Below are 56,525 nucleotides of genomic sequence, written 5' to 3' on the forward strand. Positions count from 1 at the left end.
TGTGCGCCATCCCCAGCATGTGGTTGAGGCTGCGCTGGTTGGTGGGCATATCTGCACGATGCCCTTTTCGATCTTTCAGCAGATGGTGAAACATCCCTTGACCGATATCGGGCTCAAGAAGTTCTTGGCAGATTGGGAAGCCCAAGCGAAGAAGTAACATCATTCAGGATGCTGAAAAAGTCCGCCAGCATCGTTCTCGCCTCGAATGCATCCTCAACGTAGCCTGGGGCTACGCCTCCGGTGCGTTCGTCGGCTGCGGCCTTGCTGGACGGCCATTTTGAGCATCCTGCTGCGCGCAAGCGGAGAACGCAGCCTACGACTTGCCGGTTCGTGCGCCTGTTGATTCCGTGAGTCTCTGGCGGGCCGTTGAGAAGATGTGGTGAAACATCGGTCTGGTCAAGAGCCCGGTGAAGGTGTTCTGCTGGCTTGGATGGTACGAGCCGATCAGCGTCACGCCCCATGGAAGGACCTGGACGATTCCATGGGAAAATTTCGGGAGTGGCGAGGGCAGCGTCATCCCTTCATCACGGCAGGCCCTCAAGTAGTGATCGAACGCAATCTTGCCCAGCGCCACCACCACTCGAACTTTTCCTAACAATCGGAGTTCTTCCCGCAGATATGAGCGGCAAGCCGTGAATTCTTGTGGCGTCGGCTTGTTGTCGGGCGGCGCGCAACGGACGGTGGCGCCAATATAACAATCCGAGAGTGTGAGCCCGTCGTCCCGGTGATGAGAGCCAGGCTGGTTCGCAAACCCGAATCGATGCAAGGCGTCGTAGAGCCAGTCTCCGCTGCGATCGCCGGTGAAGACTCGTCCGGTTCGGTTACCGCCATGCGCCGCCGGGGCAAGCCCAAGTACATAGAGGCGGGCCTGGGCATCTCCGAATCCAGGGACCGGACGGCCCCAATAGGTCCAGTCCTCAAACTGTTTTCGTTTTTCTGATGCGACGGCTTCCCGATAGGTGACGAGCCGCGGGCAGGCGGTACAGTGGGTGATACGATCGTTGAGGAGAGTCAGTGCACGCATAGGTCGCGAGAGTCTAACACGAATCCGAAAGTCGATCATGCTTGCCGGTCCCAAGCCGTGCTGTTAGCATACGCACTCGACTCAGGATCGTTCACCGTATCGAGGAGGCAGGATTGGCATGAGGACGTGGCTTCAACGGGCATTGGTGTTCAGCGGGTTGTGGATCGCCGTCACGCTTCCGATTCCAACAGGAGCGCAACCGCAACCGGAACATCCTGAAGTCAAAGACAGTGCCGCTCGAGCTGGAGCGAAGGGGGAGCCAGAGCGTGACTCCATGCCGCTCGATCTCCTCGAAAATTCGGATGAACCGGAGGGTCGCCTGGTCATCCTGCCGGAGATCAAGCGAGAAGGGGCGGAGCGCTATTTTCTGAGCTCATTCAAGTTGCCCGACAAGCTGACGTTCGCCGGGCAGCCGGTTCCGCTCGATAACTGGCAGGTGCGTGAACGCATCGAATATGAGTTCTATCAGTTCTTAGAAGACCAGGGCGAAAGTATCATCCTGGCGAAGCGTACGGGACGCTGTTTTCCTCCAGCCGAAAAGCAGTTGGCGGATGCCGGCCTGCCGGATGATCTTAAGTATATGTTGCTCGTCGAGAGCAAGTGTGTGGCCGCTGCCTACTCGAAGGCGAAAGCGTCAGGGCCCTGGCAGTTCATCCCCTCCACCGGGCGGCGGTACGCGCTCAAGAGCGATGCCGTTCGCGACGATCGCCGCAATTTAGAAATGTCGACGGAAGCGGCGGTGAAGTATTTGCGCTACCTGAAGGATTTCAAGCAGAACGATTGGTTCATGGCCATGGCCTCCTACAATGCCGGTGAAGAACGGGTTCGCCGGCTCTTGAAGGAACAGAATATTACCGACTATTGGAAGATGCATGGGCCGCGGGAAACGATGCGGTACGTTCCCAGAATCATCGCCGCCAAAGAAATCTACTCGCAGCCGGAGAAGTATCTGGGCTTGAGCAAAAAAGATCTCTACATGCCGATGGAAACCGAAACGGTGACCGTCAACGTGAAGGATACTCAGCGAGCCCTCACCTCGATTGCCGAGGAGTACGGAACCTACTTCTTGGAACTCAAGATGCTGAACCCCGAATTCAAGAAGGATGTGCTGCCAAAGGGCACGTATCAGATGAGAGTCCCGCGGCAGACTTGTCCGACCCGTTGTTTTAAGCAGGACAAAACTCCCTAACGCGCAGGATGCTGAAAAGTCCGCTCGTCTGGAAACGCTGAACGGTGAGCGCTGAGCGATGAAAAAGAAACAATTGCTGTGTCCTTGTTCCGCGGTCATCGTTCGCTCGCTAAGACCTGCGATCCCATCAGTAGCGTGATGCAGATTCCTTCCTCCCCTATCCGGCCACTACTCAAGAAACTCATCACTCGTGGACTGACGGCAGTCGATGCCCGTACGGCGGTTGACCGTGCGATCACCATGAATGGCGATCAGCTGATCGTGGGTCGGCACCGGTACGACCTGAGCCGATATGAGCGGGTCGTCGTGGTCGGAGCCGGGAAAGCCGCGGCCCCCATGGCTCGTGCGGTGGAACAGCGACTGGGCCGTTGGTTGGACAATGGGTTTGTCGTGGTGAAGCATGGACATGCTATCCCAACGAAACGGATCGAAATCGCCGAAGCTAGCCACCCGGTACCAGATCGATCTGGTCAGCGGGGGACCGCCAAGCTCTGTGCCATGGTGGGAGAACTGAGCAGGCGCGATCTCTTGATCGTACTCTTGTCAGGTGGTGCCTCCAGTTTATTGCCGGCGCCGGTTGCAGGGATTACGTTGGCCGACAAGCAACGGACCACTACGAAGCTTCTGCGATGCGGGGCGACCATCCAAGAGATGAACACTGTTCGAAAACATCTCTCGCGTATCAAGGGAGGACGACTTGCCGAGTTGACGCAGGCTACCGTGGCGACGCTGATCCTGTCCGATGTGTTGGGAGATGATCTCAGCTCCATTGCGTCGGGGCCGACAGTTCCAGACCAGACGACCTATCAAGATGCTGTCGCAATTTTGAAGCGCTATCGCATCTGGACGGCGACTCCTCAACGAGTGCGTCAGTATCTTACGCGGGGATGTCAGGGACTCGAGATCGAAACTCCAAAGCCTGGGTCCTCTCTCTTTCGTCGAGTCCAGCATCACATCGTCGGGAATAACGCAGCGGCCGTTGCAGCGGTCACCCGCGCAGCCAGGGAGGCAGGTCTACGAACTTTCGTGCCGACAGTAGCCGTTACTGGCGAGGCCAGTGAGGCGGGGAGACAGTTTGGCGCGATGGCGAGAGAAATGATCTGTGAGGGGAAACCGCTTCAACGGCCTTGCTGTGTCGTGGCCGGCGGCGAAACGACTGTGACCGTGACGGGAAATGGGACAGGTGGCCGAGCGCAGGAATTCGCCGCTGCCGCGGCGCTAGAGATTGCCGGTCTGGCCAAGGTATGGGTGGTCGCGATTGGCACCGATGGCACCGACGGTCCGACCGATGCGGCTGGAGCAGTTGTCGACGGCGATACCCTGGCGCTGGCACAACGTCTCTCGGTGGATCTCAACCGTGCCTTGAACCGCCACAACACCTACCCCGCGTTGAAGAAGCTCAAGCAGCTCATCATCACCGGTCCCACCGGCACGAATGTGAATGACCTTTACCTCCTCCTCCTGCTGTAGGTAGTATCCGTTCCAATGGATCGCCCGCTTCTCCTTCCCTTGGCCGCCTGCACTGATTCCTCTCTTGTCGGGGGGAAAGCTGCAGGCCTGGCTCGACTCATCGCCGGAGGATTCGCGGTTCCCTCGGGATTCTGCGTGACGACGGAGGCCTATGCGCACGCGCTTCGCGTGCCTGGTTTTTCTCCAGCGAGACAGTGGCAGGCAGCCCTGCTTGCCTCCGGGGCCGAACGCCAACGAATCCTGTCCCATTGTCACACCATCATTCAGGACTTCGACATCGCTGAATTGACGGCCCAGATCGCCGACCAGGTGCGAGGTCTTCATCTCACGTCGCAGAGGCTGTGGGCCGTCAGGTCGTCGGCAACGAACGAGGACGGCGCTCATGCCAGTTTTGCCGGAGTCTACCGCACGCGCCTTGGCATCCCACCGGGGGAGATCGGTTCTGCGGTGAAGGATCTGTGGCTCTCGATCTGGGATGACCGGGTGTTGAATTATCATGCGAGGTCAGGACTGAGCGGCGCACCTCCTGCGATGGCCGTCGTGATTCAACCGATGCTCGATGCCTGTGCCGCCGGCGTCGCCTATTCGATCCATCCCCTCACAGGACGAGCGACTCAGGTGGTGATCAATGCGGTCGCGGGGCTTGCGGCAGCGCTCGTCGACGGCCGTGCCACACCGGACCACTATGTGGTCGAGATGGCAGGGACAGGGCAACTCCCACAGATTCGTGAAAGGACGATCACTCGACAGAGTCGGGCCTTGCAGGTGACCGAGCAAGGACTTTGCGACCTGCCGCTGTCGGATGCTGGTGCAGATAGCGGCACATTGTCGGACGACCAAATATTCGAATTGGCCAACAGGGCTAAACAAATCGAGCAGTTATTCGGTCATCCGGTGGACCTCGAATGGCTCTACGATGATCAGGGGCTCTGGCTACTCCAAGCACGTCCCATCTCGGGGCCGATCCGCCCTCTGCAGCTGACCAACGATGACTGCGAATGGTCCCGTGCTAATTTTAAGGAAACCCTGCCGGAGCTGCCGAGCCCGCTCGGCTTGTCGTTTCTCGAACTCTTCATGGAACGTTACATCATTGCGCCCTACCGGCGCCTGGGCTGCCAGATTCCTGAAGGGATCTCATCGGTCCGCACGTTCCAGGGACGGCCCTATATCAATATGACGCTGCTTCATTCCCTCATCACACAACTGCGGGGCGATCCCTCCTCGATGGTGGAGCAGATGGGGGGGGAACGTATTACGAGGGTGCCGGAGGTCTGCCCGCTCGGGTGGCCGAAGGTCATTCGTGCGGGCCTGGTGATGTTGATGGAGATGAGAAGGGCTGTGCGTTATGGGCCGGTGTGGTTCGCCGACATGAAGGCCATGGCAGCCGAGCATCGCGCCGAACGGCTGAGCCAAGTCCCAGGCGAAGAGATCGCCCTGCGGCTCGATGCCATCGGGCGATGGCTGGATGAGCATGAGCTGACCTTTGGCATTGCCGGAGGGGTGTCGCAGTGCTTGTATGTATTGGGGGGCCTGTTGCCTCGCTGGCTGGGCGAAGACTGGAGAGCTTTGCTGAACGGGGCATTGCAGGGTCAGTCGGCGGTGATCAGCGCGCAGCAGATTGTCCGCATGGCGGAAATGGCGGAGACCATTCGGCGCGATCCCTCCGTGACATCCTTGTTCACCACAGAGGAGTGGAACCCGGTTGAAGTCCATCGTCTGCTTCAGGGGACCGACGTGCTTCGTGCTTTTGACCGGTACCTCGAAGACTATGGTCATCGAGGGGTCGGCGAGTCGGACGTCATGTCGCCGCGGTTTGCAGATCGACCGGAATTGTTGCTGGCGATTTTGCGCACACAATTGCTGGCTCCAATCGCGGTGACCCCGGCTGACATTCTCGATCGGCAAGCACAGGTGCGAGCACGAGCCCTGGCTGAGATTCGTGCCAGGTGCGGATGGCGTCTCCATCGGTGGGCGATCTTTTCCTGGTGGTATCGCAGACTCTGCCGGTTCTTTGCCCTGCGCGAGGCGAACCGGCACCATTTGATGTACTACTCGGCCGCGGCACGGAGTTTACTATTGTGTCTTGGCGACTGTTTGGTTGAGCAGGGGTTGCTCTCGTCACGGGAAGACCTGTTCTATATTACCGTCGATGAACGAGCGGATCTGTTAGTCGGCGGCTCGCGCGATTGGCAAGGGCTGATTGAGACTCGACGGGCGGAGCGCGACCGATTCGCGAAAACGATCGTGCCGGACACGATCAGGGATTGGCGCGCAGCGCTCAGCGGCTCGGATACTGTTTCGACCGTGGCATCCAAGGGGGCCCTTCGTGGCACTCCTATCAGTGGAGGGAGGGTTGTGGGACCGGTTCGCCTTGTCCGATCGATGGAGGACTGGAGTCGAGTCGGGCGAGGCGATATTCTTGTGGTGTCGGTGATCGATCCAGGCATGGCGCCCTTGTTCGGCGTGGCAGCGGGGCTGATCGCCGAAATGGGCGGGACCCTGTCGCATGGGGCCATTATTGCCCGGGAATATGGATTGCCGGCGGTTGCAAATGTACCGGGCATTCTCGCCAGACTGATAGAAGGCGATCGCGTCAGCCTGGATGCAGAGCGGGGTGAAATTGTCATTCAGGATCGAGGGGCATGAGGCGACGCCGTAGGGCCGAACATCCCTGGCGGTGCGACCTTGACCTTTGAGCAGTGTTTACGTACCCTTCAGAAAATTCTTCCTCTCAGCAACACTCAACAGCTTGGTTCAATATGGGTCGGCAGCAATGATGTGGATGGTCACCCATGATTGATGGCACAGCATTTGGCCTGGGGATTCTCATTGGCGGGATCCTCGGTGCGTTGATCGTCGGGTTCTGGATTGCGTCCCGTGTCCGTGCAAGCCTGCAGGCACAGCTGCTGGCCACCGGTGAACGGGCACAGCGGGCCGAAGCCTTGGCGGGCGAATTGCGCAGGCAGGCAGAACAGGATCGTCTTGATCTTGATCGTGTCAGACAGGACCTTTCCGAGGCCTCTCGCGCCCGTGCGGTGGCGGAGACCAGGGCGGCTGAGGCGGCGCTCCATCTCAACGAACAAAAGACTCTGCTGGGCCAGGCCCGACAGGAGTTGGCCGAGACGTTTCAAGCCCTCTCCGGCGAAGCCCTCAAACAGAACAACGAAGCCTTTCTCAATCTTGCGCGCAGCTCGTTCGAAACATTGCAGGCCGAGGCCAAGGGCGATCTCGCTCAACGGCAACAGGCGATCGATAGTCTGGTCCAGCCTCTGCAAGATTCGTTGCACCGCTACGACGACCAGCTCCGGCAGCTGGAGCAATCCAGGCAAGCGGCCTACGGAGGGCTCGATCAACACCTCAAGCTGTTAGCCGAGTCGCAGCAGAAGCTGCAATCGGAAACCGGCAACCTGGTGAAAGCGCTTCGCGCCCCGGCCGTCCGCGGCCAATGGGGCGAGATCACGCTCAAGCGTGTGGCCGAGTTGTCCGGCATGGTGGCGCATTGCGATTTCTTCGAGCAGGAATCGATCACGGTCGACGGCAGCCGGCTCCGTCCCGACATGGTGGTGCAATTGCCGGGTGGCCGGCAGATCATCGTGGATGCCAAGACGGTGTTGGCAGGCTACCTGGACGCGCATGAAGCCCCGACCGAGGAGCAGCGCCTGGAGGGCATGCGCCGCCATGCCGCCCAAGTGCGGTCGCGCATGGACGAGTTGAGCGTGAAAGCCTACTGGAACCAATTCGCGCAGGCGCCGGAATTTGTCGTGTTATTTCTGCCAGGCGAACAATTTCTCGGCGCTGCGCTCGAACATGACCCACGGTTGATTGAAGACGGGTTTCTCCGAAGCGTCGTGCTGGCCACTCCCACGACGCTCATGGCGCTGTTGCGGGCGGTCGCCTACGGCTGGCGGCAGGAACGCATGACCGAACATGCCGAGGAGGCCGGGCGGTTGGGGAAGGATCTCTACGAGCGGATGGCCGTGCTAACCGAGCATTTGAACGACGTCGGGCAGGCCCTCGGGAAGAGCGTCCTGGCCTACAATAAGGCAGTCGGATCGCTGGAAACGAGGATCTTGCCGGCCGCTCGCCGGTTCAAGGAGCTTGGCGTGTCGTCGGAGAAAGAGATCCCTTTGTTGGACCCTGTGGAACTGGTTTCACGCAAGGCGTTACCCTTTGAGCATGAATGAGGAGTGCCTGATGGCAGACGAACAGGGGATGGTCGAAGCCTTTCACCGGAATTTCGAGATCGTCGTCAATCCAGTTCCGACGGTCGCCGACGGGCGGACGCGCGAATTACGTGTCAGGCTCATTCAAGAAGAATTCGATGAGTTGAAAGAGGCGCTCGCCTCTGACGATCTGTCGTCCATTGCGAAGGAGATGGCGGATCTTCTCTACGTCGTCTACGGCACGGCGGTGTCCTATGGCATCGACATGCCTCCGGTCTTTCGAGAAGTCCATCGATCCAATATGAGCAAGGTCGGCGGCTATAAGCGCGAAGATGGGAAATGGGTCAAGCCCGCGACGTACTCGCCCGCCTGCATCGAACCCATTCTCGCCGAGCAAATGACGGCGCGGCAGGAGGCTCGTTCCGGCTCATGAGAGAGCTACATTGCCCTATTTGCGGGGCCTCATTCGTCCGCGTGAGCTACCAGGAGGGTATGCTCGAGCGTCTCTTGGGCCGCGTGAATGTGTTCCCGTTTCGATGTCAACTCTGCACCAATCGGTTTCGTGCATATTATGCCGGTGCACGGTACAACACCCAGGCGTTCGATCGTCGGCAGTATACGCGCCTTCCGGCCTCCATCGAAGTGCAAGTGCTCGACAGCCATCAGTCGATGACCAACCGCATTACCGACATTTCGATGGATGGTTGCACCCTACAGACGACGGGATTCTCGAAGGGGGCCTTTGTCGAATTGCTCTTGAAGCCCACGGTGGAGGACGACGCGATTTATATCGAGACGGCGATGGTCTGTTCCGTTCACCCCTCCTCGACGGGCATCCGTTTCCTGGAGGTCCCGCCGGATCATTACCGCCGTCTGGGCCAGGTGGTGCTCGGGCTCTTAGTCGGTCAGGGTCTCGACCCCATGCTCAACATCTAGCAGGCTGTTGATAAAGGCGGCCAGCAGCGTTCTCGCGGCGCGCAGAGGCTCAACGTACTGTCGAGAGTGCGCTTCGCCTCTCCGCTTGCTGCGGCCTTGCTGGACGGCCTTTCTGAACAGCCTGCGACGACGTCTGACAGCATCTGCAACTGTTCTGGTATGCGCATTTCTGCAGTGGCTCGGTAGTTTGTCAACAAACTACTAGCGAGCGCGATTCTTTCCACCCGGCACGTTCACTGGCAGATTGTCGATCAAGCGGATCGATCCGATCCGAATGGCGCCCAACATCACCGCACGATGAGTGACCCTGGTTAGAGGCTCCAGGCTGTCGGGGTCGCAGACGGCCAGGTACTCGACGTGAATGGCCGGTGCCTGTTCGACAGTCTTCCGCATGCTCCGTTCAATCGCCTCCCCATTCTTCATTCCTCCTTCGATGGCCTGTTTGCCTGCTCGAAGTGCCCGAGAGAGCCAGGGCGCGATCATCCGTTCTTCGGCGTTGAGATAAACGTTGCGTGAACTCATGGCCAGCCCATCCGCTTCTCTGACCGTCGGGCGTACCTCGATCGCCACACCGAGATTGAGGTCTTTCACCAGTTGTCGAACCAGTGTAGCCTGCTGATAGTCTTTCTGGCCGAACAGGGCGAGATGGGGACGGACCATTCCGAAGAGTTTCGTCACTACCGTGGCGACACCGGGAAAGTGATGGGGTCTGGCCTCGCCTTCCCATCGACGCGCAATCTCCGGCAGCGTCACGACCGTTTGAAAGCCTTCGGGATACATCACCTCGGCTGTCGGTTCGAAGCAGACGTCCACCCCTTCTTCGCGGCACAGCGCCCGATCCTTGGCAATCGGGCGAGGATAGCGCGTGAGGTCTTCGCGCGGGCCGAACTGCGTCGGGTTCACAAAAATACTCACAACGAGCGCATCGCAACGGAGCCGTGCCGCTCGGATGAGCGCACGGTGGCCGTCATGCAACGCGCCCATCGTGGGAACGAATCCGATGATGACGCCGTCGCGGCGCAATCGTTCGCTCCAGGATGTCATGGAGCGGATGGTACGAATAATCTTCATGGACCTGGGGGCTGGCTGCATGCAGGGCGTGAACCATAACGGGTCGAGGGCTGGGGAAACAGGAGGCGGACTTCAGGCTGCTTCTCCGCCTCGGCAAGCAATTGGCTGATGGTACGTTGGCGCACCGGATGGATGAACAGAGGATCGAGTTCGCTCAAGGGCATGAGGACGAACCGGCGATGGTGCATGCGAGGATGCGGCACCACGAGATCCGGCTCATCGATCGTCTGCTGTCCGTAGAACAGGATGTCCAGATCGATCGTTCTGGGGCCGGATCGATGATCCTCGTCCCGTCCCAGCGCACGTTCGATCTCCCGGAGGATGTCGAGCAGGCTTTTCGGCGTGATATCCGTTTCAATCTGGACCACGCCGTTTAAGAACCACCCGTCCCCCGGCTGGGCATGATCATTCACGGGCTCCGTCTCGTAGAGCATCGACACGCCGAGGAGCTGTGAGTGCGGCAAGAGGCCCAGCAGGGTGACTGCCCGATCGCAGAAATCGAGCCGATCGCCGACATTCGAGCCGAACCCGATGAACACCGTCTCGCGTCCCATCTTTTCTTACTCTCTCCTGAAGGATGATCGTGGCGCACCGTGAGACGAGGTGCCGGGGCGAGAGGCGACTGCGCGCGTCGAACGAGCATATTCTGATCGTGCGCGTTCCGCGAGCAAGCCCTCGCCTCGGCTTCACGTCCCCAGCCTAGAATCCTACTTTTCTAATCCGCTCCACCGCTTCTGCCAGCCGTTCTTTCGTCGTGCAAACGGTCATCCTGATATAACCTTCGCCCGGCGCTCCGAAGCCGTTGCCCGGTGTCGTCACGATCCCGGCCTTCTCCAGTAAATGAGCCGTAAAGGAGGCGGAGGTGTATCCCTTCGGCACCGTGACCCAGATATAAAATGCGGCCGGTGGTGGATCGACTTCGAGGCCCAGGCTCTTCAGCCCAGGCACCAAGGTATCGCGCCGCTCCTGATAGATCTTCCGTAGGCCGTCCGTGACGGAATCATCCAATCCCAGCGCCGTGATTCCTGCGGCCTGCACCGCTTCGAACACGCCGGAGTCCAGCTGGCTCTTGACCTTGCCGAGGCCTGCCAAGACGTCTTTGTTGCCGACGACGAAGCCGATGCGCCAGCCCGTCATATTGTAGGTCTTCGAGAGCGAGTGGAACTCCACGCCGACGTCCTTGGCTCCGTCGATTTCCATGAAGCTGACAGGAGGTTTGCCGTCGTAATAAATTTCCGAGTAGGCCGCATCGTGGCAGACGATGACCTGGTTCTCCTGCGCAAACTCCACCACGCGCTTGAAGTAGTCCTTGGTCATGATGACCGACGTGGGATTATTCGGCGAATTCAGCCACATCAGCTTGGCCCTTTTCGCCACATCCTTGGGGATCGCGTTCAAGTCAGGTAAAAAACCGTTGGCCTTCGTCAGCGGCATGAGGTGCGAGATGCCGCCGCAGAAGCCGGTACCGACCGGATAGACCGGATAGCCGGGGCTCGGGACCAGGACGATATCGCCCGGATCGACAAACGCCAAGTGAATGTGCCCGATTCCTTCCTTCGAGCCGATCAGGGTCAGCACTTCGTCGGCAGGGTTCAGCGTCACGTTGAACCGGCGCTTATACCAGTCGGCCACGGCTGTCCGGAACGACAGCATTCCTTCGTAGGAGGGATATTGATGGTGCTTGGGGTTTTTGGCAGCCAGGGCGAGGCTTTCGATAATCGGAGTCGGTGTCGGCAAGTCCGGATCGCCGATGCCGAGGTTGATGATATCGACACCCTTAGCAATCGCCGCCTGCTTCATCTTGTCGATGGCGGCAAACAGATAGGGAGGCAGTGTTTTAATTCTGGTTGCGACTTCAATTGGAAAACCGGCCATGGTGCAGAATGCTCCTTTTCTAGAATGAAGCCCATTGAGGGCGCGACGGAGCCCTTAGGCTACTTCAGGAACGAGGCGGTAATCAACGTGCGGAATTGATGAGATGATCGATCAAGCGATCAGCGATTTGGTGTGACAGCCACATGTGGGGGAAAAGCCCCATCAAGGCCTTTGTCGCGGTTAACTGTGCCCGAGCGAGATCGGTGGCACAGTGCTGACAGAGCGCGTCGATCCCCTCCGCCTCTATCTCTAAATGAAACAGCAGTCCGTAGGCATGGGGACCATAGCGGAAGGCTTGCAACGGGGCCATCTCCGAGCCTGCCAGGGCCACACAATCCGGCGGCAAGTCGAAGATCTCTCCGTGCCACTCGAAGACCGAGAGCGATTCGGGAAACATACCGAATACCGGGTCCTGTTTTCCCTCTTCGGTGAGCCTGATCCTCGTTTTGCCGATTTCCAGACCGGCACCAGGCTGTACGGTTGCGCCGAGCGCTTTCGCCATGAACTGACTGCCGAGGCATACGCCGATGGCAGGTGTGCCGGCGAGCAGGACGGAGCGAATAAATGCGGTCTCCTCGGCGATCCATGGATCGGGATCGTTCACCGACATTGGCCCGCCCATAATGATCAAGAGGTCGCCAGGGTCCGGGGGGAGGCCATCCTTTGGTACAAGGCAACAGTCGAGCGAATAGCCGTGGTTGGCCAACGAGGTTGCGAAGGCTCCTGGACCTTCAAACGGAACATGTTTCAGGCAGACCGCACGCATTGGTACCTCTCAGGCATCGGCTAGCGTCCAACGTCCTGAGCATTATCCTGATTTGAGAGTTGGTTCAAGTGAAATGATTCGTGGAGGCGATAGGTATTTGTCGCCACTTGTTTTTTCCTCTTCAGCCCTCAGGCTATGTGACCGACAAGGAGATATGGAGAATGTCATCGATCCGGCTGTTCCTGAGTCTGCCGGCATATTTTCGACTTTCAGTACAGGTGTCCCCCCTTGCTATACATTTCGCCAACGACTTCGTTCGGGGTACCACGCATTCTGGTATCGGCTCGGGGAGGGACTTCGCTGGTCACGCGGGATCTATCGAGAACGGCCGGCCGTCCAATTGTCAGCGCTTGCCGATGGTCAACAAGCGAGAATTGCCTTTCTGAGACGCAAGTTTACCGCGCGATTCGAACGATACTGTGAGGAGCGCACCGCCCTGAAGAGTTACGAGTACCTCGACATCTTGAATCAAGCTTGGACGGCATGGGGACAGCCCCGTCCAGCTGGCGTTGTCGTGCATGATGTGGGCTCAAGCAATTTCTGGTACGCGCGCGTCCTCCAGTCGTTCTTCCGCCCTTCCGCGTTGACGGGTGTGGAAGTGGAAGGTTATCGCATCTATGCCAACGGTTATAGCCGTTGGGACTATGCACAGGGCTATGTCCAAGGGCTCCCGCAGACCAGCTTTGTCGTCTCAAGTTATGCGCAGTACGACCAGAAGGCCGATGTGGTGACGGCCTGGTATCCGTTCGTCACACCGGCGCCGGTCTTGGCCTGGCGGCTTCCGCTTGCCCTGTTGACGCCTCATGCCATTTTTTCTCGAATCGCGTCGAATCTGACGGCGACCGGGTTGTTTGTCATGGTGAATCAAGGGGCTGAAGAGGCCGCCATTGCGGCGAATCTCTGTCGAGCTGCAGGCCTGGATCAGCGCTGGTCCTACGAAGTACCAGCCACGATTAGGTCTCGGCATCAGCGCCCCGTCGTGTCCTGGTGGAGTCCAATCAGCGAGCGCTAGCCGTTTCTCCTTCCCTTTTGCTACAACTATCCCCGACGTCATCGAATCTCAATGTGATGTGTTGAGTCTCTGTCCCATGTCTGGCATAAGTGGACCTCCCTGAGGCGCGCTGCCCCTCTCTGCGCTCCATCATGGCTCAAACATTGGCGAAGGTCGCGATAGACGCCCGCGCTCCCAAGAATTATACTAGGCAAACGATGTTCTCTTTGCAGGACAGGTAAGGAATATGGCAATTCAGACAGACGAACAGCAACAGACGCAGCTGGAGCTGGAGGGCTTGCGGCGAACGTTGCAATGGACAGAGATTCAGCAAGAACAGCTGTTGAATCGGCTAGACCTGCTTCGGCTGGAGAATGCCCGCTTGCAGGATCGTGTGGAAGAGTTGGTGCGTCAGGTTGAAGGGCTTAAACAGCAACAGCCCCTCTTCTAGCCTAGCAGGCTGCTGAAAATGCCCGCTAGCTTCGTTCTCGGTTCGCAACCATCCTCAACGTACCCCAAGGGTACGCCTCCGGTGTTTGCTCTCCTTGCGGCCTCGCTATCGGAGCATTTTGAGCAGCCTGTAGAAGCGTCCGCTCTCATTTAGGGTAGAAGTCCAGCTGAGTTGAAAAAGTTATTTTGGCAGCGTCCTCAAATCGTTCAACGCTCGCGAGCCATAATTCTATGAAATATCAGGTGGTGAATATCGAGGATGTGCGGTGGCTCATTGGCCACACCGGCGGGTTTCGCGGCGGCTATGTGACGGATGTGCAGGTATCGAAGCGGCGGCTGTTGGATGAAGCCTCGGGCCGCGAGGTGTTGGCGGGGACCACCGTCACTGTCGTGATTCGTTATCGTATTCGTCAGATGGCCCGTGTGGCGAAAATGACGATGACCGGCGTGACGGACTTCTCCATGTTTGAGCAGGAAGGGGCCGATTGCTCAACGCTTGGGATTATCCAGGCGGAGTTGACCGACGGGAAATTGCGTTTCTGGTTCGATCCGCAGGGCGAACTCTATGTGGTGTGCGACGAAGCGCAGTTGGAAGAAGTGGCGGCGCCGAGCCTTGAGCCCTTGTCGTTGGAGCAGGTGGCGCAATGGACCTTTCAAAGCGAGATGCCGGACTGGCCGACGGTGACGTGGCTCTTGGCGGAGCTGGCGGTGGCCGGTACGCCCTGTACCTGGCAGGCCACCGCGCCGTCAGCAGGACGTCATGCGTCCGTTCAGTGGGAAGGGGATCTGCTGCCGGTCTCGATACAGGACGCAAGGGATACCACAGGCGTCCATTGCATGTTGTATGGACCGCTCGATGGACCAGGATTCGGCCTGGTGTTGCGGGTCCGTGGGGTACAGGGCCGCGATGCAGGTCAGGTGCTTTCGCTCCTGGCCGATGTGATCGTGCAGCGATTTTCAGGCCAGTGCCTGGTGGGCAATACGATTATTCCAGGCGGGGAATGGCAGAACTGGAAATCGTTCGAGCAGCAGCGCGTGGACAGCTCAGCGATGAATGCTGAATGATGAACGCAGAACGATGAAGGTCAGTAGTCCCTTGCTCATCGGTTCAACGTGGTGTGCTTCCTGGTAGCTAGGCCAGCGCTTCTCCGCTGGTACGATGACTGCCGTTGAGAGGGGCATAGGCCGGGGCGCTGTTTCCGTTTTTTGCGCCGTTGAGGTGCGTCTTCCCGTTCACGTTCTTCCCGTTCACACATTCCACTAAAACCCAGAACCGCAAGGGATTCACATTCTGCTTCCGGGCCACGTGCAGCGACGTACCATCCAGCACCGTCTGAAGCGACAGGTCTGTCCGCCACCCTAAGTGCTTCGTGAGAGGGGAGATCACTTTCTCCATGGCGGCGATGATCTTATTGTCGTTGCTGAAGTGATTCAGCATGATGATGCGTCCGCCGGGCCGGCAGACGCGGATCATTTCGTTGACCACCTTGCGGTAGTCGGGGACCGCGGTGACGACATAGGCCGCGACGACCGTGTCGAAACTGTCGTCTTTGAAGTCCATGGCACCGGCATCCATCCGATGGAGCAGCACATGGTCCATCCGGTGTTCTACCGCGCGCTGCTTCGCTCGCTCCAGCATGCCTTCGGAGAAATCGATTCCGACGATCTGACAATGGCGAGGGTACATCGGCAGGGCCAACCCGGTGCCGACTCCGACTTCAAGAATTTTCTCATCAGGCTGCACGTCTAAGTTTCGAATCGCGGACTCACGCCCTTCGTGGAACACTTTGCCGAAAATCCGATCGTAGATTCCGGCGTAGGACGTATAGACGCGCTCAACTTTCGCTAAATCCATGTCACCTCCGACTCCACAACTTGTGCGATTAGCGTTCCCCGACGAAACAGGGATTACCCGGATGGTCGCAGCTCCAGTGGGGGAAAATGTATGCGGCAGAGCATCTGAATAGGAGCGAGGAGCCCCGCCCGAACAACAAACGTGGCTACTCTAGCCAACTCGCTGCGGTGAGTCAACAGTGTTGCTCGGTTCCGTCACTTGATTCGATCGCCGCCCCTATGGGATAGGTACGAGCATGATCCTCGCAGGTTTCTTTGCCGCGGCGCTGTGTCTCGGCCTGATTCTCGGAGACTGGCTCTACTTCGTGCGTCTCACGCCGGATGCCAGTCGTTATGGCTGCGGGGTGGCCCGTACGCAGGATCGATTCACGCACATCACGATGGCGCAATTGTCCGACCGGTTCGATGCCGAAGGGCTGTTGATCTTGCCGCATGGCACTGCGCGGTGGTTCCCGCATCTGAACCAGATTGTGATTCGTCAGAAGTATCGGCTCTTTGCTATCGGCTTTCGCACCTTGTGGCCGTTAAAGGGCTTGATCTCGCTCTCCCCTGACGGTGATGCCCTGTCGGTGGTATGCCGCAAACTCACGCCCTGGTCGTCGGCCCTCCTCACCGGTACGTGGTTTGTGCTGGTGTTGGTGGGAATGGTGGGGGCTCTGATTGGCCTGTTTATAGAAGGGGAACTGGCGGCATTTCGCGGGGTGGTGCTGGCACTTGGGATTGTCGGGCTTGGACTGGTGTTTCTCATATCAGGAGCATTGACCACTATTTTCGCCTATCGGCTGGAGAACGCCAGGCTGACGACGGTGTATCAAGAGCTCCGGGAGATCCTCGAAGGAGCCAGGTTGCCGTCTTAACTCAAGCGTTATACAGACTCAGGAATACGTCGTATTCCGCAGGGAGATTCAGGCTGGAGCGGTTGCGGGCGAGGCCTGCGATGATGCCTCGGTGCTTTTTGCTGAGCCCGGACGCTTCGAACGCCTGGCGAAAGTGTTGCCAGCGAGCGGCAGCATCGGTGGCGAGGCGTTCTCGTTCATTCGGGGGCAACGCATGGACCGAAGTCGTGAGGGAGCGAATGGCTTTCTCGACGCTCTCATAGGGCGGTGCTAGTTTGAGCTGGGCATAGAATGTTTCGAGGTGATGACGAAACTCCTCACGAAGCGTCAGGGTATAATCGGCTGGGGTTGTGATAGGGTCAGTCATAGTGGTGAAGGGGATGATACGGGAAGGACCGCAGCCGTGACAACATCTCATCCATCTTTATTTACCAGGAGGATCCCATGAAGCGTATTCAGCAGTATGTTCTCGGGCTCGTGGCCGTGTTTGCGTTGGCCGGTTGTTCGGGCCACCATCATCATGGAATGGCCAGTGAAGGTAAAGGGGATGGCTATTGGCAGAAGGGCCAGCAGGACATGGCTTCGTTGATCGATCGTACGGTCAAGGATCAGGGGAAGGCCGCGCAAGTCAAAGCGGTGGTGAACGACATTGTCGCGGAATTGAAGGCGAGCCGTGAGGTCGCTCGTGCGGGGCATCGTAAGCTGTATGAGTTGAACGCGAACTACGCGGCGACCCCGGAGGAGTTCACCAAGGTCCTGGATGATTCGAATAATCAGCGGATGCAGTCGGCCGCGAAGATTCTCTTGCTCCGGTTCAAGATGAAGGATCTCATGACGGCGGAAGAGTGGAAGGCCCTGTCGGACCAGATGTTGTCCTACAGCAGCCGCTACCGGCACAGCGACTCATCTCCCAAGACCGGCTATTAACGGGCTCTAGTGAGCCGTGAAAGGTAAAACGTAAAAGCTGAAAGGTTGGACTGCCGAATGCTTGCCCTCCGACACCTTTCACGTGTATCGATTCACGTTTCACGGGGCAGTTTTTTTGAGCAGCCCTTGGAACGTTGAGGCTAACTTCGAGCCGGCGTGGCAGTAAGAGGCAGGGGTGTCCAGATCGCGCCGGCATCGGTCGAGCGGTAGAGCCCGCTGCCGTTCGTGCCGACAAACAGCATGTGTGAATCGCGCGGGCTCATGGCGAGCGTGCGAATGTTCAGCGAGGTCAGTCCGCTATTGATTGCGCTCCAAGTCTGTCCGCTGTCGGGGCTCTTCCAGACGCCGCTCGGCCCTCCGATATAGAGGGTCTTCGGCTCGGCCGGATCGATCAAGATACTGCTCACGAAGAGGTCGGGGAGCGTTTGCCCGATCCGTTCCCATTGATCTCCGCGCGTGGCGGAGCGAAAGAGGCCCTTCGTCGTTCCGGCATAGATGACGTCCGGGTTGACGACGTCGAAGACCAGGGCATTAACCCCCAGCGCCATTCCCCCCATCAGTTCCTGCTCGGGAATCAGCCCGTTGTTGATCTTCTTCCATCCCATCGCCGCATTGTCGGACCGGTAAACCCCTCCCGTCGTTCCGGCAAAGAGAATTCGTGGATCGCGGGGATGAATGGCGATGGAGACCACGATGTGGACCTCCTTCATCCCGGCCATGCGCTCTTCCCATTCTCGTCCGCCGTCTTTTGTGTAAAAGGCGCCGACGGTCGTGGCAGCGTAGATCTGATCGTGGTCGGTCGGGTGAAAGACGAATTCATTGATGAAGGAGACGTGCTCTTTGAGCCCGACGTTGTGGGGGAGCCAATGTTGCCCGCCATCGGGACTCTTGTAGACCGCGTCGGCCATCGTGCCGGCGTAGATCGTGGCCGGGAACTGAGGATCGATCGCGAGCGTCGTCACCCGCCTGGCGCTAAAGCTTGGGAACCGTTCCCACAACTGGCCTCCATCCCGCGACTTGTAGACCGCATCGTTCGTCGCGACGTAGAGGATGTTCGCGTTGGTCGGATGGAGCGCGATGGAGACGATCGCTTCGCTGTCCTTTTGGCAGCCGAGAGACGACAAGACAAGTAACAGAGAGGCGAATTGTGCAAGACGCAAGGCGGTTCGAATCAGCATGGTGTTGTGGTGTGAAACCTAAGAGGTTGCAAGGCATCTATTTTGGCACACAGGAAACCCAATAGCATACAGGGCGACGATAGACGAATATTCCGCAGGATGCTCAAAAATTTCGTCCAGCAAGGCCGCAGTGAGTGAAGAGCCGAGGCGTACCTCCTGAGGTACGTTGAGGGTCTGAACGATGCGAGAACGCCGCTGGCGGACTTTTTCAGCATCCTGCTATAGCTTCTTCGAGAATCGTTCTGCGTACCCCGTCAACTCCATATAGCCTTTCCCCTGAATGGGCCGCCCCTGCGTCGTGCCGCGGGCTTCGATGGCGCCTTCCCAATAGGTCACTTGGGTGCTGCGCGTGGTGGATAGTTCCTGTTCTGCCATGAGGGGAGCGAGTTCCAACGAAAGTTGTTGGGAGGGGATGGTCAAGCGCCAACGTTGCGGATAGAGGGCCTTGCTCGCAGGACTGGTCCAATGACTCGTGGGCTCGAGCGTGAAGTCTCCGATCGAAAGGTGGTGCCCGTGACCGTCGCGGTCGACGAGGGTCCCGCTGGAGACCGGATCGGCCGATCCGTCGGCGCGGCGGAGCCGATAGAGCATCAGTTCCCTCTGGTCGTCGAGCTGTAGGCTGAACCAGTCCCATCCAACCAGATCCTTGCCAAGCTCCGCCGAGCCGAACTCATGGTCCATCCAACTCGTACCGGTCACATCGAATGATTCGTTCCCGATTGTGAGCTTGCCGGTCGTGGCCAGTCTCGTGAGGGAATAGTAGTGGGACGCCTGTTCAGGGGCCGAACCTTTATGGCTGATGCCGTCTGTGCCATGTACGACGAGTGGTTTGTCCGGCGAGACCGTGAGCTGGATGGCCAGGTCGCCGTCTGCTGCTTGGAGGGTCTGTATCGCAGGGGTTGCCACTGGCGACTCGGCACTCCACCGATCGATCCAGACGTGAAGGCGATCGTCTGTAGCACCGGCTTTGCCCAAGCCGGCCCGGCTGATCTTTTCAGCATAACGAAATCGTCCCTTGCTGAGGTCCGTCACGGCGAAATGGGCGAGGTACAGTTGCGTCACGTCCCATTGTGACGGCAGGGTGTTCGTGTGCTCGCGCGGCATGCCGCGGCGGAAGAAGGTCAGTTGATAGCCAAAGGCACGGCCATCTTTCGCCGTCAGCTGGCCGGTGTAGTACCACCATTCGGTGCGAAACGCCTCATGCGCTCCATGATCTCGTGGAAAGGTATAGCGATAGCCCTCCCGGGCGATTCGAAACTCCTCCGCCGTATCGGCCGCGAGTCCCGGTACGACGACGAGGAGACTGCTCGACAGAAGGAGGAGGTGCCGAAGATGATGCCGTATGTTGGCCATGCGCGAAAGACCGTTCGTGAGGTGGAGGAACTGCGACCAGCGCTTATAGCATGCTTCGGTAGGTGGCACAAATCCCCTGTATTGATGAGGGTTTTACCAACTTAACGGGTGAGCGATGCCCCGCTCTTTCCGTTGACAATTTTGGCGAGCATCAGCTATCGTGAGTTATGCAGACCGATCACGGGCGAGAGCCCCACGAACATGACCGGCGTGACAGCGCGACGCCCTTTCCTATTCCCTCGAGGATCCCGGTGTTCCCGCTTCCGAACGTCGTGTTGTTCCCCAAGACCTATCTGCCTCTGCATATTTTTGAGCCACGCTACCGCACCATGGTCTCGGATGCGGCGATAAGCGGGCAGTGCATCGGCATGGCCCTGCTCAAGGACGGGTGGGAAACAGACTATTACGGTCATCCGCCCGTATTCTCGACGGGCTGTGTCGGTCGGCTGGTGAGTGTGCAGCCGATGGCCGATGGCCGATCCAATATCATGCTGCAAGGCCTGGAACGGTTTGAGATTGAACGCGAGTGGTACGACAAGCCCTATCGTGAGGCCACCATTGCGGTCACGGTTCATGGCGCCGAGGCGTCATTGGACCCCACGGTCCGCCAGCGCCTGTTCACCATCCTGGAATCCTATCTCCGGTCCCGCGATGAGGCGCCCACCTGGCAAGAATTTTTCCGTGAAGAAGTCAGCGATGAGATTTTCGTCAACACCCTATCCACCTACTTGGAGTGTACGCCCTTGGAAAAGCAGTTTCTGTTGGAGGCCGACAGTCTTCACCAACAAGCCCGCCGTCTCAGCGACCTCATCGAGTTCATGATGCACGATCAATCCGGTGCGAAGGGTTGGGGCTAATGGATCGCGCCATCGCTATCCAGGTGTCGCACCTGACGAAAACCTATGATGCGCAGACGGCCGTCTCCGATTTGTCGTTTCAGGTCTATGCCGGCGAGATTTTCGGTTTACTCGGCCCGAACGGGGCGGGGAAAAGCACCACGCTTCGGACGCTCATCACGCTGCTGACGCCGACGTCTGGCACGGCGAGCGTCTTGGGCCACGATACGGTGCGTGAGTCGGACGTTGTCCGGCAACTGATCGGCTACGTGCCCCAGGAGCGGGCCATCGATCGCTTTCTCACCGGCCGGGAGCATCTCGAACTGCTCGGCGCGCTCTATCACCTGTCGAAGGCCGAAGCGACGAAACGGATCGGCGAGTTGCTGAAGCTGGTGGAACTGGAAGAGGCAGCCGATCGTCCGGCGAAGACCTATTCCGGCGGGATGAAACGGAAGCTCGACATTGCCTGCGGTCTGTTGCCGGATCCTAAGATTCTGTTCCTCGATGAGCCGACGTTGGGCTTGGATGTGCAGAGTCGGCTCAGGATTTGGGACTATGTGCGGATGTTGAAAGCGCGCGGCATGACGATCGTGATGACGACGAATTATTTGGATGAGGCAGACCAGCTCTGCGATCGGTTGGCCATCATCGATGTCGGCAAGATCAAGGCACTCGGGTCGCCGGCTGAACTGAAAGTAGGGCTGGGTGGCGATATCGTGTCGTTGACCTTGAAGGATCTGACGAAGATCCCCGCATTGGTGTCTGCCCTGACGGGACAACCGGCCATGCGAGCGGTCAAGGCGACAGCGACCGGCCTGGATATCCGGGTCGATTCGCCAGAGAAGGCTCTGCCGGCAATTCTTGAGTCAGCCAATCGATTGGATTGCCGGCTGGAGTTTATCGAGTACCACCGGCCGCGGCTGGACGATGTGTTCATCGCCCATACGGGACGGTCCATGACCGAATCGGTTCAAGACATTCAGACGGTATAAGGAGAGACAGTGGCGCAGTACTGGCAAGAAATTCATGCATTGACGATGCGGTGGGTCCGGCGGCTCAGCCGCGAAAAATTCAGTATGTTGTTCACGCTCGTGCAGCCGATGCTGTTCTGGCTGATCTTTTTCGGCAACCTGTTCCAGCGGGCGGCTGATGTGCAGGTGACGCAGGCCCCGAACTACATCAGCTTCCTGACCGCCGGTGTGGTCGTTATGACGGTCCTCAATAACGGACTGGCCGGGGGTGTGGATCTGCTGTTCGACAAGGAGAACGGGTTCCTGGAACGGTTAATGACGACGCCGATCCATCGGAGTTCTGTGATCCTGAGCCGCTTCATTTTCGTGATGACGATTACCTCGCTCCAAGTGCTCGTGATCCTCGGCGTCGCCTTTCTGTTCGGCGTTCAACCGGCGACGGGGTTGCTGGGCATCGCCGCAATCTTAATGATCGGGATGCTCTTCGGTGTCGGTCTCACGGCCATTTCCATGGCCATGGCCTTTTCCGTGAAAAGTCACGGCGATTTCTTTTCGGTCCTGGGATTCCTGTCGCTCCCGATGATTTTCTTGAGCTCGGCGTTGGTGCCCTTGGAGGCGATGCCCGGGTGGATGGGATTTCTGGCGCGCTTCAATCCGATGACCTGGGCGATCGACGCGGTGCGGCCGTTGATTCTGTCAGGCTGGACTGAGGCGCTCCCCCACGTCGCAATGGTGGTGGTCGTCATGGTCATATTCGACGCGATCTGTCTCTACGGGAGCGCCAAAGCGTTCCGTCGGGCCATGGGTTAATGGGCGGGCTGTCCGGGAGTCCCACCATGTTGGTTAACGAGAGTCAAATCCGGGCCCTGATCCGGCTGCTGGCCGATGAGGACGAGAAGATCGTCCGGACCATCAGCGGCAAACTCATCGACATCGGCCCCTCAGCCGTTCCCCTCCTGCAGGAAGCGGAAATCGAACAGCCTGAAATGGCCGATCGATTCGTCTCGATCCTTGAGGAAATCCGCGGCGGCGATCTCGAGGATGAACTCACGCAGTTGGCGGCGCGGCCCGATGGCTTAATGGATCTTGAGCAGGGCGCCTTTCTGATCGCTCGTTATGCCTATCCCACCCTCACGGTTTCTTCCTATGCCAGACAGCTCGACGAGATGGCGCAGGAAGTTCAGGAGCGAATCGGCCCCCGCGCATCGGGCGAGGAAACGATCAAGACGTTGAACCGGTACCTCTTTACGGAGCAGGGGTTCAAAGGTAATACCAAGAATTATTACGAGTTAGAGAATAGTTACCTCAACTGCGTGATCGACCGGCGCACGGGTATTCCGATCAGTCTCTCGACGGTCTACCTCCTGGTCGGGAAGCGGCTGGGCCTTCCGGTTCATGGGATCGGGATGCCGGGTCATTTCCTCGTGAAGTATGAATCGGACCGCTACAAAGTTTTCGTCGATTGCTTCAACGGGGGGGCGTTGCTGACCGAGAAGAATTGCCAGCGCTTTCTCACGGAAGCCGGCTATGGAGTCGACGAGAAATATCTCCAGCAGAGTCCGGTGCGCGCGATTCTCTCTCGCATGATTAAAAACCTCCTGGCTATCTACTCCAAGCTCGACGACCCTCTCAAGAAAGCCCGCCTGACGAAGTTCATCGAAATCCTGGGTTGCGATAACCGCGAAGGCGGCTTGTAGTTCGTGAAACGTTCCTCGTGAAGCGGCGTTCGCGAATGAGGAGATACAATGACGAACGGATGGAGTCTTGAAGGCTGCTCAAAAAGGCCGTCCAGCAAGGCTGCAGCCGATGAAAGCACCGGAGGCGTAGCCTCTGGCTACGTTGAGGATGCTTTCGAGGGGAGAACGCCGCTGGCGGACTTTTTCAGCAGCCTTCTACAGTTTGATCGACATTAAGTCCTTCGCCACCACAATCTTTCCCCCGTACGCTTCTCCCGCCTGCTCCTGCACATTGTATCGTTCAGTGATTGGATAGAAGTGCGACAACACGAGTGTGCCGACTCCCGCCTCTTTAGCCACTTGTCCACATTGACCGGCATGGAGATGGACCGGGCTTGGCCGGCTTGCCGGGAATGAACAATCCAGCACCGCCAGGTCGACATCCCCACAGAGGCGCACCAGGCTGTCGCAGTATTGTGAATCGCCTGAGTAGGCCAATGCCTTTCCGCCATATTCAATTCGATAGCCCAGGCAATGGAGATTCTCTGTGTGGGTTACGGTTCGAGGAATCACCGTCGTCTTTCCAATCGTAAAGGCCCGATCGGCCACTTCTTTGAAATGAACCGCGAATGGCGCATGTGAGAAGCCCGGCATGGTGGTGAAGAGGGCTTGGAAAAACTTCTTGGTCCCGCGCGGACCGATCACCGTGAGCGGCGGCCGCGTCCCCCCTTCGTATTTCGTAAAGATCATCGCATCGAAAAAGTAGGTGATGAAGTCTGAAAAGTGATCGGCGTGGTAATGAGAGAAGAGGATGTGGGTGATCCGATGCCGATTGACGCCGGTTTTTAGTAAGTTCACCAACGTACGTGGGCCAAAGTCCAAGAGGATTGTCTGGTCGGTGCGGACGAGATAGCCCGAGGCCGCTCGGGTGGGGTGGAGGTTCGTGCCGGATCCGAGAATCGTCAAGCGCATAGGCAGAAGATGGACGGCGTTAGCTGGATTCCTGTTGAAAACTGTCGCGGAGACGAAGGAGGAGCGTGCGCACCGTCTCTGCATCTTTCTGATTCAGCGCCCGTTCGAAAAACGGTCGAATAAAGGCGATATGCGCGGCGAAGGCTTTCTGAAACAGGGCGTCGCCCTTATCGGTCAGCCGTATATGGGTGCAACGGCGGTCTCCCTTGACCTCGTCCCGTCTGATGAGCCCCTTCGCGACGAGGCGGTCGAGCACACCGGTGAGCGTGCCTTTTGTGACGAGCGTTTTCGACGACAGCTCGGAACAGGTCATGCCGTCGGTGTCTCCGAGCGTAGCGATGACGTCGAATTGCGACGGCGTCAGCCGCATCGAACGAATATGCCGACCATCGACGCGCCAAAAGGCCAGGTAGGCCTCGACGAGCGGCCGCAGCACTTTCAGATAGGGATCGTCCTTGAGGTCCGGTAAGTCCATGTTCTGAGGATAGTCCGCACTAGAACGGAGATTCAAGGGGGGAGGCGGGCAGCCTGGTCGTCCTCCTGCTCGCGGAACGCGCACGATCAGAATGTGCTCGTTCGACGCGCGCAATCGAGGATCGACCAGGCCGCCCTTTGGAGGAAGTAAGGATAGAGCAGGCGCGCACAGTCGGACCACTACGGGTGCCGTTCCCATCTGGAGGAAGTATTCAAGTTTGGAGGGATGGGTTAGAGCAGAGGAGGGGATGGAGGCTGATGATCTTCTGTGCTCGCGCAACGCGCGGCCTGAGAAGGCCCTCGTTGAACGCGCGCAGTGGAAGATCGATCAGCCTCCATCCCTGAAGAAATGATGAGCGAGTATTTGGGAGCGTTGGTATGTAGACTTTTGTTTGGCTCCACGTATGATGGTAGTTAGCTATCTTGGCGAGTTAACGCCCACCGACAGTAAGTTGTAGCCCATGACTAAACTCTGAGTGCCAACTAGTATTCGTGCTCATGCTCTTTGACTAGGGAGGGTAGACAGCTGAAGCCCGTAACTCTTGATACCAACGTGCTACCAGCAGACGATTTAATTGAACTTGCAAGATCTATGGGTTGGGACGTTGTCGTTGTTTCGGTGACAGAACGAGAACTCGGCCATGGTGATAGAAGATTGCAGGTGGCAGGGTTGGGGAAAGTCCTAGAGCTTGGCATCGCAGATGAGAGTGAAGTGGACAACTGTGTTGTCGGTGGTGGCGACGATTACATGGAATCCATAATTCAAATCATCTCAAATGGTTTATTTCCAAAGTCTGGTAGGCGAGGGCAACTCTCTAATGGTCAGCGTCGGCAACTTCGAGATGCAATGATTCTTGACGCGCATGCTCGAGAGGGAAGAAGTGTTTTTGTTACAAATGACATGAGAGGCTTTATTGATGGCGGTCGAAGAGAGATGTTGCAGGCTTTGTTAAAGACGAAAATCCTGAGCGGCAAAGAGTTTTTTCAGGAGCTTCGGAGCTGAAGACTCACGGAGCCTCGTCAGCTTACGGAAAGCCGTGTCCGAGCTATTGCTAGCTCATGCGGTGCAGCTACTTACTACGGCTGCCCAAGAACGTGACGACGTGGCCTCGTAGAGCGGCCACGAAGCGCTGAAAATTTAGGTCTTCAGCTGGTTGCGTGATTGTGGTTTTTCGTGAGTTCGTAGCCATCATGAAGCAGGCTGAGGTATAGAGCCGCTCTAGGACCAAGCGGCGACAGAGCAGCTCGTAACGTTTGCCATAAGAGACCCCTTTATACCTCCGGAGGGCCGCTGTGTCTTTGAGATGAATTTCCCCGCGAAATTCAGGGTCTACCTGGAAGTACGGTTCCTTATTGACGACAGGAGTTTTGACGTTGTCGCGGTCTTCCAATAAGAACAGGTAGCCAAGAAATGGGGGAGGGGCCTGACCGAAGCGGCCTTCTCGGAAGGCCGTCCAAATATCCTTGGCACTGCCCACCGCTTCTTCTGAACGGTTGTTCACATTATTGCCGATAGACTTGCCTGCTTGGGATTTAAACTCCATGGCTAAGACCAACGCGCCGTCTGAGATGACAATGAGGTCCCATTTTTTCGTGGCTCTGAAATAACCAGGTAGCTCAAGCGCGGTCCTTGTGCGGACATCAACCTTCTTTAATCCGGCTTCGCACAGGATGTCAGAAACTAAGACCTCCAGGGCACCCATCTGAGTGCCTCCAGTGACCTCGCCTCGTGTCCCAGCATCGATTTTCCCTGACTTGACCTGCTTCTCTTTATTTTGCCTTCGGGCGTTCCAGTAGCTTTGGACGGCGGCTTGCAGTCTCTTCTCAATGTTCAAGCGCTGCCTCCATCGTGCGAGCGTTAATTCCATATAGAGCCAACGCCACTTGGGTTGCACGGGGCTTGTCACGATGGCGAAAGGCGTCCTTCAGTTCATGGGACTGTATCTTGGACAAGGTCTTCGGGGCGGGGACACGAATCCGGCGCAGATACTGTGCCTGGAAACGTAAATAGCCGCCTCGCATGCGGACTCCATAGGATTCGATGAAGAACTGTCCGACCGTCGACATCAGGAGGCCTCCGAGTACTTCGAGATCCCACTCGTCCGACTGAATGAAATACAGATTGTGGTGCGGATAGGTTTCGCCCCGATCCAAGACCGGCTCCAGCCGGTTCTTAATATCCGGGATATAGAGTTTGTGTGTATCGGTGAGGAGATGGTTGACGCGGTCGATCGTCTTATACCATTTGCCGATACTCTTCTCCGCTGTGTGGCGCTTCTTCAGGGCTGCCGCATGGTGCTCGTAGTAGGCTTGCAACTTCGGATAGGTTTTCAGATTGACCAGCCCCTCGTGGCTCCAAGGATTCACTAGATAGTGCCCGGACCATCGCACCGTTCCGTCCGCGAGGTCTTTCGCAAGGGCGAGCTTGAGGAGACGGGAAGGTTCCACAAGATCTGCATCGGTCGTGATGTAGACACGATCGTTTCCAGTGGCGACGCCAATTCCCACCTTGGCATTCATTTCGAGAGGAGGAAACTGATCTTCCAGTCGTCTGAGGAGTGCCAGCTGTTCTGGCGAATGGCAGGGCCAGGGGTCAGCTCCCTTGAACCATGTTTTCACCACTGCCCGATGGATACCTTGAGGCAGTATGTCCCGGCCGTTCGTCTGAAGCGTCTTTGCCAATTGTCTTGGCTGAATATTCTCAGCGTCCTGATCGGCACGTGCCACAACGGTCGACTGCTGTTTTTTGTGCCGAATCACCGTAATCGCCGGATAGGCGTCTACTTCATCGTCGAAGGCGTTGGCGTGGTGCATGCTCAGGAGCAATTCAACGCTATAAGTCGAACTGATAAGCTGCCGCAGTTCTGCCCCATATTGGTTACGCATCCATCGATCAGCGCAGATAAAGGCGCATACACCGCCGGGCTTTAGCTGTCGAAGCGCGGCTTCGAAAAAGGCCACGTAGAGATCGGCTCGACCGCGCATCGTTGGATACGCGTTGCGGTAAACCGAGGCCGTTTCCTCTGGAATATCCTCAAGGCGGATATAGGGAGGGTTTCCGATAATGAAATCTGCCTGTCTCGTGTCGGCATCCAGAAGGTAGTCTCGGTTTAACACCCACGCGTCGGCTAGTCGTTTGGCTAGCAGGGGCTTTACGCCACGAGTCATTAGGATATTTTGGGCGACTGCGCGTGCACGAGCAGCGCTCTCTTCATCCAGCTCGTATGCAATTAAGGAATGTTGGCATTCAGACAATGGTCGGCCTAGATTTTTGCACGATTCCACCAGGCGTTCGATCATGGGACCGAGAAATGCGCCATCACCAGCCGCTGGTTCAATGGCCAGAGCATCCACCAGGTTGTTATCCGAGCAGTAGCCGCTCAGATCCAGGAGTAGTTCAACGACCCAACGCTTTGTGTACACGACGCCTTTTGGCTCGAATACATTGGAAGGCAAGGGACGACGGAGAGGTGCAATCAGCTGGAGCTGAATGCCTCGCGTTGCGGTTGATGGGTTTATCTGGTTGTCTGCCACTAGGGCCTCGAACTCTCCGGTGAGGTCGGGGAAACGAGCGGTTGATACTAACTTGTCTGCGCTCTTCGATCAAGATTCAATCACCAGCAGCGGTATACCTGCTTGTCTGCGACGCTCAATCGTGAAATTGAAACCATTATCCTCGTGCAGGATTGCGTGGTTGCTTCCTACCTCGTGAGAATCCTTTCAAGTTGATCATCTGTCCGAGACTGGTTGATCCTGAGTGGCATTTTGCATACGCATTAAATATGAATCGTCGCCGAATTGAAGCGCGAAATGTGCGAGACATGCTGGATGAGCGAGACGGGCCACAAGGGAAAGCCCGGGGTCTCCATTGCGCGCGGCCTTCGAGGGCCTTCTGAGGCCGCGCGTTGCGCGAGCACAGAAGATCATCAGGCTCTATCCCCGTCTTCCGTTGACGGCGCAACGCCTGCCTCCCTATGATGCGGGTTCTATGCAACGAAACGAATCAGGCCAGGCTAGTCCGACTGCCATCGTGGTCGTCATCGGCCTCGTCATTACTTGTGTCTGGGTTTGGAAGCGTTTGGCGCTGGAGACTCAGGAGTATGTGATCGACCAAGCCATCCCCATGGCGTTTGCCGGATTGGTGATCGCGGCAGGCCTATGGATGGTGGTCCGATCGATCAACCGACGCAGGGCGAAGCGGCGAGATCGAGCGACGCTGTTGGCCTTGTTCGAGAAGGCGAAGGGGCGGGAGAAGAAGCTGGAGATCGCCTTTGCCTTGATTGAAGTGAACGAATATCGCGCCAAAGGCTTGGAGTCTGTCACGCCTGCGTTACGTGACCTTTTTGCAACGACCCTGCAGCGGGCACTGGATGATAAGCAACATCGGATTCGTGGGATGGCTGCCAGCCACCTTGGTGTGTTGAACGACATGACCGTCGTTCCTCTGTTACTCAAGGCGCTGGAGGATGACCATGCCTATGTCCGCTCCAGTGCGGCGTTGGGGTTAGGCCGGTTGCGCGCGCGCGCGGCGGAGAAAATATTGACGACAATTATGGTGGAGGATTGGGATCAAACGGTCCGGAGTCGATCGCGGGAGGCGTTGGAGCGGATCAAGCAGTCGTGAAACCCTTCGAATAGGCGAGAAGGTCTATAGGCTGAAGACTGAAGTGTTCGGACCTTCGAGTCATAACCTTCAGCCTTCTGGTTGCGCCTGTTCGTCGACCCATTGAATACAGGCGATCTCCGGCGCGCAATTCCATCGCAACGGAAGAAACGACCATCCGAGTCCACGATTGATATAGAGCCGTCGCCCAGGCGTTCCATGGTGCCCCTCGATCCGTCCATTGCATCCAGGTGGGAGCCAGAAGGTCGGAACGCCGGGGATGCGCCATTGACCTCCGTGGCTATGGCCGCAGAGGATCAGATCGACGGCATGGTGGTCTTCCAGTTGATCGAGGATGTTCGGCGCATGGGCCAGCAACAGGGTGTAGCGGTTCTGTGCGCTCGGCGGCAGACAGCTCAAGTCGGCCCGATGCAGTGAGGGGTCATCGACACCGACAATGGCGATCTCGCCACCCTCTATTGGGATGTAGGTGGTCTGATTGATCAAGAGGGTGATCTTATGGCGGTCTGCGAGTTCGGCATAGTGATCGATCGGCACGCCACTGTAGTGGTCATGGTTGCCTAAGGTGATGAAGACGGGGGCAATCTCACGCAAGCCGGCGAGAAATCGAAACACATGCGGCAGGCCTTCCGGCACGTTGAGCAGGTCGCCGGTGATAAAGATCCAGTCTGGCTGGAGATCGCCGGTGGCGGCGACAATGAGATCATGTCGCGGCAGATAGCGGTCGAGATGAAGATCGCTGAGATGGACGGCTCGTTTGCCGGCCAAGGGCCCATGTACATAAGTCAGCCGTGAGATCTCGTGGCGGGAGAGTCCTATGTCCCAATGGGGCACGAGACCAAAGAGTCGATAGAGCGGCTCACTCAGGGAATGTCCGATGAAGGAACGGGCACGATCGGGCCAGGATCGCATGCGTCGCGTCATCCCATCATCCGATCCAGCTCGACGCGATCTGAGGGGGTCACACGATAGCCCCGTCCGTAGAGATCGCTCATGCCTTGCATCAAGGCGTCCATATTACGGCTGCGGTACCAGCTGTCGAATCGCTCCGTCAGCGCCGCGGCCTGTTTCGAGGTTGGATCCCCTTGACGGTAGGGGAGGGAGAGGGAACGGAACAAGTCTTGAAGTTCCGTTGGCCCGTAGGTGGCATCGTCATTCCGGTCGGCAACCAGGGCGAACTCGTAGAAGGTCAGGCTGACCGAGAGGACTGACTGGGTTTTGGAAAAGTTATCCCGCGCGTCATCCATTCCGCCTGGATAATCGCGAGGGCAATCCCGGTCGAGCTGGGATGCAGGCGTCATGTTCCAGCTGATTCCCTGCACGGACGGGGGAGGCACCTTGGTTGCCTGATAAAACCAGGAGAGGCAGTTGTTCGCTCGCGCAAAGGCTTGCTTGTCGTGGTGGATTTGTTTGCCGATATGTTGTGTGAATTGTTGAAAGATCGTGCGCTCTCTGCTCGATGAGTTGTCTGGGAACAGTGCGATCAGCAGCATGGTGACGAACAGGCCTGTCGCTAGTAGGTAGGTCCGAGGTTTCTGATAGATTCTGTGGCTGTAGACTGAGTGGAAGAGCATAGGGGAAGTATACCATGCGAGTCGTCTTGTCCCTCATCGGGATTGACGAAGTGGTAAGGGCGATGACGTGCGAATGAAGAAGGGGCCTGTTAGACCATGACCATGCCGTTTTTGACTGCGACAGTACCGGGCATCGGCGGACAGATGCGGGCTCTGCCGGAAGATTTCCAGGTCGAGGAACGTCCGCTCTATCTTCCTTGCGGCGAGGGCGAGCATCTCTACATCAAGATCAAGAAACGCCTGCTCTCCACTCCGGATCTCGTGTTGCGACTCTCTTCGGTCTTGGGGGTGAAAGCGCAGGCGATCGGGGTGGCGGGCCTCAAAGATGCCAGGGCCGTGACGACGCAGATGATTTCACTGCTGGGTGTGACTCCTGACCGGCTGGATCGGCTGAAAGTGGACGAACAGTTGTTGTCGGTGGAGGTCCTGGGTCGACATCGCAATCGGTTACGTCCGGGGCATCATGCCGGCAATGTCTTCCGGTTGGTGATCAGGGATGTCGCCAGCCATGCCCGCGAAACGGTACCCCTAGTCGCCGACATGCTGGCGCGGCGAGGGGTGCCGAACTATTTCGGTCCGCAACGGCAAGGACGGAGTGGACTGAATTACCAGACGGGAGCCGAGTTGCTGGTGGACCCTGTTCGCCGCAACAAGCTGAGCCGGTCCAAGCGCATGTGGTATCTCAATTCCTATCAGTCGCACTTCTTCAATGACATGCTGGCCAGACGGTTGGATCGGATCGATCGCATCCTGGTGGGAGACTGGGCCATGAAAATGGAGAACGGCGCCTGTTTTCTGGTTGAGGATGCCGCGGTGGAACAGCCCAGGGCGGACCAGTTCGAAATCAGTCCTACCGGCATCCTCTTCGGGTCGCGCGTGTCGTGGGCCACGGGAGAGCCTGGCGAGATCGAACGGGCTGTGGTGGTCGAGAGCGGCGCTACGCCGGAGAGTCTCACCGAGGCGGCGAAGGCTTGCGGGTTTCGCGGTGAACGGCGCTCGTTCAGAACGCGCCTTGTCGATTTGGACTGGGCTTTGGAGGGCACCGTGCTCACCCTCTCGTTCTCGCTCCCGCCCGGCGCGTATGCGACGAATGTCTTACGCGAGCTCATGAAGTCCGACTGATCGGCTGCTGAAAATGCCCGCTAGCTTCGTTCTCGGCGAGTGAGCATCCTCGACGTACCGCGAGGGTACGCCTCCGGTGTTCACTCGCCTGCGGCCTCGCTATCGGGACATTTTGAGCAGCCGGCTTGAGACTCACCCCAGTCGCTTCCGAGAGGAACTGAAAGCAGCTAGCCCGGTAAATACACAGAGACTTCCCCCTCCTCTCAAGCCTGATATGACCCGCAGTACATGAAACTGGGTGGTACAATTTGTAGAGAACCTACCTGATTGGAGTCTGGCTCATGATGCAAGACCAAGAAACCGTCATCCTCCAAGGCCACATCATCGATTCGTTGATCCTCGCGAAGGTCCTGGACCGGATTCTGATGATGGGTGGAACCTTCGACCTTCAGGACGTGCAGATCGGCAAGACCCGCGAGGAGCCGTCGCGCGCTAGGATCATCGTACGGGCCTCGTCTGCCAAACTGCTGAGCGACATTCTCCATGCCATTCAACCTCACGGTGCGTCGGTTGAGAACGAACAGGATTGCCGGCTGGATGCGGCGCCGGCGGCCGGCATCTTTCCCGACGAGTTTTATGCGACGACCCATTTGTCCACCCAGGTGCGCATACGTGAGCAGTGGGTGGAGGTGGAGGGGATCGAGATGGACTTGGGGATTCGCGTAGACCCGGTGGGCCTGACTGCCCGTACCCTTCCCATGGGAGAAGTAAAGCAAGGCGATCTGATTGTGACCGGTCGTGAGGGCGTGCGGGTAATTCCTCTCCAACGGCCACGTGACCGCGATGTGTTCAGCTTTATGGAGTCGCAGGTGTCGTCCGAGCGTCCCCATGGGCGCGTCATCAGCGACATTGCCAAACGCCTGGTGCAGTTGCGAACAGGGTTCCGTGAGGGAACAGTCGGCAGCAAAGTGCTGCTGGCGGGAGGTCCGGCGATTGTGCATGCCGGAGGGCGCGACGCGCTGACATGGCTCGTCGATGAAGAATTCATCCATGTCTTGTTCTGCGGGAATGCCCTGGCTGCTCACGACATGGAAGTCGACCTCTACGGCACGTCCCTCGGCTATGGGCATGTGGCCGGTCGGGTCGTGCCGCATGGGCATGAACACCATCTGCGAACGATTAATCGGATCAGGGCCATTGGGAGCATCGAGGCCGCAGTCCGGTCGGGAGTCATCAAGACCGGCATTATGGCGGCCTGCGTCAGGCGGGGTGTTCAGGTTGTCATGGCCGGGACGATCCGCGATGACGGTCCGTTGCCCGGCGTCATCACAGATTCGGTGGAGGCGCAAGCAGCCATGCGTAGGGCAATCCCTGGTGTCGGACTGGCCGTGCTCGTTGCCTCGACGCTGCATGCGGTGGCGACGGGCAATTTGTTGCCTGCCACGATCCCCTCCGTCTGTGTCGATATCAATCCGGCCGTACCGACCAAGCTCGCGGATCGAGGAAGTTTTCAGGCTGTCGGTCTGATTATGGATGCGGCATCGTTCCTCCGCGAGCTGGCACGTGAGCTCGCAGGATGCTGAAAAAGTCCGCCAGCAGCGTTCTCGCATCGTTCAGAGGCTCAACGTACCCCAAGGGTACGCCTCGCCTCTTCGCTCGTTGCGGCCTTGCTGGACGGCCATTTTGAGCATCCTGAGATTATTCCCGTCCCTGTACCATGCGAAATATTTCAGTTGAGTTTGTGTGTGTGCCAAGTTTTTCAGGAGTCTACGGGAGCGGAAACTATGAGTCGCCTGCTCGTCTGTTCACCGGATTATTTTGGTATCGAGTATGAAATAAATCCCTGGATGCGCCGTTCGAACGTTGTCAATTCAGATGAGGCTGTTCGCCAATGGCATCATCTCATGCAGGTGCTCGAACAGGATGTGGGCGTGGCTCTGGAGCGGATGAAGCCGGTGCCTGGACTGCCCGACCTGGTGTTCACGGCGAATGCCGGCATTGTTGTTGGGCGTCAGGCTGTGCCGAGTCGGTTTCGCTATCCGGAGCGGCAACGGGAGGAGGTTTACTTCGAAGATTGGTTTCGCGGCCAGGGGTACGACGTCGTCAAGTTGGATCCTGGCTGCTTCTTCGAGGGGGCCGGGGATCTCTTGGGTTTTTCCGATACCTGGTTCGGTGGTTATCGACAGCGATCGGAGATCCGTGTGTTCCCGACGCTCAGCGATTGGTTTCACCGGGAAATCATTCCACTTGAACTGGTCGACAATCGGTTCTATCACCTCGACACCTGCTTGTGTCCCTTGAGCGGCGGTGAACTCCTGTATTTTCCCTCTGCCTTCGATCGGTATGGGCAAGAGGCGCTTGCCGAACGGATTGCGCCTGCCAGACGTCTCGTCGTATCGGAAGCGGAGGCGCTCCGGTTTGCCTGCAATGCCATCTGTGTCGGGAAACATATCGTGTTGCCAGGCGGATGCCCGGAAACAGAATCCCAGTTGACCTCGCACGGCTATCTCCCCCATCCGGTCCCACTCGATGAATTCATGAAGTCGGGCGGATCGGCGAAGTGTCTTACCCTCGCTCTCGACTGATTCGAGCGGCTGCTGAAAATGTCCGTTAGCTGCGTTCTCGGCTCGTGAACGTCCTCGACGTACCGCCCCCGGGAAAAGAGCTGTTCCGACAGCTCGGGGTTGGGCGGGTGAGCATGCTACGCCTCCGGTGTTCACTCGCCTGCGGCCTTGCTATCGGAATATTTTGAGCAGCCGCGCATGGGTAAAGGAAGGAATACCGTGTGACGGATGACGTTCTAAGCGACTCAGGGTTTTTGTCTGAAAAGGAAAGAGCCGTAGAGGCCCGCGATGGCGATGGTGACGAGTTCGATCGTCAGCAGCAATCGACTCACGATGGCGTCAGAGGTGGGAGGCGAAAGGATAAAATGGAGGCCGAGAAATTCTGGTTCCTGTGGGAGCGGAGTTTCCCAGGGTGGGAAGAGGAATGCGAGAACCAGGGCAGCGACCATGCCATATAGGAGTTGCAGATTCAGCTGATCCGGCTGTGGCTCGACCCGTGGAGCTGTCGGCGGAGGGACCTCAATCGGGTCAGCATGGAGCCGCTGGCCGCACTGTGTACAGTAACGGCTGATCTCCGGGAGTTCATGTCGACAGGATGGACAGGTTTTCATACGCAGTTCGGTGCGTAGGCTACACGGAACTGCGCTGCGTTACTAGCAGGGTGCTGAAAAAGTCTCCCAGCTTCGTTCTCGCCTCGAACGCATCCTCAACGTAGCCCTGAGGCTACGCCTCCGGTGCGTTTATCGGCTGCGGCCTTGCTGACAGACTTTTTGAGCATCCTGCGGGGGTATGTTTCCGACGTGCGACAGGCTTGGGGCAATAAACTTTTCGCCTACCAGAACTGTTTTCCAGCGGTCTGTCCGATGGACATCGGAGTGGGAGCGAGTCGCCCATCTATCAGAAGTGGTAGCCGATGCCGACGGAGAGGGCGAGGACGCTGTAGGTCGCGCGAAATGCGAAGGGGTCGGCGGTCTCATCGCTATGAGCCGATGAGTAGTTCATCCTGGCGCGGGTATACTTGGCCTCTCCGAACAGGGTCCATTGGCGCGTGAGGTAGTATTGTACGCCTCCTTCAGCATTGAACCCCAAGGCGGTACTTGATTGCCCTGTGGAGCCATCCGATCCTCTCAGGCTTGCCCTGAGAATGGAGGGACCGATGCCGAAGTATGGTTGGAGACGATAACCGGGATATCGGAAGATGACATCCATATCCAAGGTAATGACACGATGATGCAAGCCAGACAGGATCGGTGAAGGCGTCGATCCGCCTGGACCCGAGAACGTGATCGACCCTTGTTTCAGGTGGGGGGTGGTATAAGACAATCCTGTTTCCACCCCCAGCCAACGGGCTTTCGAAAAATAATGGCCGAATTTCCCACCCAACATTGCGGAACGTTGTAAGGGCTGGTCTGAAAGGCCAAGTCCTCCGAATCCATCCTGTGTGACCTTGCCGTTACTCAGGCTCTGTGGCAGCGTCACGCCGAACTGTCCCGCCACGTAGGATTCTGCATACGCCTTGGGCGCAAAGAGAACAATTGGCACCATCAGTGCCACCAGACTTGCGAGCACGACAGGTCTTGTCATTCGTACGGTTTTCATCGCCGCTCCCTCACTTTCACTTGAAAACAATGTCCATTTTATCCTAATCGGTCGAGGCATCAGGACGAAGAACATTTCGCATTCGTACAGGGAGGGAGCAAGGCATATGCCACTTCAACTATTCCGACACCATTTAAGGAGGCCTGTGGGGCTGGCCTGGACTTGACAAATTTCAAGGGCGGCCTCTCGTTCATTGACAGGCTGGAGAGCCGGTTCCTATAATCCGCCCGCTAATGGATTGCCTCCTAGTTCCTATCGGTCGTTGCCGATTCCTTAGCAGGTTGCGAAAAATCTATTTTGGTATGTCAAGATTTCGATGGTTGGTACGTGTGGCACAATAGGGGAACAGTCTCGTAGGATGCTCAAAATGGCCGTCCAGCAAGGCCGCAGCGAGTGAAGGGCCGAGGCGTACCCTTGGGGTACGTTGAGGGGCTGAGCGATGCGAGAACGCCGCTGGCGGACTTTTTCAGCATCCTACCAAGTGTTTTTTCAATATGCAGACAGTCAATCGTATCGGCGTGATCGGCGCTGGTGCCTGGGGCACCGCGCTCGCCAAACACATGGCGGAAAAGGGGCTGCACGTCAGGCTCTGGGCCTATGAGCGGGACGTCGTCGATTCGATCAACCAGACGCACGAGAATCGTGTCTTCTTGCCTGGCGTGACCTTGCCCCCATCACTCAGCGCGACGAATTCTCTCGTGGAAGCCGCGAGCGACTGTGACGGCCTCCTTTTTGTCGTACCGTCGCATGTGGCCAGGCTCGTCCTCCAGCAGCTCGCTCCCCTCTTGCCCTCCTTTATGCCCCTGATCAGTGCGACAAAGGGCGTCGAAGAAGAGACGTTCAAGTTGATGACCCAGGTGATGGAGGAAGTTCTGCCTGCGACGCTACATTCCAGGCTGATGGTCTTGTCCGGGCCGAGTTTTGCGGCAGAAGTGAGTCAGGGACAGCCCACGGCTCTCTGTCTCGCGGGACGGGAGGCTTCTCTGGTGAGCGCTTTTCAAACGGCATTGATGACCCCCGCGCTGCGTGTCTATGCGGATAGCGATATGACCGGCGTCCAATTGGGCGGGGCATTGAAAAACGTGATGGCCTTAGCGGCCGGGGTTGTCGATGGACTGGGCCTTGGCCACAATGCCAGAGCTGCCTTGATTACGAGAGGCCTGGCTGAAATGGTTCGTCTTGGGACTGCGATGGGCGCCGACGCGCGCACGTTTTACGGACTCTCGGGCGTGGGGGATCTGGTGCTGACCTGCACCGGGTCGTTGAGCCGGAATCATACGGTCGGCGTTCGGCTAGGGAAAGGCGAGCGGCTGGAGACGATTCTGGGTAGCATGCAGGCTGTGGCCGAAGGTGTACGAACGGCCAAGGCGGCGTCGGGATTAACCCATCGCCACAAGGTCGAAATGCCGATCGTGCGCGAGATCAACGCGGTGTTGTTCGAAGGCAAGTCCTGCCGCAAGGCGGTGACGGATTTGATGGAGCGCGATGCGAAGCCGGAGAAGGGGCAGGCATGAATCCGAAGGCGCTTGAACGACTGTTGACCAAAGTCCAAACCGGCACGCTGCCCGTGTCGACGGCGATGGAACAACTCCGCACCTTGCCCTATGAAGATCTCGGATTTGCGTCGCTCGATCACCATCGCTCGTTACGGCAGGGATTCCCCGAGGTCATCTTCTGCGAGGGGAAGACGTTGGTGCAGATTCGTGCGATTGCGAAGGCTCTGTTGAAACACCATCGCCCATTGTTAGCGACGCGCGCGACTTCCCAGGTCGCCGCACTCATTAAGCGGCTTGACCGCCGAGCGGTCTATCATGACGAGGCGCGGATTGTGTCGATTCGCGACCCCAAGCGCCGACTGCAAGGACATGTGCTGGTGGTGACCGCGGGGACTTCCGATATTCCTGTCGCGGAAGAGGCGAAAGTGACGGCGGAAGTGATGGGGAGCCGGGTTGAGACGCTCTATGACGTGGGCGTGGCCGGTATTCATCGGTTGCTCGAGCGTCAAGGCCGGCTCATGCAGGCCCGAGTGGTCGTGGTGGTCGCAGGGATGGATGGAGTCTTGCCCAGCGTCGTCGGTGGGTTGGTGTCCTGTCCCGTTGTGGCCGTACCGACGAGCCGGGGCTATGGCGCGAGTTTCGGTGGATTGGCCGCGCTGTTGACGATGCTGAATTCCTGCTCGGCGGGGGTCGGTGTCATGAATATCGACAACGGCTTCGGGGCCGGGTGCCTTGCGCACCGGATCAACTTAATAGGCGAGGGGCGCGAGGTGAAGGGCTAGGGGTAGAATCCGTCCTCTTGCCGCTCGCCCCGTGCCCTTTGTCCGCTATTTGACTTCGATCGTTCCGCGTTTCGGCCAGCCAACCGTCTGCGTTCTGGGGCCCTTCTCCCCGTTTGCCAGCAATTTCGCGCGCACTTCAAAATGATAGAGCCCTGCTCCCGCCGAAACTTTCTGTTGGTCCAGTCCGTCCCATGTCAGCACGACAGAGATCTGTGGAGGGGCTGCGCCGGTGGTCGAGGCGGCATGTGGACCCAGCGGGGTACGGGTGGTTAGAAAACGGAGAGAATTTTTCGAGGGCGATGTGATGAATGAGGAAACTTCCAGGAGGGTCGCGCCGTTCAGTTCTTTGGGGAGTTGGACAAGAGCGGAAAACTGCAATGGACCGGTCGAGACCGTATAGGGGTTGGGGTCGACTTTCAAGTCGAGAATCCTGAGCTCCGGTTCGGAGCGTGGGGCCTGGTGCGGTTTCGTTTTTGCTATGACGTTCGGTGGAGCCCAGAGCAGGAGCGCGGCGCAGAGCAGCAGCCAGTGAGCTCGACCGTTCCATGATTTGAATAAGAGTGAGCGGGGCAGGGTGAAGGGTCGGCAGATCGTCATAGGGTTTTGTGTGGAGTTGCGTATTGTGGTCAATCGCCCGGTCTGTGGGCCAATGCAGTGGGGATAACACAGCGTTGGAAGGCTGTCAACGCTCGCCGCGGCCGATTGCCGTTCTGGCGCGCCTTGGGTAAGATGGGCGCGGTCTGAGATGAGTCGAGAAAGGATCTACGTGGGCGCGCATCTCCATTTCGATTGTTATTCCGGCATCAGCGGCGATATGACCCTCGGCGCGCTTGTGGATGTCGGCCTGCCGTTTCCCGATTTGGTGAATGGGCTGAAGCGGCTTCGTCTTTCAGGCGTCACGCTCCGGAAGCGGCGGGTGCAACGGGGGGCGATCCATGCCACGAAGGTCGATGTCATCATTGCGAAGGGGTTGCAGCATCCGCTGTCCCTCACGCGTATTCACCAGATCCTTGCCGCAAGCCGGCTCTCGGACAAGATCAAGCAGCAGAGCCGATCCGTCTTTGATCTGTTGGCCGAGGCGGAGGGGCATGCCCACCGTGTAGCCAAAGATCACGTCCATTTCCATGAAGTCGGTGTGCTCGACTCATTTGTCGATATCGTCGGCGGGCTCATCGGTTGTGATCTGTTAGGTGTCACGCGCGTGACGGCCTCCCCCGTCAATGTTGGAACGGGGACGTTGCAATCTGCGCATGGGATTTTGCCGGCGCCTGGTCCGGCGGTTGCCATTCTGGCCAAAGGGATTCCGATCTACAGTGCCGGGCCCGCCCGTGAACTGACCACGCCGACCGGCATGGCACTGTTGCGCACGCTGACATCGGAGTTCGGCCCCATGCCGGTCATGACGCCGACGGCTATTGGTTATGGTGCGGGCGATGCCGATCCCGTAGGCTGGCCGAACGCCTTGCGGGTGTTTCTTGCCAGACCATCGTCCAAAGGCACGCGTGAACAGGATACCGTGCTGCAGGTTGAAACGAACCTCGACGATGTAAATCCCCAAGTCTATGAGCATGTGATGGAGCAGTTACTTTCTCGTGGGGCGTTGGACGTGACGCTTGCGCCGGTCATCATGAAACGTGGACGCCCCGGCGTCGTCCTGACCTGTCTTGTCGCCCAGGCAGAGCTGGATGGGATTCTTGATGTGGTGTTTCAAGAAACGACGGCGTTGGGAGTCCGGGTCTGTGAAGTGATGCGGCAGATCCTTCCCCGACGATTTGTCTCGGTGAAGGTGCCTGGAGGAGTTGTCCGGATGAAGATTGCCGATGTGAATGATACGACGACCAAGGCGGCTCCGGAATATCTCGATTGTAAACGGATCGCCGAACGAACGGGCCGTCCCGTAAAAGCGGTACTCGACGATGCGGCCCTCGCCTATGCCAAACGGCGAGTGACCAGGACGACGGGTCCGCGATGACGGTCTTCCTCTACAGCCTCCTATTCCTTGTCTCCGTTGCGGTGACGTTGGGCGCTTGCACGCTCTTCACGAACGCCATTGAATGGCTGGGCAAACGATTCGATCTATCCGAAGGCGCAGTTGGCGGCGTGTTGGCTGCCATTGGCACCACATTGCCCGAAACGTCGATCCCGATCATCGCGATCTTCTTCGGGGCGAGCCGTGCGGAAGCGGAAGTGGGTTTGGGCGCGATCCTCGGCGCGCCCTTCATGTTGAGCACCCTGGTGATCCCCATCCTGGCGATCTTGCTGGTGGTCTATGCCGGTTTCGGGAAGCGAACGGCGATGTTCAAGTTGAACTATCCCGATGTGAAGGGCGATCTCTCCTTCTTCGTGGTGGCCTATAGTGTTGCGCTGGCCTGTGTCTTTATTCCTTCTCGGCTGGTGCACATCCTGGCCGCTGTCGGGCTGCTGAGCCTGTATCTCTATTATGTCAAACTGAAATTCAGTGAGGTGGCCGAGGAGGGGGGCGAGGGTGGTGCGCTTGAGCCACTGTTCTTTGCCAGAAAGGCGGCTGTCCCATCGTTTGGACTCATCGCACTTCAAGCCATCCTTGGTTTGGCCGGTCTGGCATTCGGAGCCCATCTCTTTGTGCTCGCTGCGGAAACGATTGCCGGAGCCCTGTCGATCTCGCCATTGATTCTGGCCCTCCTCATTGCGCCCCTCGCGACCGAGTTGCCGGAGATGTCGAACAGTTTCCTCTGGCTCTATCGAAAGAAAGATCGTTTGGCAGTCGGGAACGTCACAGGCGCCATGGTCTTTCAGGGGACCATCCCGGTCTCGATCGGACTTCTGGGCACGGACTGGGCGCTTGCACCGACGGCGTTAATCACTATGGTGCTCGCGGTGACGGCGGCCACTTTCTTATTGGTCCAGGCTGCATGGAGCGGCCTCTGGCGCCCCTGGTTGCTGGGCGGAAGCGCGGTTCTGTACATCGGGTATGTCCTGTATCTGTACTTGGTCTAAATAGGATGCTGAAAAAGTCCGCCAGCTTTGTTCTCGCGTCGCTCAGAGGCTCAACGTACCGCAAGGGTACGTCTCGCCTCCTCGCTCGCTGCGGCCGCGCTGAACGGCCTTTTTGAGCATCCTGATCGATGAGTGATTGGTGAAGGGTATGAATGGTAGGAAAAATATGACGAAGGCGAAAGATAAACCACTGCTCGGTATCACGATGGGCGATCCGGCAGGGATCGGCCCGGAGGTAATTGCGAAGGCTTTGGCTCTGGCAAAGGTGCGACGGCTTTGCCGCCCGCTGGTGATCGGCTCCTTTCCGGTGATGCAGCAGGTAGTCAAGAGTCTGAAGCTGAAGATGAACGTGATTCGCGTGGAGGGTCACGAGGCGGTGCCTTCACGGTCGAACGATTTTGCCGTACTGGATCCGCTCGATCGTCCCCTTGGGCGGTTTCCTCGTGGGGTTGCCGCGTCTGCGACCGGGGCGGCGTCCGTGCTCTTCATCAAGAAGGCCGTGGAGCTGGCGCAGATCGGTTGTATCGACGGCATGGTCACAGCCCCGATCAACAAAGAGGCGATCAACATGGCCGGATGCCATTTCCCCGGCCATACGGAACTGCTGGCAGACCTGACTAAGACACAGGACTCCGGCATGATGATTATCGGCGGGCCGCTCCGAATCATGTTCGTCACGACCCACGTCGCAATCAAAGACTTGTCGTCCCTCCTCACCCAAGCCAAGATCGAAAAAGCCATCAGATTGGCTCATGTGGCCCTGAAAGACTTGTTTGGGATTAAGAAACCGAGAGTCGGTGTCGCCGCGTTGAATCCTCATGCAGGAGAACATGGACTGTTCGGGGACGAAGAAGCGCGGATCATTCTCCCGGCGGCTCGTGCGGCGCAGGCCCAGGGGATTCGCGCCAGCGATCCCTTGCCGGCCGATACCCTGTTTGGCAAGGCGGCGAGGGGCGATTACGATGGAGTGGTGGCCCTGTATCACGACCAGGGGTTGATTCCCTTAAAACTTGTCGCGTTCGGTACCTGTGTGAACCTGACGGTGGGATTGCCGATCATTCGCACCTCGGTCGATCATGGGACGGCGTTCGATATTGTGGGGAAAGGCATTGCAGACCCCGGCAGCCTGGTTGAGGCGATCACGCTGGCCGCGACGTTAGCCAAGAGACGGTGAGGGGCCCGTCCGGTTTTATGTAGTGTGAATCAAACCAGATAAACCAGACGAACGAGACAGCCCAGACAGACCATCGTAAGAGGAGCCTATTGATGACCAGCCAATCGGGTGCGGCGCGGGACATGATACAGAAGCAGTTGAAAGATTTGGACGTGATTTTCTCAGAGACCATGGAGACGCTCAACACGGTTGCCGGAGCCGAACGACTCGTCAAATGGAAAGCCAGAACGGTTGCGCTCCTCACGGAATCTCTGGGACCGAAGGAAGGGCAGAAGTTTGCAGCGCTGCAGCCGGGGCCCTCATTTACCAACGACTTGGTGGAAGAGTTTACGGATCTCATCGACTATTTCAAAACGCCGCTGCTCGATCTGGTGAAACAACTGGCGCAAGCCGCGCCTCCTCTTTCCGGCGGGAATTAACTGGTGTCGATTCCTGATCTCCCTCCCCCGCTCAAGCGGCTCGGCCAAAATTTTCTCATCGATCCCAACATCGTGCGCAAAATCGTCGCCTTGGCGGATCTGAGCCCCAACGACCATGTGTTAGAAATCGGGCCAGGCCGCGGCGTCCTGACAGAGATGCTGAGTCACGCAGCCGGTCGGGTGACGGCGGTTGAACTGGATCCACGGCTTCATGCCTATCTCGAGACCAGACAGGCGGAATTTCCGAATGTCGAGTTGGTCTGCGATGACGCATTGGCCTATCCGGTCGAGCGCTTGCCGATGGGGACAGTTGTCGTGGCCAATTTGCCCTACTACATTTCAACCCCGCTGCTCTTTCGATTACTTGACCAGCGTGGCCGGTTTCCCCGTATGGTGCTCATGCTGCAGAACGAGGTGGCCGATCGATTGGTGGCCCGGCCTGGCGGGTCGGATTATGGCGTCCTCTCCGTGATGGCGCAGTATGCCGCCGATATCACCAAATCGTTTCGTGTTTCAGCTCAATGTTTCAGGCCTAGGCCGGACGTGGGCTCAGCGGTGGTGCTGCTCCGCGCGAACGAACACCTGAGGCTTGGCCTGCAGGAAGAGGTGGCCTTTCGCGCATTCGTGAAGGCCGCCTTCGCGCATCGAAGAAAAACGCTCATCAATTCCCTGCGAGACGAAGGATTTGAGATCCATCGTGTGGCCGAGACATTGGAACGGTTGGAGATTGGTCCGACTCGCCGGGCTGAAACGTTGTCGGTCGAAGACTTCCTCCGGTTTGCTGCTGCGCTCCGTTGACGAGGTGCGAGACTAGCCTGCTCCTCCACTTTCCCTCCACGGTCTTTAGGAGGTGGTCTAGATGGTCCCCCACTGCGTGTTGAGTGGCCAGCATCCATATAAATGATCCCTCCAAGCTCGCTTGTTATCTCCAGGGATGGGGGCTGTCGATCTTCTACTGCGCGTAACTTTCTCACCCGCCCACCCACTGGCACGCCGAGACATGCCATTAGCCCGGGCGAGGGGAGTCCGCGACCGCGCGTTGCGCGAGCACAGAAGATCATCAGGCTCCATCCCCTCCTCTCGTTTGAAATGACCCATTCCCTGTGCTAGCATCCGCCTATGGGTGCATCCACTTCGGCCAAGCGGGGAGAGGCCCGCGGCGCCGCTTCCCCCCCTTCACACATTAAGCGAGAAGTGATCGGAGTTGTCCTGATCGCGTTGAGCCTGCTTACGCTGCTCAGTCTCGTCTCGTTCGTGCCCAATGGCCTGAATTCAGCATTGGGACCAGCGGCTGCCGGTTCGTCGGCCTCACAGAACCTCATTGGATCCGTCGGGGCGCTCTTTGCGTCGGCACTCTTTTCCTTGATCGGCGGTGCGGCCTATTTCTTTCCTCTTCTGCTGGGCCTATTCGGCGTCCGCTGTTTCACGCAGAGCGACCTGTCGATCCGGCTGCGGTACGCCGGCGCGTCGCTGGCGGCACTCCTGTTTCTCAGTGGCTTTCTCCATCTTGAAATCACGGCAGTGCCGACCCTCTCAAGCGGCTTCATTTATCGGGGTATGGCGGGGGGCTTCTTCGGGCAACAGCTGGCCGAGGGCCTGCGAGCCTATTTTGCGAGTACCGGCGCGCACATTCTGATCATGGCGGGCCTCTTGGTCTCGGTCATTTTCACGACGCCTATCTCGCTCTCGGAGATTGCGCAGAAGCTTCCAGGCTGGGGCAATGGGTTGCTCACCCGGGTGCGTGGGTGGATCCCGGAACGACCGGTGGAAGAAGCAGTCCCTGAGTCGCCCAAGAAAGCTAAACAGAAATCTTCGAAATCCATCCGTGCGGTGATCGAGGAGTCGCTCCCTGACGCGGTCGCAGAACCGGAGTTGGATTGGCCGGTCATTCAGCCCTCGCGACGACAGACCCCCGAACCGGCAGAAGCGATCGAGGAGGAGTCCGACCAACCGGTTTTTGCCATTCAGGCGAAGACCGGCGACTATATGTTGCCGGATCCGGCCCTACTCTTGAGCGAGCCGTCAGGTCCTCTGGGGCGTGTGACAGAAGAAGAAATCAAGGCGCAATCGGACGTGCTGACCCGCGCACTCATCAGTTTTGGTATCGCAGGGAGGGTGACGGAAGTCCGTCCTGGACCGGTTGTGACGATGTACGAGTTCGAGCCGTCTCCGGGGACCAAGGTCGCACGGATTGTGAACCTGGCCGACGACTTGGCCCTGGCCTTGAAGGCGGTCAGTCTCCGGATCGTTGCGCCGGTTCCGGGGAAATCGGTGGTCGGGATCGAGGTGCCGAACCTCTACCGCGAGACGGTGTCGATGAAGGAAGTCATGACGAGCGAGGCGTTCTCACGCGCCAAATCGAAGCTCAGCTTAGCGTTGGGGAAAGACATTTTCGGCGCTCCCCTGATTGCCGATCTGAAAACGATGCCGCACTTGCTGGTCGCGGGCGCCACCGGGGCCGGGAAAAGCGTCAGCCTCAATACGATGCTCTTGAGCATACTGTTTTCAGCCAGGCCCGATGAGGTCAAGCTGCTCCTGATCGATCCCAAGATGCTCGAATTCCAAACGTACGACGGGATTCCTCACTTGTTGCGGCCGGTCATTACCGATCCCAAGTCAGCAGCACGTGGACTCAGCTGGGTCGTGGCTGAAATGGAGCGGCGCTACAAATTACTGTCTGAGGCAGCGGTCAGAAATATCGATGCCTACAACCGAAAGGTCGCAGGGGCGCAGGGTGTGTTGGAGGCAGAAGCGGCGGCGAAGTCGGACCAGCCTGAATTGCCCATCCAGTTTCTGTCTGAAGAGGAACGGCTCTCTGCCGGAGAGACGGCGCTTCCCGAGGGAAGCCCAGGATCGTTTATGCCACCGAAGACTCCGCCGGAGCCCTTGCCCTATATCGTCGTGATGATCGATGAGTTGGCGGATTTGATGATGGTGGCGCCAAAGGAAGTGGAAGACAAGATTGCCCGGTTGGCTCAGATGGCCCGTGCATCGGGGATCCATCTCGTGCTGGCGACGCAGCGCCCGTCGGTCGATGTGCTGACCGGTTTGATCAAGGCGAATTTCCCGGCTCGTATTGCCTTTCAAGTGTCGTCGAAGACCGATTCACGCACGATCTTGGATGCGAACGGTGCAGAAGCGCTGTTGGGCCGTGGAGATCTGCTCTATATGGCATCGGGGACTGGACGTCTCATGCGGGGGCACGGATCGTTTGTGTCGGATGAGGATGTCCGTCGTGTAGTCGAGTTCGTGAAGGATCAAGCGAAGCCTGCCTATAATCAGGAGTTGCAGATCGCGCTGAAACAAGAAGATGCCAAAGAAGAAGAGGCCCTGGACGAAGTCTATGAGCAGGCGAAGGAGTTGGTCCTGTCGACCGGCCAAGCGTCGGCGTCGCTGATTCAGCGTCGGTTGCGAGTGGGTTATCCTCGGGCCGCTCGAATGATCGAACAAATGGAGTCGGACGGTATTGTGGGCGCGGCTGGCCGCGATGGACGGAGAGAGGTTGTGGGGCGGCGAGGGCCGGTGGGAGAGGCAGAAGAGGCGTGAGGAGCGTGGAGGGTCACTGCCCTGCTCGCAGAACGCGCACGGTGATACTGTGCTTGTTCGCTGCGTGCAATTGTAGTAACCCTCCACTCCCCTCTATATGGGCATGATGAAAAAAATGAACTGGACATGTTTTGTCGGAGGTGTGCTTGTTTGTGTTGGGAGCCTATTCTCACCGCTGACATTTGCTGCCGCGGATGAGGATAGCGAAAAGGCATTGAAGGAAGTGCGAGAGGTGGTTAAGCAGCTTCAGGCGCGGTATGAGAAAACGAAAGACCTCCAGGCGGACTTTACGCAGAAGACGACGATCGAGGGGTTCGACAGGGCCATCACGTCCACGGGGAAGGTCTATATCAAAAAACCTGGCCGGTTACGCTGGAGTTATCTCGATCCGTCGGTCGAAGATATTTATGTCAATTCGGACGATGTCAAAGTCTATGTGCCTGAGCATCGGCAAGTCCTGGTGGGAAAGTTGACGCAGATGGCTGCGTCCAAGGCACCCTTGGAGCTCTTGCTTGGAGCCGCGAAGCTCGATGAGTCATACGAGATTGAGCCGACGCCGGGGAAGGGACGAGGTGTGGGTGGAATCAGACTGTTGACCCTCCTGCCGAAATCCCAGGAGGGTGAGGCGGGGCGATCGTTACAGCGGATTGTGCTCGAAGTATTTCCCAAGACCTATTTTATTCGGACGGTGACGCTTCATGAAATGAGCGGCAATGTCGCACGGTTTGAGTTTTCGTCGCTCCAATCCAACATCGGTCTGGGCGATGCCGTCTTCGACTTGAAGTTGCCGGCCGATGTGGAAGTGGTAAAGGCTCCGGTATTCAGCGCCCCGCAGTGAATGTGGCTGGTACCGGTTCGAGCACGCGCAGTGGACTGTTGAACAATAGGTACATGTATGAGCCAGACGGTGAGCAGTTCGTTAATTGAAGCGGTCAATGATGCGGTCACGCGGCTGGATTTCGATCGGCTCTCCCGTGAGTATTGGGACCAGAACGAGTTCCTGTTTATTCCGCAATTTCTCTCCCGGTCGGTGGTGGAAGAACATCTCGTCCCCCAGGCTCAAGGTGTGAAGGGCGAGCTGAATCGCAACTATATCCCAGGCCACAAAAAGGGCGGGAGCGTGAGTTACTATACGGTGATGAAGAAGGCTCCGCGCTTTCTCGATCTCTATCGATCCGAGGCCTTCATCGGGCTGTTGAGCCGCCTGGTCAAGGCCAAGCTCAGTCTGTGCCCTGAGAACGATCCCCATTCCTGTGCGCTGTATTACTATACCGAGCCGGGGGACCACATCGGGTTTCACTATGACACCTCCTATTACAAAGGGGCCCGCTATACCATTTTGATGGGACTCGTCGATCGATCGACGCAATGCAAACTGGTCTGTGAGCTCTTTAAAGATGATCCGGTCAAATCACCCAAGCATCTGGAGTTGATTACGCAACCGGGCGATCTCGTGATTTTCAACGGGGATAAGCTCTGGCATGCGGTGACGCCACTCGGCGAGGGGGAGGAACGGATTGCCCTCACGATGGAATACGTCACTGACCCGGACATGGGAACGATCAAGCGGCTTTATTCCAACCTCAAAGATTCCTTTGCCTACTTCGGCCTCCGCACGGTCTTCAAGCAGGCCTTTGCTTCTTCCAAACGGCCTCGCACGTAGCAGGTGCTGGCAACCCCTTATCACCAGGCCGACCTCCTAGTGCGCCAAGAACGCACCTTTCCCTAGATAAGTATTCTGTCACGCCAGATCTGGCATTCCGGTGTTTGAGGCCACAGATTTTTTCTAGAAAAACAAGCAAACGGGTTGAGCGACCCCTCTCGATAGCCCTGAGCGGAGCTACTGAGCCACCCTTTCTCCGTCCGCCCGCGAGGCTGACATCACGAGCTTGGTTACAATCTGGCCCGCAAGGCTTTGATAGGCTGTTTGCAATTCAGCGCGGAAATGAGAGGCGCTATCTTTAGTCCAGTCCATATAGGGACGGGGAGTGCTCAGATAGCCGAATTTCCGCTGATCGAGAAGACCATTGTCATGCGCCCTCAATAGCTTTGTTTGAACGAGTACGTAGAGGCTTGAATTCGATTTCTGGAATATCGCGTCTAGCGGGACGGTGGCTTTTGCCATGATTGGATTAATTGCACGGTTATTCTCACCTGGTTCCGGCAATTCTTCTGACGTGACTTCCGCTAACCCTAACTCCAAGACTTCGGTTTCCAGGATGGTATCAGGACTTTGGAGATCTATAGTCTCAAAACCATCAGCTAATGAGGGATCTTCGTCTAGTGATGGTTGACGATGCACCGGACAGCAGGAGGGAAGAGTGCGACGAACGTAATCTCTCAAGGTCGCCTGAATTTTTAATTGTTCTTGGGCCTCATGTAGAGTCTTTTCCCATTCTTCCACCTGCTCGATATTATGTGCCGTGAATCCTCCTTGGATTCCTGCCGCGGTGGTGACTATGGGCGGAATGGCAGTGAGTGTAAGTAAGCCCATAACTGGGCCCATCAGAGGGATTGCACCAGCGCATCCACCCCGACGATTGGTGCGGTTGCACTCTTCTGACATTTCTGCCCCCCGTTGGACAAAAGCCTTGGCTAGCTCTATGCCCACGTGGACCCCGAGCACTGCGCCGTGCTTGGAACCGCGTAGCAGGCCATCGACGAATCCCGTTGGGGGTCTCTGGTAGCGCACAGCGGGAGGGGCATCAACTGCTCTCACCTCAAGCACACCCAATCGATTCGTGTTCGCTTCTGTTTCTTGTGGAAGACTCGGGGCTGTCCTGACACAACCGCACAAGAAAACAAAAGCCAGAATCCCAAACACCGTGGACCATGATCTCACCATGTGAGGTCTGGATCTGTGGCCGCTGATCCCGTTCATTTGACCCTCCAGAACAATCGAACTCCCTAAGATGCCTGTAAGAGCAGCAGCCCAAGATCTACTGGAGTAAGTGATCCCAGTCAACCGGATATATTCTCATGGGTTGCTGGGGAGATTGTGTCTGCTCGCGTTGACCGAGTGCATTCTGATCGTACAGGTTCTGCCTGTATAGGTTCCCCTCAATTGTCTCGTTGCTTGTTAGAGCCCTGCTAGTTATTGAAGCGCGTTGGTGGGCGGCTTAGATCAATGGCTCGGCGTACGATGGCACGTATCTCATCGCGGTTGTAGGGTTTGGTGAGGTAGGAGAATGCGCCTCTGGACAAAGACTTCGCGCGGTAGTCCTGTGAGGTAAAGGCCGTGAGCACAATCACGGGGAGTGAGGGTGCGAGGGCTTGGATAGTTTCAAGGACGGCTAATCCATCTCCATCTGGTAATCCAATATCAAGTAAGGCCGCGGCGAAATTGGCCGTTCTTACCTGCGTCAGTGCATCGCGGCAGGTCGAGACCGCTGTTACCAAAAACCCATCATGTTCGAGCAGGTCTTGTAATGCGGTCAGAATGTCCGGGTCGTCATCGACGATCAGGACAGCCTGCAGGGTCGTCTGCGAATTCATCTGCCGTCCCTCCCGAGGTCGTAGTGTCGGGATGGTTTGCGACGAACGTTCAAGCGCCATGGAAGACGGTGTCTGGTTCAACAAATAAAATATCCGATCCTGGGGGCATCATTTCATGGACGATTGTGCCGTAATCCCGGTTTGTGCTCGTGCCTCAGCCGGATGAGCGGTTCCACTGCCTGGGATTGTGGCACGAGGGTGCACGTTCATCGACTGACCGATTAATCGGGGACGCCCGGCGCGTAGCGCCATCATCCGTTTCGGGAATGGACCCTGACGCGATGTTTCCAGGTCGGCGAGAGAGGCTCGTAGGGACTGAGCGATCAGCCACGCGAGTTTCAGATTCGGGCTCCAATAGACCGCATCGCGGAGCCGATCGACGAGATCGCCAGGGAGGCTGACGGTAAGTCGGACCGTTCGAGGCTGTTGGTGATCTGACTTTTTTGAACCGGACGAAGGACTCGCGGCTTGGTGAAGTTGTATCTCGGGTGCGTTGTGTGGCATTCGGGGCATCATCTCTCCCATCGATCTATATTCAGGACAAGGTTGTTGATGTGATCTGTTCAGGGCTGAGACTCCAAAGTGCTCAACAGTCCCGACCTAGCTGGAGGGCCGCGCCGCTCTTGAGGGGCAGGACGCGGCCCTGATGGCGGAAGCGCGTGGCAGTGGGAGGGCTCCGGATGGGCACAATCCAGAGGTAGTCCTACCTGCGTGAGAGGCCTGCGCCTCTTGGGTGGGGACCCACCGGCAATTCGCTTCGCCAACATTGTTCCAGTCCATGGTCATCGGCCTCGCGCCATTCATTTTTCACGTCGAGTGATACCAGACTACAGCAACCCTCGTACCAGAGATCTCTTCACAGAGAGGCTCAGAGAGAAATGGTGTAAGTCATTGAGTAGATGATGTTTGGAGAGTGAGCGAGAAAGGTATGCCGCTAGTGTAGAGGCGTATCTGATTCAGTACGCACTTTATCCTGCAGGATACAGACGTAGTGATAATGCGAAAGATGAAGATGATGGAGCGTTTGAAATGGAACGCGGTCTACTGGTGGAGATGTTTCATCGCAGCGGCACAGAGAATGATGAAGAAGCCGATCCAGAGTGCGGCTCGCTGAAAGGGAATCGCTTCGTAGGTGACTTCTTCGTCTGCATCTGCGTCATCGGATTTGAAGATCACGGTATAGAGGAAGAGTGTTAGGAGACAGAGGACAAGAAACAGTTTGATGAAGAAGACGGTCAGGTATTTGGCATGGTGTTGGATTCCGCTGCCGGTTTGCGAGGTGATGACCTGATTGACGTAGTGAAAGTTGATGCCACCGGTAAACAGCAGGACGACGAGCAGGATACCGGCGACTTTCTTGTAATGCTGATAGAACGCGTCGGTGATCGGCTTGATCTGTTCCTTGGCGACCGCCTGTTTCAGTCCAGGGGTGACGGCCATGACGAGGAACGCGAGTCCGCCGATCCAGATAACCGCAGACAAGAGGTGAAACCAATGATTGACGATCGGGATCAGGGTGTTGAGGTCGGTGACGATGCTTTGAAGTGCGTCCATGTTCAGACTCGTGAAACGTGAAAGGTGAAGGGTGAAACGTAGGGGGAGAGACAGGAATCCGATGGCGCGAACTTCTCACGTTTCACGATGTGCGTCTCACGCTATGGTCTGAACATCGGCGCGTCGTTGCCGAAGCGCTTCTTGCGGAGCTCTTCCATCAACTCAATGGTAATCAGGGGGATGTTATTCTCACGCGCATGTTTTTCGACGCCCTTTTTCACCATGGCCCGCAAGAAATAGGGAATCTTGTTGAGCCGTGACTCCGAGTCCATATCCCAGGCGATGTCGCTTTCTTCCGGCGTATTGAACGCGACTTTGATCTTCTCGCCGCCCTTCGGCGTGTAGAGACACCATTCATCTTCGTCCAGCCAGTCTCCGTGATCGACGTAGGGGCGCGCCCGACAGCCGCCGCAGATGTCGGTGTATTCGCAATCGCCGCATTTGCCTTTGAGTTGCGGGTAGCGGAAGGAGTTGAAGACGTCGGACTTTTCCCACAGATCGGCGAAGCTGGTCTCGCGGATGTTCCCGGCTGACAGAGGCATGTAGGGGCAAGGGGTCAATTCGCCGTTGGGAGTGACTCGCGCATAGTTGGTGCCGGCAAGGCAGCCACCGCCCATATAGCCGGTCGCTTTGGTGATCGGGGAGTTCGGATCTTTCTCGTACGCCAGTCGTTTGAAGTGCGGCGCACAGCGAGCCCGGACGAGCATGCCCTTGTAATTGTCCTGACAGTTGACGAGGTAGCCGAGCACTTCTTCGTACTGGGCCGGGGTGATGTCGGTGAGTTCTTCGCCGCGGCCGGTGCAGACCATGAAGAAGACGTTCAGCACCTTGGCGCCGAGCTGGTGGGCCCAATCGATGACCGCGGGCAGTTCCTGGTAATTCATGGGCTGGGCGCTGAAATGGACTTGGAAGGCCAAGCCGTTCCGTTTGCAGGCCTCGATGCCGGCGAGCGCGGATTCCCATGCGCCGGGGACGCCACGAAATTGGTTATGCTTCTGGGGATCGAGCGAGTCGATGCTGATGCCCATGCCCATCACGCCGATCTCGACCAGGTCCTTCGCCATTTGGTCGTTGATCAACATGCCGTTGGTCCCGAACACGACCATGAACCCGAGCTTTACCGCGTGGCGTGCAATGTCGAGGATGTCGGGGCGGACGAGCGGTTCGCCGCCCGTGATCACCAGGAGGCAACCCTTGTTGACCTCGGCAATCTGATCGATGAGCTTGTAGCATTCTTCGGTCGAGAGTTCGTCGTCCCCGCCGGCGGACTTCGTCGTCGCGTCGAGATAACAATGGTCGCACTTGAGATTGCAGCGTTTCGTGAGGTTCAGCGCGAGCAGATAGGGCTTGAAATCGTCGACGGTGCGGCCATCGTGCGGCGCCGGGGCCGTAGACGATGGAGTCATGAACTTCGTCACCTGTTGCTGAATAGAGCCGAGCGTGCCGCCCAGCGTCTGGAAATTCAGGACCGGCAGCGACCGTCCCATCAGTGGCTGGCCCCGGACTTCGATGCACCGGTCAGGTTCGCAATCATGTCCTTCAGGTTGCCGGTCTTCATGGCGTCCGCCATGTAGTCCTTGGCTTGCTCGATACCTTCATTGGCCACTTCGGCCGTAATGGCCGTGACGCCGATCTTATCGGCATGTTTTTCGATAAGGGCGCGGGTACATTCACGCATGAACCCTTCCGGTGCCCGTTCCAGCCTGGCTTGCGCATCTGGCGACCAGGTATAGGGAGAGGCGGGGGCAACTGGTTCCGCTGCCTGGCTGTTCCCGTTTGCATGACCATTCTCGTGGGAGGCAGCCGCGCCGTTGGTGCCGTTCGCGGCAACGGCTACGGTTGCCTGCGCTTCGGTCGAGGCACCGGTTCCCTTATTCGCGAAGATGGGGGTGTAGTCTTCCGAGGCCGCTTCCTGAATCATGGGAGCAGCATATTCCAGCGTAATCGTGGTCATGCCGAGCTTGCGAGCGGTCTTTTCAATTTTGGCCTTGGCGCGCCGGCGTTGGAAGCCAGCAGGGACTGCACGGATGCCTTCTTTGGCATCCTTGGTCCATTGCATGGGGACGTCATCGTAGGCCAGGTCGGTTTCAACAGCTCCTTCGGCGTTCGCGGCTGCTTCGAAGATGGTCTTATCGACCAGCTTGAAGCGATCGCCACCGGCGGCGCAGACGGGGCACTTCACGGGCGTTTCGCCCTTGCCGATGTAGCCGCAGCCGTCGCAGACGAAGTAATCCTGGTTCATCCGGTCCAGGTAGCCTTGAGTCGCTTCACTGACTTTCGGCTTTTCTTTCACGATCTCGGTCATCATGCCGCTGAGCGTCGAACCCATCAGATCCTTCGCCACGGACTCGTCAGCCTGCATCTTGTCGCGGTCGATGCCCGCGGAGTCCAGGCTGCCACCCAGTGCGCGCATGGCGTCCATCGCGCCCTTGGGCAGGATGTGTCCGATGGCCGTATCGACGACGGTGTTGCTGATGATGGTGTGGCCCTTTTCGATGGCATACCGATGAATGGCCGTCTTGGCGACGCCTCTGGCGAAGATCGGGATCTTTTCCATCCGGCGGAGGGCTTCTTCCGTCCAGGCGATGGTGTATTCAGCCAGGGTGTCGATCGGGGGCACATATTTCCGGTTCGACACCAGGATATTGCAAGGTGCGGCCCGCAAGAGATTTTCGGTGTTGCTGCCGATGTCCATATCCTCGTCGCTATGCACGCCGATCCGTCCGACGATGAGCAGGGCCGGGATATCTTTCCGCACATATTGAATGATCTTTTCGAAGGCCTTGCCGTCTAGCAGGGTCGTTTTGACGTCGGTCTTCTCGGCTTGGGCGATTTCGCGGCAGATGTCGAGGTGCGACTGGTAGATCTTCGCAAGGCCGCTGTCGATGATTTCCTCGTGGAGTTTTTCCTGTTCCTTGAATCGGAACACCTTGCCGGCTTCCTCGTTGAGGACGCCCGAGATGCTATGGAAGGCGGCATAGTGGAAATAGGGATCGAAGGCCGAGATGGCTTCGACCGGCATGTTGAAGGCCTTGCCCAACGCCAGGCCGGTCATGAGCCCGCCGAAGGAATAGGGGCTGCCGTCTACGGCGACGACGATTCTGCCTGCGGTCATGGGCTGTGTCTGCTTGACGATCAGCATGTCAGAGTTCCGCACACGACGAAGTACGCGCTCGGTGTTACTGCCGATGACGCTGTCCTTCACCGCGCCGACACCCAGGGCGCCCATGATCACTAGCTCGTAGGCATTGGTATTGATGTCTTCGGCCAAGACTTTCCAGTTCCGGCCTTCGAGCGAGCGGCGCTCGATCGGCAGGTTGTTTTCCGCGCATTTCTTGTCGACATAGTCGAGGTAGGAGTCGGTAATGATCTGGAGTCCACGGGTAATCAGCGAGTCGTGGATCTGGCGCTGACGATCGAGCTCTTTTTCATCGTGGTACTCTTCGGGCAAGCCTGCTTCCATCTGCTTGAAGCGCTTGTCGTGCATCTTGGCCGCATAGACGTGGCTGCCCACGATCTTGGAGCCGAATGCTTTGGCGAAGTGCACGCCGATGTCGACGGCGGTGTTGGAGTGGTCGGAATTATCGACCGGCACATAGATCGTCTTATACATTGATGATGTCTCCTCCGGATGCCCTCCAGGCCAGGGCGAACGAGAGTAATTGTCAAAAAAACCAAACGGTTGACGTAGGTCCCCAGCCTCAAGGAACGCGCATGATAACATCGGCCCAAAATGGAATGCAAGGTATCGGCGGGGGGCCTGAGCGGATCTAGGCCCCAGGCGTCACAACGGATTTTTCGCTCGAATCCTTTGCGGCGCGAAGCGATTGCCGGGAGCGGAGGATTTCTTCCAAGGACAGGAGGGCGTCGCGTCCGGAGTTCCCTTCGATCCCCCTGATCAGGCTCTTGTCGGCATAGGGGCCTGACTCTTTGGGAGCTTGGGACAGAGAGCCCGTCCATTTCCTCGGATCCCTGCTGCCATCTTTTCTCTCCCAGGCACGGAGGCAGGCCTTGGCGATGAACGAGTTCAGCGGCGCCGGGTTATAGAGGAGCTTTCTGATACTCGTCGGGGTCAGCATCAGAGGGTTATAGCCGGCCGAGAGGTAGCCTTCTTCTAGCAAACGTTCTTCGAGATCGGTATTCGGCTGAATGCCTAAAAAGAACATGAGGGGGAACACGCGCTCTTCACCCAGGATCGAGGCGACTTTCTTATAGGATTCGACGCTTTGGAGCAGCGACTCCTCGGTTTCTTTTGGACTATTCAGCGAATAGTTGAGGATGACCTTCCCCTTGAACCCTGCTTCCGCCAGATAACGGCAGCCGTCGTAGAGCTTCTCAAGCTTGAATCCCATGTGGAGGTCGTTCAGCACTTCTTGGGACCCCGATGTAATGGCGACTTCGAGATCGCCGACACCGGACCGGACCATGAGTTTGGCCAACTCCGGGGTGATCAGCGAGGTCCGGATATAGCCAGACCATTCGATCTCCAGCTTCTCAGCGAGAATCCGCTCCAGAATCTCGGTGCATTGGGGATAGGCTTCTTTCCCGGTAATAAACTGCGCATCCGTGAACCAGAACCGCCTGGCACCCCATTGATGGTAATGCTGAGAGATATCCTGGACGACCATGGAGGGGGGCCGATAGCGTA

At 57.8% G+C, this 56,525-nt stretch carries 56 protein-coding genes (2 of these 56 only partly in view); 31 read left to right on the top strand and 25 right to left on the bottom strand.

What is annotated here, in order from left to right; translation table 11 throughout:
* Positions 1 to 157 carry the 3' end of a fructose-6-phosphate aldolase gene (gene fsa, locus Q7U76_16460; protein ID MDO8357969.1) on the top strand. 491 nt of this gene lie to the left of the window's left edge, so only the last 157 of its 648 coding nucleotides appear in the window; the start codon falls outside the window, past its left edge; the stop codon is at positions 155 to 157.
* Between the two features lie 156 nt (positions 158 to 313).
* On the opposite strand, the gene Q7U76_16465 is transcribed toward fsa, so the two are convergent.
* A complete protein-coding gene (locus Q7U76_16465) occupies positions 314 to 1,024 on the bottom strand; it encodes a uracil-DNA glycosylase (protein ID MDO8357970.1) in 711 nt (236 codons plus the stop codon).
* Positions 1,025 to 1,142: 118 nt separating this feature from the next.
* Between Q7U76_16465 and Q7U76_16470 the strand changes: the two genes are divergently transcribed.
* The 6 genes from Q7U76_16470 to Q7U76_16495 all read left to right on the top strand — a co-directional run bounded on the left by Q7U76_16470 (position 1,143) and on the right by Q7U76_16495 (position 8,782).
* Entirely contained in the window at positions 1,143 to 2,213 is a 1,071-nt protein-coding gene (locus Q7U76_16470; protein MDO8357971.1) for a lytic transglycosylase domain-containing protein, read from the top strand.
* A gap of 138 nt (positions 2,214 to 2,351) precedes the next feature.
* A complete protein-coding gene (locus tag Q7U76_16475; protein ID MDO8357972.1) occupies positions 2,352 to 3,683 on the top strand; it encodes a glycerate kinase in 1,332 nt (443 codons plus the stop codon).
* Between the two features lie 15 nt (positions 3,684 to 3,698).
* Entirely contained in the window at positions 3,699 to 6,329 is a 2,631-nt protein-coding gene (locus tag Q7U76_16480) for a PEP/pyruvate-binding domain-containing protein (protein ID MDO8357973.1), read from the top strand.
* Positions 6,330 to 6,475: 146 nt separating this feature from the next.
* Positions 6,476 to 7,867 (top strand): DNA recombination protein RmuC, encoded by a 1,392-nt coding sequence (gene rmuC / locus Q7U76_16485; protein MDO8357974.1) that lies wholly within the window; start codon positions 6,476 to 6,478, stop codon positions 7,865 to 7,867.
* A 10-nt stretch (positions 7,868 to 7,877) separates the two neighbouring features.
* Positions 7,878 to 8,279, top strand: a complete 402-nt coding sequence (locus Q7U76_16490) for a MazG nucleotide pyrophosphohydrolase domain-containing protein (protein ID MDO8357975.1) — start codon at positions 7,878 to 7,880, stop codon at positions 8,277 to 8,279.
* A 59-nt stretch (positions 8,280 to 8,338) separates the two neighbouring features.
* Positions 8,339 to 8,782, top strand: coding sequence for a PilZ domain-containing protein (locus Q7U76_16495; protein MDO8357976.1), 444 nt, complete (start codon positions 8,339 to 8,341; stop codon positions 8,780 to 8,782).
* Between the two features lie 201 nt (positions 8,783 to 8,983).
* Here Q7U76_16495 and panC read toward each other — a convergent pair whose 3' ends face one another.
* The 4 genes from panC to Q7U76_16515 all read right to left on the bottom strand — a co-directional run bounded on the left by panC (position 8,984) and on the right by Q7U76_16515 (position 12,494).
* Positions 8,984 to 9,853 (bottom strand): pantoate--beta-alanine ligase, encoded by an 870-nt coding sequence (gene panC, locus Q7U76_16500; protein ID MDO8357977.1) that lies wholly within the window; start codon positions 9,851 to 9,853, stop codon positions 8,984 to 8,986.
* Positions 9,850 to 10,407 (bottom strand): 2-amino-4-hydroxy-6-hydroxymethyldihydropteridine diphosphokinase, encoded by a 558-nt coding sequence (folK, locus tag Q7U76_16505; protein ID MDO8357978.1) that lies wholly within the window; start codon positions 10,405 to 10,407, stop codon positions 9,850 to 9,852. Before folK ends, panC begins: the two co-directional genes overlap by 4 nt.
* 145 nt (positions 10,408 to 10,552) lie before the next feature.
* Positions 10,553 to 11,728, bottom strand: coding sequence for an LL-diaminopimelate aminotransferase (locus tag Q7U76_16510; GenBank protein MDO8357979.1), 1,176 nt, complete (start codon positions 11,726 to 11,728; stop codon positions 10,553 to 10,555).
* A gap of 82 nt (positions 11,729 to 11,810) precedes the next feature.
* Positions 11,811 to 12,494 (bottom strand): type 1 glutamine amidotransferase, encoded by a 684-nt coding sequence (locus tag Q7U76_16515; GenBank protein ID MDO8357980.1) that lies wholly within the window; start codon positions 12,492 to 12,494, stop codon positions 11,811 to 11,813.
* A 154-nt stretch (positions 12,495 to 12,648) separates the two neighbouring features.
* Between Q7U76_16515 and Q7U76_16520 the strand changes: the two genes are divergently transcribed.
* The 3 genes from Q7U76_16520 (at position 12,649) to Q7U76_16530 (ending at position 15,000) form a co-directional block, all read left to right on the top strand.
* Positions 12,649 to 13,506, top strand: coding sequence for a hypothetical protein (locus Q7U76_16520; GenBank protein ID MDO8357981.1), 858 nt, complete (start codon positions 12,649 to 12,651; stop codon positions 13,504 to 13,506).
* A 226-nt stretch (positions 13,507 to 13,732) separates the two neighbouring features.
* Positions 13,733 to 13,936 carry a hypothetical protein gene (locus Q7U76_16525; protein MDO8357982.1) on the top strand — a complete coding sequence of 68 codons (204 nt, stop codon included), beginning with the start codon at positions 13,733 to 13,735 and terminating at the stop codon, positions 13,934 to 13,936.
* 230 nt (positions 13,937 to 14,166) lie between these two features.
* Entirely contained in the window at positions 14,167 to 15,000 is an 834-nt protein-coding gene (locus Q7U76_16530; protein MDO8357983.1) for a hypothetical protein, read from the top strand.
* 67 nt (positions 15,001 to 15,067) lie between these two features.
* Here Q7U76_16530 and Q7U76_16535 read toward each other — a convergent pair whose 3' ends face one another.
* Positions 15,068 to 15,790 (bottom strand): methyltransferase domain-containing protein, encoded by a 723-nt coding sequence (locus tag Q7U76_16535; protein MDO8357984.1) that lies wholly within the window; start codon positions 15,788 to 15,790, stop codon positions 15,068 to 15,070.
* A gap of 235 nt (positions 15,791 to 16,025) precedes the next feature.
* On the opposite strand from Q7U76_16535, the gene Q7U76_16540 reads away from it, so the two are divergent.
* Positions 16,026 to 16,646 (top strand): hypothetical protein, encoded by a 621-nt coding sequence (locus tag Q7U76_16540; GenBank protein ID MDO8357985.1) that lies wholly within the window; start codon positions 16,026 to 16,028, stop codon positions 16,644 to 16,646.
* Position 16,647: 1 nt separating this feature from the next.
* Here the strand turns inward: Q7U76_16540 and Q7U76_16545 are convergent, their stop codons facing one another.
* A complete protein-coding gene (locus tag Q7U76_16545; protein ID MDO8357986.1) occupies positions 16,648 to 16,992 on the bottom strand; it encodes a hypothetical protein in 345 nt (114 codons plus the stop codon).
* A gap of 77 nt (positions 16,993 to 17,069) precedes the next feature.
* Between Q7U76_16545 and Q7U76_16550 the strand changes: the two genes are divergently transcribed.
* A complete protein-coding gene (locus tag Q7U76_16550) occupies positions 17,070 to 17,552 on the top strand; it encodes a lipoprotein (GenBank protein ID MDO8357987.1) in 483 nt (160 codons plus the stop codon).
* 140 nt (positions 17,553 to 17,692) lie between these two features.
* Here the strand turns inward: Q7U76_16550 and Q7U76_16555 are convergent, their stop codons facing one another.
* Together Q7U76_16555 and Q7U76_16560 are read right to left on the bottom strand one after the other, a co-directional pair.
* Entirely contained in the window at positions 17,693 to 18,730 is a 1,038-nt protein-coding gene (locus Q7U76_16555) for a hypothetical protein (GenBank protein MDO8357988.1), read from the bottom strand.
* A gap of 219 nt (positions 18,731 to 18,949) precedes the next feature.
* Positions 18,950 to 20,152, bottom strand: coding sequence for a lipocalin-like domain-containing protein (locus Q7U76_16560; GenBank protein MDO8357989.1), 1,203 nt, complete (start codon positions 20,150 to 20,152; stop codon positions 18,950 to 18,952).
* Between the two features lie 98 nt (positions 20,153 to 20,250).
* Between Q7U76_16560 and Q7U76_16565 the strand changes: the two genes are divergently transcribed.
* From Q7U76_16565 to Q7U76_16580, 4 genes are read left to right on the top strand one after another with little or no spacing between them, the layout of a single operon-like run.
* The gene (locus tag Q7U76_16565) at positions 20,251 to 20,940 is read left to right on the top strand and encodes an LON peptidase substrate-binding domain-containing protein (protein MDO8357990.1); all 690 of its coding nucleotides are present in this window, start codon (positions 20,251 to 20,253) and stop codon (positions 20,938 to 20,940) included.
* Entirely contained in the window at positions 20,940 to 21,911 is a 972-nt protein-coding gene (locus Q7U76_16570) for an ATP-binding cassette domain-containing protein (protein MDO8357991.1), read from the top strand. The genes Q7U76_16565 and Q7U76_16570 overlap by 1 nt, the downstream gene beginning before the upstream one ends.
* 9 nt (positions 21,912 to 21,920) lie before the next feature.
* On the top strand, positions 21,921 to 22,700 hold the full coding sequence (locus Q7U76_16575) for an ABC transporter permease (GenBank protein ID MDO8357992.1): 780 nt from the start codon (positions 21,921 to 21,923) through the stop codon (positions 22,698 to 22,700).
* A gap of 26 nt (positions 22,701 to 22,726) precedes the next feature.
* On the top strand, positions 22,727 to 23,587 hold the full coding sequence (locus tag Q7U76_16580; GenBank protein ID MDO8357993.1) for a transglutaminase-like domain-containing protein: 861 nt from the start codon (positions 22,727 to 22,729) through the stop codon (positions 23,585 to 23,587).
* 195 nt (positions 23,588 to 23,782) lie between these two features.
* Here Q7U76_16580 and Q7U76_16585 read toward each other — a convergent pair whose 3' ends face one another.
* Positions 23,783 to 24,538, bottom strand: a complete 756-nt coding sequence (locus Q7U76_16585) for an MBL fold metallo-hydrolase (GenBank protein MDO8357994.1) — start codon at positions 24,536 to 24,538, stop codon at positions 23,783 to 23,785.
* A gap of 19 nt (positions 24,539 to 24,557) precedes the next feature.
* Positions 24,558 to 25,013 carry a MarR family transcriptional regulator gene (locus Q7U76_16590; protein MDO8357995.1) on the bottom strand — a complete coding sequence of 152 codons (456 nt, stop codon included), beginning with the start codon at positions 25,011 to 25,013 and terminating at the stop codon, positions 24,558 to 24,560.
* Between the two features lie 591 nt (positions 25,014 to 25,604).
* Between Q7U76_16590 and Q7U76_16595 the strand changes: the two genes are divergently transcribed.
* Positions 25,605 to 26,015 carry a hypothetical protein gene (locus tag Q7U76_16595; GenBank protein ID MDO8357996.1) on the top strand — a complete coding sequence of 137 codons (411 nt, stop codon included), beginning with the start codon at positions 25,605 to 25,607 and terminating at the stop codon, positions 26,013 to 26,015.
* A gap of 67 nt (positions 26,016 to 26,082) precedes the next feature.
* Here the strand turns inward: Q7U76_16595 and Q7U76_16600 are convergent, their stop codons facing one another.
* Together Q7U76_16600 and Q7U76_16605 are read right to left on the bottom strand one after the other, a co-directional pair.
* The gene (locus tag Q7U76_16600; protein ID MDO8357997.1) at positions 26,083 to 26,880 is read right to left on the bottom strand and encodes a PaeR7I family type II restriction endonuclease; all 798 of its coding nucleotides are present in this window, start codon (positions 26,878 to 26,880) and stop codon (positions 26,083 to 26,085) included.
* Entirely contained in the window at positions 26,837 to 28,435 is a 1,599-nt protein-coding gene (locus tag Q7U76_16605) for an Eco57I restriction-modification methylase domain-containing protein (protein MDO8357998.1), read from the bottom strand. The genes Q7U76_16600 and Q7U76_16605 overlap by 44 nt, the downstream gene beginning before the upstream one ends.
* A gap of 565 nt (positions 28,436 to 29,000) precedes the next feature.
* Here Q7U76_16605 and Q7U76_16610 point away from each other — a divergent pair.
* The gene (locus Q7U76_16610) at positions 29,001 to 29,636 is read left to right on the top strand and encodes a HEAT repeat domain-containing protein (protein MDO8357999.1); all 636 of its coding nucleotides are present in this window, start codon (positions 29,001 to 29,003) and stop codon (positions 29,634 to 29,636) included.
* 69 nt (positions 29,637 to 29,705) lie between these two features.
* Here Q7U76_16610 and Q7U76_16615 read toward each other — a convergent pair whose 3' ends face one another.
* Positions 29,706 to 30,560, bottom strand: coding sequence for a metallophosphoesterase (locus tag Q7U76_16615; protein ID MDO8358000.1), 855 nt, complete (start codon positions 30,558 to 30,560; stop codon positions 29,706 to 29,708).
* A complete protein-coding gene (locus Q7U76_16620; protein ID MDO8358001.1) occupies positions 30,557 to 31,210 on the bottom strand; it encodes a hypothetical protein in 654 nt (217 codons plus the stop codon). The genes Q7U76_16615 and Q7U76_16620 overlap by 4 nt, the downstream gene beginning before the upstream one ends.
* A 102-nt stretch (positions 31,211 to 31,312) precedes the next feature.
* On the opposite strand from Q7U76_16620, the gene Q7U76_16625 reads away from it, so the two are divergent.
* The 3 genes from Q7U76_16625 (at position 31,313) to Q7U76_16635 (ending at position 34,857) form a co-directional block, all read left to right on the top strand.
* Entirely contained in the window at positions 31,313 to 32,332 is a 1,020-nt protein-coding gene (locus Q7U76_16625; GenBank protein ID MDO8358002.1) for a tRNA pseudouridine(13) synthase TruD, read from the top strand.
* A 281-nt stretch (positions 32,333 to 32,613) separates the two neighbouring features.
* The gene (locus Q7U76_16630; GenBank protein ID MDO8358003.1) at positions 32,614 to 33,855 is read left to right on the top strand and encodes a TIGR00300 family protein; all 1,242 of its coding nucleotides are present in this window, start codon (positions 32,614 to 32,616) and stop codon (positions 33,853 to 33,855) included.
* A 201-nt stretch (positions 33,856 to 34,056) separates the two neighbouring features.
* Positions 34,057 to 34,857 (top strand): arginine deiminase-related protein, encoded by an 801-nt coding sequence (locus Q7U76_16635; protein ID MDO8358004.1) that lies wholly within the window; start codon positions 34,057 to 34,059, stop codon positions 34,855 to 34,857.
* Between the two features lie 224 nt (positions 34,858 to 35,081).
* Here Q7U76_16635 and Q7U76_16640 read toward each other — a convergent pair whose 3' ends face one another.
* Both Q7U76_16640 and Q7U76_16645 read right to left on the bottom strand, forming a co-directional pair.
* Positions 35,082 to 35,447, bottom strand: a complete 366-nt coding sequence (locus tag Q7U76_16640; GenBank protein MDO8358005.1) for a zinc ribbon domain-containing protein — start codon at positions 35,445 to 35,447, stop codon at positions 35,082 to 35,084.
* 286 nt (positions 35,448 to 35,733) lie between these two features.
* Entirely contained in the window at positions 35,734 to 36,435 is a 702-nt protein-coding gene (locus tag Q7U76_16645; GenBank protein MDO8358006.1) for an outer membrane beta-barrel protein, read from the bottom strand.
* 494 nt (positions 36,436 to 36,929) lie between these two features.
* On the opposite strand from Q7U76_16645, the gene Q7U76_16650 reads away from it, so the two are divergent.
* Entirely contained in the window at positions 36,930 to 37,949 is a 1,020-nt protein-coding gene (locus tag Q7U76_16650) for an NAD(P)H-dependent glycerol-3-phosphate dehydrogenase (protein ID MDO8358007.1), read from the top strand.
* Positions 37,946 to 38,713: a nickel pincer cofactor biosynthesis protein LarB gene (larB, locus tag Q7U76_16655; protein ID MDO8358008.1), complete on the top strand. Its 768-nt coding sequence runs from the start codon at positions 37,946 to 37,948 to the stop codon at positions 38,711 to 38,713. Before Q7U76_16650 ends, larB begins: the two co-directional genes overlap by 4 nt.
* Positions 38,714 to 38,758: 45 nt before the next feature.
* Here the strand turns inward: larB and Q7U76_16660 are convergent, their stop codons facing one another.
* Positions 38,759 to 39,310: a hypothetical protein gene (locus Q7U76_16660; GenBank protein ID MDO8358009.1), complete on the bottom strand. Its 552-nt coding sequence runs from the start codon at positions 39,308 to 39,310 to the stop codon at positions 38,759 to 38,761.
* Positions 39,311 to 39,479: 169 nt separating this feature from the next.
* On the opposite strand from Q7U76_16660, the gene larC reads away from it, so the two are divergent.
* The 8 genes from larC (at position 39,480) to Q7U76_16700 (ending at position 48,491) form a co-directional block, all read left to right on the top strand.
* Positions 39,480 to 40,685, top strand: coding sequence for a nickel pincer cofactor biosynthesis protein LarC (gene larC / locus Q7U76_16665; GenBank protein MDO8358010.1), 1,206 nt, complete (start codon positions 39,480 to 39,482; stop codon positions 40,683 to 40,685).
* Positions 40,682 to 41,689, top strand: a complete 1,008-nt coding sequence (locus Q7U76_16670; GenBank protein ID MDO8358011.1) for a sodium:calcium antiporter — start codon at positions 40,682 to 40,684, stop codon at positions 41,687 to 41,689. The genes larC and Q7U76_16670 overlap by 4 nt, the downstream gene beginning before the upstream one ends.
* A 166-nt stretch (positions 41,690 to 41,855) precedes the next feature.
* Positions 41,856 to 42,863, top strand: a complete 1,008-nt coding sequence (pdxA, locus tag Q7U76_16675) for a 4-hydroxythreonine-4-phosphate dehydrogenase PdxA (protein ID MDO8358012.1) — start codon at positions 41,856 to 41,858, stop codon at positions 42,861 to 42,863.
* A gap of 92 nt (positions 42,864 to 42,955) precedes the next feature.
* Positions 42,956 to 43,282 (top strand): hypothetical protein, encoded by a 327-nt coding sequence (locus tag Q7U76_16680; protein ID MDO8358013.1) that lies wholly within the window; start codon positions 42,956 to 42,958, stop codon positions 43,280 to 43,282.
* A gap of 3 nt (positions 43,283 to 43,285) precedes the next feature.
* Positions 43,286 to 44,080, top strand: a complete 795-nt coding sequence (gene rsmA / locus Q7U76_16685; protein MDO8358014.1) for a 16S rRNA (adenine(1518)-N(6)/adenine(1519)-N(6))-dimethyltransferase RsmA — start codon at positions 43,286 to 43,288, stop codon at positions 44,078 to 44,080.
* A 321-nt stretch (positions 44,081 to 44,401) separates the two neighbouring features.
* Positions 44,402 to 46,828 carry a DNA translocase FtsK gene (locus tag Q7U76_16690; GenBank protein MDO8358015.1) on the top strand — a complete coding sequence of 809 codons (2,427 nt, stop codon included), beginning with the start codon at positions 44,402 to 44,404 and terminating at the stop codon, positions 46,826 to 46,828.
* Between the two features lie 232 nt (positions 46,829 to 47,060).
* Positions 47,061 to 47,666, top strand: a complete 606-nt coding sequence (locus Q7U76_16695; protein ID MDO8358016.1) for an outer membrane lipoprotein carrier protein LolA — start codon at positions 47,061 to 47,063, stop codon at positions 47,664 to 47,666.
* 57 nt (positions 47,667 to 47,723) lie between these two features.
* On the top strand, positions 47,724 to 48,491 hold the full coding sequence (locus Q7U76_16700; GenBank protein ID MDO8358017.1) for a 2OG-Fe(II) oxygenase: 768 nt from the start codon (positions 47,724 to 47,726) through the stop codon (positions 48,489 to 48,491).
* Positions 48,492 to 48,668: 177 nt separating this feature from the next.
* Here the strand turns inward: Q7U76_16700 and Q7U76_16705 are convergent, their stop codons facing one another.
* The 7 genes from Q7U76_16705 to Q7U76_16735 all read right to left on the bottom strand — a co-directional run.
* Positions 48,669 to 49,322: a hypothetical protein gene (locus Q7U76_16705; GenBank protein MDO8358018.1), complete on the bottom strand. Its 654-nt coding sequence runs from the start codon at positions 49,320 to 49,322 to the stop codon at positions 48,669 to 48,671.
* A gap of 596 nt (positions 49,323 to 49,918) precedes the next feature.
* The gene (locus Q7U76_16710) at positions 49,919 to 50,323 is read right to left on the bottom strand and encodes a response regulator (protein MDO8358019.1); all 405 of its coding nucleotides are present in this window, start codon (positions 50,321 to 50,323) and stop codon (positions 49,919 to 49,921) included.
* A 108-nt stretch (positions 50,324 to 50,431) separates the two neighbouring features.
* A complete protein-coding gene (locus Q7U76_16715; GenBank protein ID MDO8358020.1) occupies positions 50,432 to 50,827 on the bottom strand; it encodes a hypothetical protein in 396 nt (131 codons plus the stop codon).
* A 537-nt stretch (positions 50,828 to 51,364) separates the two neighbouring features.
* Positions 51,365 to 51,877, bottom strand: a complete 513-nt coding sequence (locus Q7U76_16720) for a hypothetical protein (GenBank protein MDO8358021.1) — start codon at positions 51,875 to 51,877, stop codon at positions 51,365 to 51,367.
* Between the two features lie 101 nt (positions 51,878 to 51,978).
* Positions 51,979 to 53,364, bottom strand: coding sequence for a radical SAM protein (locus Q7U76_16725; GenBank protein ID MDO8358022.1), 1,386 nt, complete (start codon positions 53,362 to 53,364; stop codon positions 51,979 to 51,981).
* On the bottom strand, positions 53,364 to 55,490 hold the full coding sequence (locus Q7U76_16730; protein ID MDO8358023.1) for a universal stress protein: 2,127 nt from the start codon (positions 55,488 to 55,490) through the stop codon (positions 53,364 to 53,366). The genes Q7U76_16725 and Q7U76_16730 overlap by 1 nt, the downstream gene beginning before the upstream one ends.
* A gap of 157 nt (positions 55,491 to 55,647) precedes the next feature.
* A protein-coding gene (locus tag Q7U76_16735; protein MDO8358024.1) for a radical SAM protein crosses the window boundary here: on the bottom strand, positions 55,648 to 56,525 show its 3' portion. The gene runs 751 nt beyond the window's last position; the window shows 878 of its 1,629 coding nt (coding positions 752-1,629); its start codon lies beyond the right edge, outside the window; its stop codon occupies positions 55,648 to 55,650.

Source organism: Nitrospirota bacterium (assembly GCA_030645475.1).
In the GTDB taxonomy this organism is placed as follows: domain Bacteria; phylum Nitrospirota; class Nitrospiria; order Nitrospirales; family Nitrospiraceae; genus Palsa-1315.

Coding starts and splice junctions, on each gene's coding strand:
- Q7U76_16590 (MDO8357995.1), bottom strand. CDS start 25,013: ATGGACTTACCGGACCTCAAGGACGATCCCTATCTGAAAGTGCTGCGG.
- Q7U76_16640 (MDO8358005.1), bottom strand. CDS start 35,447: ATGAAAACCTGTCCATCCTGTCGACATGAACTCCCGGAGATCAGCCGT.
- folK (MDO8357978.1), bottom strand. CDS start 10,407: ATGGGACGCGAGACGGTGTTCATCGGGTTCGGCTCGAATGTCGGCGAT.
- Q7U76_16730 (MDO8358023.1), bottom strand. CDS start 55,490: ATGTATAAGACGATCTATGTGCCGGTCGATAATTCCGACCACTCCAAC.
- rmuC (MDO8357974.1), top strand. CDS start 6,476: ATGATTGATGGCACAGCATTTGGCCTGGGGATTCTCATTGGCGGGATC.
- Q7U76_16725 (MDO8358022.1), bottom strand. CDS start 53,364: ATGGGACGGTCGCTGCCGGTCCTGAATTTCCAGACGCTGGGCGGCACG.
- Q7U76_16635 (MDO8358004.1), top strand. CDS start 34,057: ATGAGTCGCCTGCTCGTCTGTTCACCGGATTATTTTGGTATCGAGTAT.
- Q7U76_16495 (MDO8357976.1), top strand. CDS start 8,339: ATGCTCGAGCGTCTCTTGGGCCGCGTGAATGTGTTCCCGTTTCGATGT.
- Q7U76_16520 (MDO8357981.1), top strand. CDS start 12,649: ATGGAGAATGTCATCGATCCGGCTGTTCCTGAGTCTGCCGGCATATTT.
- Q7U76_16610 (MDO8357999.1), top strand. CDS start 29,001: ATGCAACGAAACGAATCAGGCCAGGCTAGTCCGACTGCCATCGTGGTC.
- Q7U76_16710 (MDO8358019.1), bottom strand. CDS start 50,323: ATGAATTCGCAGACGACCCTGCAGGCTGTCCTGATCGTCGATGACGAC.
- Q7U76_16565 (MDO8357990.1), top strand. CDS start 20,251: ATGCAGACCGATCACGGGCGAGAGCCCCACGAACATGACCGGCGTGAC.
- Q7U76_16715 (MDO8358020.1), bottom strand. CDS start 50,827: ATGCCACACAACGCACCCGAGATACAACTTCACCAAGCCGCGAGTCCT.
- Q7U76_16570 (MDO8357991.1), top strand. CDS start 20,940: ATGGATCGCGCCATCGCTATCCAGGTGTCGCACCTGACGAAAACCTAT.
- Q7U76_16475 (MDO8357972.1), top strand. CDS start 2,352: ATGCAGATTCCTTCCTCCCCTATCCGGCCACTACTCAAGAAACTCATC.
- Q7U76_16705 (MDO8358018.1), bottom strand. CDS start 49,322: ATGGGCTTACTTACACTCACTGCCATTCCGCCCATAGTCACCACCGCG.
- Q7U76_16625 (MDO8358002.1), top strand. CDS start 31,313: ATGCCGTTTTTGACTGCGACAGTACCGGGCATCGGCGGACAGATGCGG.
- Q7U76_16535 (MDO8357984.1), bottom strand. CDS start 15,790: ATGGATTTAGCGAAAGTTGAGCGCGTCTATACGTCCTACGCCGGAATC.
- Q7U76_16645 (MDO8358006.1), bottom strand. CDS start 36,435: ATGAAAACCGTACGAATGACAAGACCTGTCGTGCTCGCAAGTCTGGTG.
- Q7U76_16680 (MDO8358013.1), top strand. CDS start 42,956: ATGACCAGCCAATCGGGTGCGGCGCGGGACATGATACAGAAGCAGTTG.
- Q7U76_16580 (MDO8357993.1), top strand. CDS start 22,727: ATGTTGGTTAACGAGAGTCAAATCCGGGCCCTGATCCGGCTGCTGGCC.
- pdxA (MDO8358012.1), top strand. CDS start 41,856: ATGACGAAGGCGAAAGATAAACCACTGCTCGGTATCACGATGGGCGAT.
- Q7U76_16720 (MDO8358021.1), bottom strand. CDS start 51,877: ATGGACGCACTTCAAAGCATCGTCACCGACCTCAACACCCTGATCCCG.
- Q7U76_16530 (MDO8357983.1), top strand. CDS start 14,167: ATGAAATATCAGGTGGTGAATATCGAGGATGTGCGGTGGCTCATTGGC.
- Q7U76_16490 (MDO8357975.1), top strand. CDS start 7,878: ATGGCAGACGAACAGGGGATGGTCGAAGCCTTTCACCGGAATTTCGAG.
- Q7U76_16630 (MDO8358003.1), top strand. CDS start 32,614: ATGATGCAAGACCAAGAAACCGTCATCCTCCAAGGCCACATCATCGAT.
- Q7U76_16470 (MDO8357971.1), top strand. CDS start 1,143: ATGAGGACGTGGCTTCAACGGGCATTGGTGTTCAGCGGGTTGTGGATC.
- Q7U76_16595 (MDO8357996.1), top strand. CDS start 25,605: ATGGGTTGGGACGTTGTCGTTGTTTCGGTGACAGAACGAGAACTCGGC.
- Q7U76_16650 (MDO8358007.1), top strand. CDS start 36,930: ATGCAGACAGTCAATCGTATCGGCGTGATCGGCGCTGGTGCCTGGGGC.
- Q7U76_16515 (MDO8357980.1), bottom strand. CDS start 12,494: ATGCGTGCGGTCTGCCTGAAACATGTTCCGTTTGAAGGTCCAGGAGCC.
- Q7U76_16555 (MDO8357988.1), bottom strand. CDS start 18,730: ATGCTGATTCGAACCGCCTTGCGTCTTGCACAATTCGCCTCTCTGTTA.
- Q7U76_16525 (MDO8357982.1), top strand. CDS start 13,733: ATGGCAATTCAGACAGACGAACAGCAACAGACGCAGCTGGAGCTGGAG.
- larB (MDO8358008.1), top strand. CDS start 37,946: ATGAATCCGAAGGCGCTTGAACGACTGTTGACCAAAGTCCAAACCGGC.
- Q7U76_16660 (MDO8358009.1), bottom strand. CDS start 39,310: ATGACGATCTGCCGACCCTTCACCCTGCCCCGCTCACTCTTATTCAAA.
- Q7U76_16700 (MDO8358017.1), top strand. CDS start 47,724: ATGAGCCAGACGGTGAGCAGTTCGTTAATTGAAGCGGTCAATGATGCG.
- Q7U76_16550 (MDO8357987.1), top strand. CDS start 17,070: ATGAAGCGTATTCAGCAGTATGTTCTCGGGCTCGTGGCCGTGTTTGCG.
- Q7U76_16540 (MDO8357985.1), top strand. CDS start 16,026: ATGATCCTCGCAGGTTTCTTTGCCGCGGCGCTGTGTCTCGGCCTGATT.
- Q7U76_16620 (MDO8358001.1), bottom strand. CDS start 31,210: ATGCTCTTCCACTCAGTCTACAGCCACAGAATCTATCAGAAACCTCGG.
- Q7U76_16480 (MDO8357973.1), top strand. CDS start 3,699: ATGGATCGCCCGCTTCTCCTTCCCTTGGCCGCCTGCACTGATTCCTCT.
- Q7U76_16585 (MDO8357994.1), bottom strand. CDS start 24,538: ATGCGCTTGACGATTCTCGGATCCGGCACGAACCTCCACCCCACCCGA.
- Q7U76_16545 (MDO8357986.1), bottom strand. CDS start 16,992: ATGACTGACCCTATCACAACCCCAGCCGATTATACCCTGACGCTTCGT.
- Q7U76_16600 (MDO8357997.1), bottom strand. CDS start 26,880: ATGGAATTAACGCTCGCACGATGGAGGCAGCGCTTGAACATTGAGAAG.
- Q7U76_16465 (MDO8357970.1), bottom strand. CDS start 1,024: ATGCGTGCACTGACTCTCCTCAACGATCGTATCACCCACTGTACCGCC.
- panC (MDO8357977.1), bottom strand. CDS start 9,853: ATGAAGATTATTCGTACCATCCGCTCCATGACATCCTGGAGCGAACGA.
- Q7U76_16670 (MDO8358011.1), top strand. CDS start 40,682: ATGACGGTCTTCCTCTACAGCCTCCTATTCCTTGTCTCCGTTGCGGTG.
- Q7U76_16615 (MDO8358000.1), bottom strand. CDS start 30,560: ATGACGCGACGCATGCGATCCTGGCCCGATCGTGCCCGTTCCTTCATC.
- Q7U76_16510 (MDO8357979.1), bottom strand. CDS start 11,728: ATGGCCGGTTTTCCAATTGAAGTCGCAACCAGAATTAAAACACTGCCT.
- Q7U76_16690 (MDO8358015.1), top strand. CDS start 44,402: ATGGGTGCATCCACTTCGGCCAAGCGGGGAGAGGCCCGCGGCGCCGCT.